Source organism: Coprococcus sp. AF19-8AC (assembly GCF_003603115.1).
Lineage (GTDB): Bacteria > Bacillota > Clostridia > Lachnospirales > Lachnospiraceae > Coprococcus > Coprococcus aceti.
Window position 1 is genome coordinate 346,029 of the sequence record NZ_QTMI01000001.1, and the last position, 57,671, is coordinate 403,699.

General features: G+C 44.1%; 42 protein-coding genes and 1 tRNA gene (2 of these 43 cut by a window edge). 40 read left to right on the top strand and 3 right to left on the bottom strand.

Annotation, left to right across the window (positions count from 1 at the left end; genetic code table 11):
- Together DWX57_RS01600 and DWX57_RS01605 are read left to right on the top strand one after the other, a co-directional pair.
- On the top strand, positions 1-838 hold the 3' end of the coding sequence (locus DWX57_RS01600) for a YfhO family protein (protein ID WP_158564569.1). It extends 1,853 nt beyond the left edge of the window; only the last 838 of its 2,691 coding nucleotides appear in the window; the start codon falls outside the window, past its left edge; it ends in the stop codon at positions 836-838.
- 34 nt (positions 839-872) lie between these two features.
- Entirely contained in the window at positions 873-3,488 is a 2,616-nt protein-coding gene (locus DWX57_RS01605) for a YfhO family protein (RefSeq protein WP_120122919.1), read from the top strand.
- Here DWX57_RS01605 and DWX57_RS01610 read toward each other — a convergent pair.
- Entirely contained in the window at positions 3,466-4,563 is a 1,098-nt protein-coding gene (locus DWX57_RS01610; protein ID WP_118016671.1) for a LysR family transcriptional regulator, read from the bottom strand. The genes DWX57_RS01605 and DWX57_RS01610 overlap by 23 nt on opposite strands.
- A 118-nt stretch (positions 4,564-4,681) precedes the next feature.
- Between DWX57_RS01610 and leuC the strand changes: the two genes are divergently transcribed.
- The 33 genes from leuC to DWX57_RS01775 all read left to right on the top strand — a co-directional run bounded on the left by leuC (position 4,682) and on the right by DWX57_RS01775 (position 49,783).
- Positions 4,682-5,947, top strand: coding sequence for a 3-isopropylmalate dehydratase large subunit (gene leuC / locus DWX57_RS01615; RefSeq protein WP_022216079.1), 1,266 nt, complete (start codon positions 4,682-4,684; stop codon positions 5,945-5,947).
- 42 nt (positions 5,948-5,989) lie between these two features.
- Positions 5,990-6,478 (top strand): 3-isopropylmalate dehydratase small subunit, encoded by a 489-nt coding sequence (leuD, locus tag DWX57_RS01620; protein WP_117874749.1) that lies wholly within the window; start codon positions 5,990-5,992, stop codon positions 6,476-6,478.
- Between the two features lie 23 nt (positions 6,479-6,501).
- Positions 6,502-7,584, top strand: coding sequence for a 3-isopropylmalate dehydrogenase (gene leuB / locus DWX57_RS01625; protein WP_117874751.1), 1,083 nt, complete (start codon positions 6,502-6,504; stop codon positions 7,582-7,584).
- 27 nt (positions 7,585-7,611) lie between these two features.
- Positions 7,612-9,285, top strand: coding sequence for a dihydroxy-acid dehydratase (gene ilvD, locus DWX57_RS01630; RefSeq protein WP_120122920.1), 1,674 nt, complete (start codon positions 7,612-7,614; stop codon positions 9,283-9,285).
- Positions 9,286-9,314: 29 nt separating this feature from the next.
- Positions 9,315-10,988: a biosynthetic-type acetolactate synthase large subunit gene (ilvB, locus tag DWX57_RS01635; RefSeq protein WP_120122921.1), complete on the top strand. Its 1,674-nt coding sequence runs from the start codon at positions 9,315-9,317 to the stop codon at positions 10,986-10,988.
- A gap of 516 nt (positions 10,989-11,504) precedes the next feature.
- On the top strand, positions 11,505-12,587 hold the full coding sequence (gene serC / locus DWX57_RS01640; RefSeq protein WP_120122922.1) for a 3-phosphoserine/phosphohydroxythreonine transaminase: 1,083 nt from the start codon (positions 11,505-11,507) through the stop codon (positions 12,585-12,587).
- Between the two features lie 30 nt (positions 12,588-12,617).
- The gene (locus DWX57_RS01645; RefSeq protein WP_015533538.1) at positions 12,618-13,784 is read left to right on the top strand and encodes a phosphoglycerate dehydrogenase; all 1,167 of its coding nucleotides are present in this window, start codon (positions 12,618-12,620) and stop codon (positions 13,782-13,784) included.
- 26 nt (positions 13,785-13,810) lie between these two features.
- A complete protein-coding gene (asd, locus tag DWX57_RS01650) occupies positions 13,811-14,902 on the top strand; it encodes an aspartate-semialdehyde dehydrogenase (RefSeq protein ID WP_015533537.1) in 1,092 nt (363 codons plus the stop codon).
- A 221-nt stretch (positions 14,903-15,123) separates the two neighbouring features.
- Positions 15,124-19,383, top strand: coding sequence for an Ig-like domain-containing protein (locus DWX57_RS01655; RefSeq protein ID WP_118649231.1), 4,260 nt, complete (start codon positions 15,124-15,126; stop codon positions 19,381-19,383).
- Positions 19,384-19,575: 192 nt separating this feature from the next.
- The gene (locus DWX57_RS01660; RefSeq protein WP_015533536.1) at positions 19,576-20,142 is read left to right on the top strand and encodes an AAA family ATPase; all 567 of its coding nucleotides are present in this window, start codon (positions 19,576-19,578) and stop codon (positions 20,140-20,142) included.
- Positions 20,143-20,183: 41 nt separating this feature from the next.
- Positions 20,184-21,419, top strand: coding sequence for a DUF1015 domain-containing protein (locus tag DWX57_RS01665; protein WP_118016800.1), 1,236 nt, complete (start codon positions 20,184-20,186; stop codon positions 21,417-21,419).
- Positions 21,420-21,438: 19 nt separating this feature from the next.
- The gene (locus DWX57_RS01670; RefSeq protein WP_118016665.1) at positions 21,439-23,322 is read left to right on the top strand and encodes a GlgB N-terminal domain-containing protein; all 1,884 of its coding nucleotides are present in this window, start codon (positions 21,439-21,441) and stop codon (positions 23,320-23,322) included.
- Between the two features lie 15 nt (positions 23,323-23,337).
- Positions 23,338-24,249 carry a mechanosensitive ion channel family protein gene (locus tag DWX57_RS01675; protein ID WP_117548774.1) on the top strand — a complete coding sequence of 304 codons (912 nt, stop codon included), beginning with the start codon at positions 23,338-23,340 and terminating at the stop codon, positions 24,247-24,249.
- 134 nt (positions 24,250-24,383) lie between these two features.
- A complete protein-coding gene (locus DWX57_RS01680; protein WP_120122923.1) occupies positions 24,384-25,538 on the top strand; it encodes a CobW family GTP-binding protein in 1,155 nt (384 codons plus the stop codon).
- A gap of 28 nt (positions 25,539-25,566) precedes the next feature.
- Entirely contained in the window at positions 25,567-26,529 is a 963-nt protein-coding gene (locus DWX57_RS01685) for a TIGR03943 family putative permease subunit (protein WP_022216087.1), read from the top strand.
- Between the two features lie 180 nt (positions 26,530-26,709).
- Entirely contained in the window at positions 26,710-29,019 is a 2,310-nt protein-coding gene (locus tag DWX57_RS01690) for a hypothetical protein (protein WP_120122924.1), read from the top strand.
- On the top strand, positions 29,019-29,984 hold the full coding sequence (locus tag DWX57_RS01695; protein ID WP_117548777.1) for an ABC transporter ATP-binding protein: 966 nt from the start codon (positions 29,019-29,021) through the stop codon (positions 29,982-29,984). The genes DWX57_RS01690 and DWX57_RS01695 overlap by 1 nt, the downstream gene beginning before the upstream one ends.
- Entirely contained in the window at positions 29,962-30,852 is an 891-nt protein-coding gene (locus tag DWX57_RS01700; RefSeq protein ID WP_117548778.1) for an ABC transporter permease, read from the top strand. The genes DWX57_RS01695 and DWX57_RS01700 overlap by 23 nt, the downstream gene beginning before the upstream one ends.
- Before the next feature lie 120 nt (positions 30,853-30,972).
- On the top strand, positions 30,973-32,505 hold the full coding sequence (locus DWX57_RS01705) for a YifB family Mg chelatase-like AAA ATPase (RefSeq protein ID WP_055279882.1): 1,533 nt from the start codon (positions 30,973-30,975) through the stop codon (positions 32,503-32,505).
- A 1-nt stretch (position 32,506) separates the two neighbouring features.
- On the top strand, positions 32,507-33,586 hold the full coding sequence (gene dprA, locus DWX57_RS01710) for a DNA-processing protein DprA (protein WP_118757639.1): 1,080 nt from the start codon (positions 32,507-32,509) through the stop codon (positions 33,584-33,586).
- Positions 33,587-33,663: 77 nt separating this feature from the next.
- On the top strand, positions 33,664-35,748 hold the full coding sequence (gene topA, locus DWX57_RS01715; RefSeq protein WP_055223980.1) for a type I DNA topoisomerase: 2,085 nt from the start codon (positions 33,664-33,666) through the stop codon (positions 35,746-35,748).
- A gap of 321 nt (positions 35,749-36,069) precedes the next feature.
- Positions 36,070-36,834 carry a GTP-sensing pleiotropic transcriptional regulator CodY gene (gene codY / locus DWX57_RS01720; RefSeq protein ID WP_022216094.1) on the top strand — a complete coding sequence of 255 codons (765 nt, stop codon included), beginning with the start codon at positions 36,070-36,072 and terminating at the stop codon, positions 36,832-36,834.
- A gap of 38 nt (positions 36,835-36,872) precedes the next feature.
- Positions 36,873-38,081, top strand: a complete 1,209-nt coding sequence (locus DWX57_RS01725) for a DUF6115 domain-containing protein (RefSeq protein ID WP_118649229.1) — start codon at positions 36,873-36,875, stop codon at positions 38,079-38,081.
- A 19-nt stretch (positions 38,082-38,100) separates the two neighbouring features.
- Positions 38,101-38,847 (top strand): hypothetical protein, encoded by a 747-nt coding sequence (locus DWX57_RS01730; RefSeq protein ID WP_120122925.1) that lies wholly within the window; start codon positions 38,101-38,103, stop codon positions 38,845-38,847.
- A 30-nt stretch (positions 38,848-38,877) separates the two neighbouring features.
- Positions 38,878-39,693 carry a hypothetical protein gene (locus tag DWX57_RS01735; protein WP_117548783.1) on the top strand — a complete coding sequence of 272 codons (816 nt, stop codon included), beginning with the start codon at positions 38,878-38,880 and terminating at the stop codon, positions 39,691-39,693.
- A 208-nt stretch (positions 39,694-39,901) separates the two neighbouring features.
- Positions 39,902-40,636 carry a 30S ribosomal protein S2 gene (rpsB, locus tag DWX57_RS01740; RefSeq protein WP_015533520.1) on the top strand — a complete coding sequence of 245 codons (735 nt, stop codon included), beginning with the start codon at positions 39,902-39,904 and terminating at the stop codon, positions 40,634-40,636.
- 182 nt (positions 40,637-40,818) lie between these two features.
- Positions 40,819-41,898, top strand: a complete 1,080-nt coding sequence (tsf, locus tag DWX57_RS01745; RefSeq protein ID WP_022216097.1) for a translation elongation factor Ts — start codon at positions 40,819-40,821, stop codon at positions 41,896-41,898.
- Positions 41,899-42,031: 133 nt separating this feature from the next.
- Entirely contained in the window at positions 42,032-42,493 is a 462-nt protein-coding gene (locus DWX57_RS01750) for a response regulator transcription factor (RefSeq protein ID WP_120122926.1), read from the top strand.
- A gap of 58 nt (positions 42,494-42,551) precedes the next feature.
- Positions 42,552-43,244 carry an ATP-binding protein gene (locus DWX57_RS01755; RefSeq protein ID WP_120122927.1) on the top strand — a complete coding sequence of 231 codons (693 nt, stop codon included), beginning with the start codon at positions 42,552-42,554 and terminating at the stop codon, positions 43,242-43,244.
- Positions 43,245-43,644: 400 nt separating this feature from the next.
- Positions 43,645-46,854, top strand: a complete 3,210-nt coding sequence (locus tag DWX57_RS14505) for a glycosyl hydrolase 53 family protein (protein WP_120122928.1) — start codon at positions 43,645-43,647, stop codon at positions 46,852-46,854.
- Between the two features lie 198 nt (positions 46,855-47,052).
- Positions 47,053-48,510: an NCS2 family permease gene (locus tag DWX57_RS01765; protein WP_022216101.1), complete on the top strand. Its 1,458-nt coding sequence runs from the start codon at positions 47,053-47,055 to the stop codon at positions 48,508-48,510.
- Between the two features lie 101 nt (positions 48,511-48,611).
- Positions 48,612-48,683 (top strand) — tRNA-Arg (locus DWX57_RS01770).
- Between the two features lie 47 nt (positions 48,684-48,730).
- Positions 48,731-49,783 carry a hypothetical protein gene (locus DWX57_RS01775; protein WP_118649226.1) on the top strand — a complete coding sequence of 351 codons (1,053 nt, stop codon included), beginning with the start codon at positions 48,731-48,733 and terminating at the stop codon, positions 49,781-49,783.
- A gap of 48 nt (positions 49,784-49,831) precedes the next feature.
- Here DWX57_RS01775 and DWX57_RS01780 read toward each other — a convergent pair whose 3' ends face one another.
- Positions 49,832-50,296 carry an Lrp/AsnC family transcriptional regulator gene (locus tag DWX57_RS01780; protein ID WP_118016656.1) on the bottom strand — a complete coding sequence of 155 codons (465 nt, stop codon included), beginning with the start codon at positions 50,294-50,296 and terminating at the stop codon, positions 49,832-49,834.
- A 314-nt stretch (positions 50,297-50,610) separates the two neighbouring features.
- On the opposite strand from DWX57_RS01780, the gene DWX57_RS01785 reads away from it, so the two are divergent.
- The 3 genes from DWX57_RS01785 to metA are packed head-to-tail and all read left to right on the top strand — an operon-like array spanning position 50,611 to position 54,331.
- Complete coding sequence (locus DWX57_RS01785; protein ID WP_120122929.1) at positions 50,611-51,315, top strand: pseudouridine synthase; 705 nt, start codon at positions 50,611-50,613, stop codon at positions 51,313-51,315.
- A 35-nt stretch (positions 51,316-51,350) separates the two neighbouring features.
- Positions 51,351-53,387 carry an NAD-dependent DNA ligase LigA gene (gene ligA, locus DWX57_RS01790; protein WP_120122930.1) on the top strand — a complete coding sequence of 679 codons (2,037 nt, stop codon included), beginning with the start codon at positions 51,351-51,353 and terminating at the stop codon, positions 53,385-53,387.
- Between the two features lie 35 nt (positions 53,388-53,422).
- On the top strand, positions 53,423-54,331 hold the full coding sequence (metA, locus tag DWX57_RS01795) for a homoserine O-acetyltransferase MetA (protein WP_120122931.1): 909 nt from the start codon (positions 53,423-53,425) through the stop codon (positions 54,329-54,331).
- Positions 54,332-54,590: 259 nt separating this feature from the next.
- Here the strand turns inward: metA and DWX57_RS01800 are convergent, their stop codons facing one another.
- Positions 54,591-54,911, bottom strand: a complete 321-nt coding sequence (locus DWX57_RS01800) for a helix-turn-helix domain-containing protein (RefSeq protein WP_118649224.1) — start codon at positions 54,909-54,911, stop codon at positions 54,591-54,593.
- A 153-nt stretch (positions 54,912-55,064) separates the two neighbouring features.
- On the opposite strand from DWX57_RS01800, the gene DWX57_RS14010 reads away from it, so the two are divergent.
- On the top strand, positions 55,065-55,238 hold the full coding sequence (locus DWX57_RS14010; RefSeq protein WP_165852744.1) for a hypothetical protein: 174 nt from the start codon (positions 55,065-55,067) through the stop codon (positions 55,236-55,238).
- Between the two features lie 115 nt (positions 55,239-55,353).
- Positions 55,354-57,671, top strand: the 5' portion of a protein-coding gene (locus DWX57_RS01805) for a hypothetical protein (RefSeq protein ID WP_133300864.1). It continues 673 nt past the right edge of the window; the window shows 2,318 of its 2,991 coding nt (coding positions 1-2,318); it begins with the start codon at positions 55,354-55,356; its stop codon lies beyond the right edge, outside the window.

A 57,671-nucleotide genomic window follows, 5' to 3' on the forward strand; every position in this document is an offset into this window, starting at 1 on the left:
TCCGTTTGAGGTGCAGAATGAATTCGTGAAAGATGTGTCGGGAGTTGAAGGAGTGTTCACCCGTGTTTCACCGGATGAACTGACTAATTTTGATGTGAAATACAGAGGAAGCGCTCCGGATAGACAGATCTTGCCGGATGGAGTAACTTTGGAGAGAAAGACTGATAAAAATGCTTATACATACATGAATGTGTCACTTGATGAAGATTACCATGCCTCACAGATTTATACGTTTACAGCTCCGAGGGATATGCATCTGTATGTGAGCCTTGAGGATGCAAATAAGCTGTGTAATATTGTAACTGTAGATGGAAACGTGATAGCAGATATAAACGAGTATGACGCTTATCCTTCGCCAAAAGATGTACTTGATCTCGGTGAGCTGAAGAGTGGGCAGAAGGTCGAGATACAGGCAGTCAATCTGTCCACAGTCCTAAAAAAGGGAGTAACGTGTATAGATTTCTATGAATATCATGATGACAGGATGCAGGAATGCAAGGAATCAATTAAGGATAGGACGCTTTCACTTGACACAGTGACATCTACATATGTAAAGGGTACGGTGACAGCAAATGAGGATGGTATATTGTATACATCAATTCCTTATTACAGAGGCTTTACAGCGTATGTTGATGGAAAGAAGACTGATATAACAACACTGGCAAATGGTGCACTTGTGGGTCTGGAGCTGACTGCTGGAACACATACAATAGAATTCAGGTATGTAACATATGGATTCAAGCTTGGTCTTATATTATCTGCAGCAGGATGGCTCATAGCTGTCTTATACATGGTGAATCTTAGACGCAGCAGGAAAAAGAAGGTACAGGCTGCATAGAACAGATAGCGCAATAAATTAAGTGGGGATTGATATGGGTATAAAGCAAGGAGAAGTAAACAAACATAAAAAGAGCGGGATTATGTATGCTGCTGTATTCTTAGTTACAGTTCTGGTATATACAGTAATTTTGCTCCTGCAGAAAGCATACCCGTTTGGAGATAAAAGTTTTCTGACGTATGATGCATATGTGCAGTATAAGAATATGTTTCATATGTTATTTGAATGGATTTCGGGAGGTAGCAAAGGAAGCTTTATCTGGTCGATGGGAATGGGAATCGATGCTGTACAGGAGTTACTGTATTACTGCCTGAGCCCGTTCAATATCATCGTTCTGATGTTGGGAGAGAGCAGGCTGGAACTTTCCATGGTATTGCTTATCATCATAAAATCCGCCTGCCTGCCGGTCACGGCGCTTTACTTTTTCAGACATACCAATAAGAAAAATACAGAGAATGGGTACAGCCAGACAGTTGCAACGTTCATAGAGCTGGCATGCAGTATGGCATATGGACTGTCCGGGTATGTCCTTGCATATGGACATAATATTATGTGGCTTGATGGGCTTATTCTGCTTCCGATAGTAGCACTTGGCATAGAGCATCTGTCAGATGGAAAAGGATGGATGTTATACACGCTGTCTTTGGCAGCGTCGATCATATGCAATTTCTATTTCTCATTCTATATATGTGTGTTTGCCGTGATATATTTCTTGCTGGAAAAACGGGAAAATGTCAAAGATTTCCTACGCAGAGGACTTTCGTTTGCCGGCTGCTCGGTGCTGTCTGCTCTGCTCGCAGGAGTGGTTCTGGTTCCTGCCGGACTGGTGGTCATGAGAGCGGCGTCTTCGGTGACTGATATGGGGCTTGAAGGAACACAGATGTGGGGACAGTTTGGAGCGTATATATCTTCATTCTATCCGCTGAAGGATCTGGAATGTGTATCTATGTTCAGCAATAACAGTTATTGTGGAAGTATTGTTATATTTGCTGCCTGCATTTTTATTCTGTCTGATGTGTGCGACTGGAAGACGAGGGTGAAATACTGTATAGCCATGGCCCTGTTAGTGCTTGCCCTGAACTATCTTCCGCTCAATTACGTGTTCCATGGCATGACGATCACACATGGACTTGGAAACAGGTTTGCATTTATATTAACGTTTATATTAATTGCTGCAGCATATCGAATTCTCATGAATCTTGGTAAGCTGAGACTGAGGTATATTGCTGTAAGTACTGTGGTGGCAGGCGTAATATTTGTGGCAAGTCTTATTGACAGCAGAGAGATGAGTACCCCGCTTGGCTATGTTATATTTATGCTTATGCTGGCATTTGCAGCCATTCTGTGCGTGCTTTGCAGAAGAGGAAGCATAAAGCCGGGAGTGGCTGTATGCATTATCTGTGGCTGCTGGATAGCTGAGATTATGGGAAATGCATTATATGTAATGCCGGGCAAGACGGAGGACTGTCTTCTGACAGATGCTGTAAGACTAGATCAGTGGGAATCAGTATACAATTCCCTGGATACAGAAAATGGCACCAGAAAGAGCGCTATGGTTTATGAGAATTATGCGCCATATTCTCAGACAAACTGGTATTCATCCATGGCAAATGGAAATACGATCAGAGCGTTTTCCAGTATGGGACTTGCCCACTTTGACAATGTTGAATATATATATTCGGGAACTACACCGCTTACAACGCTCATGTACAATGTCAGATATGTGTTGAGTCCGGAGAATGGTACTTACGCAGGATATAACCTTGTTGCTGAGAATGACGTATACAATCTGTATGAAGCAGAAACTCCTGAGATGATGGGATTTATGTTGGATGATGGTATCGTAGACTGGAAAGCAGACAGGACACCTCTTGAAAATCAGAATGATTTTATGAAGAGTGGCTGTGGTCTGTCGTCAGATGTATTTACAGAGATTGATATATCGGATTGGAGTACTTCTTATCTCAATCAGGACACACTTAAGGAATCAGTGGGTTATTGCATATACAGAACGTCAAATGCATTTGTGCCGATGACCCGGTATGAGTTTGATGCTGAATCTGATATGGATATGTATGTCTACAGTAAGGATAGCCGCGATCACTATGTGGAGATGATCGTGGACGGAGATCTCAGGGTATCGAATGGGTCATATGTTACAGAACAGCTGTCACATGTCGGCCTCGTAAAGAAAGGACAACATGTCAGGATAACTATAGGAGGTGCGACCAGCTCTAAAACAGGAAGTGTCGGAGAGCGATTTGTAAAGGTATACAATTACAATGCAGATGAATTTGAGAAAGCAGAAGAGAAGATACTTGATAGTCCGCTTGAGTGTACAGGATTTGTAAAAAATACTTTCTATGGAAGTGTGGATGTGAAAAATCCAGGTATCCTGTATATCGCATATCCATATGATGATGGGTTTAAGATATATGTGGATGGAGAGCCGGCAGAAAAAATTCGCCTTGGTAGAGGCAATATGGGTGTCCGGATATATGCGGGCAGTCACGATATAGAAATTGCATACAGAACACCTGGGCTTATGGCTGGCGCACTGGTTTCGCTGTTTGGAATATGCATCATGCTATTTATGCTGAGGTGGGACAGTAAACAGAAGCATGTAATCACACCCCTACCCACTCCATAAATTTCTTCATAGCCGTGCTCTGATTCTTCATTCCTGAGTAAGCGAAGCCGACACTCCTGCTCGGAATAGGAGTGTCAAGCGGAAGTTCGGTTATAACACCGGATGAGAGCTGTTCATGTGCGAATTCACGTACCACGCTGGCAACGCCCATGCCGATGGCGGCGAAGTCGATGAGGAGATCCATGTTGTTGATCTCAAGTACCTGGCTGCAGCTTATGCCCTGTGAGCGGAGATACTCGTCCACGTGGGTACGGGTTACATTTGCCTCCTCCAGAACCATGAGGTTGGAGCCTTCAAGGATGTTGACTGTTGATATATTGGACATACCTGAGTTGCTTGAGTTATGAATAGTGGTAGAAGCAGAGACGCCGGATGAATGTCCGTTATCTCTGCTTTTTTTATCCGCACCTTGATCTGTTGCATCGCCGTGTGTGGCAGAGGCTAAGCCTGAGTTTAGCAGCGGTATAATGTTACCCTTGATATTGCCTGAAAGCTCATCGGCAAAGCTGTATTGATCTCTGCCATTTGCGCGCTCGTAGAAATTATCCAGATATTCAGGGCTTGCCACAAATACGTCATGTATCTCCTTGACAGGAGAGTAGACTATCCCCTTTGGAAGCTCTGTGTTGCAAATCAGACCTATGTCTATGTCGTCATTCTTAAGAAGCTTGATGGTATTCAATGTTGAGTGGCAGTCGATGCTGAACTTGATGTTCGGATTCTCCTTTATAAAGTCCTTCAGGTAATCCAGAAGGATGTGCTTGCACAGCGATGTGCTGACTCCGATTCTTATGTGACCGATTCCAAGCTCCTTGTAATTCTTCAGATTTTCCTCACCCATATTCAGAGAGTCAAATGCCCTCTCAACATATTCATAGAGAACCTGTCCCTCTTCAGTCAGAGTTACCCCTCTGGAACTTCTGTTAAAAAGCGCAGTGACGAGTTCTTCTTCAAGTTTGGAAATAGCCTTGCTTATCGCGGGCTGACTGATGTAGAGCTGATTTGCGGCCTTGCTGATGTTGCCGGCTTTGGCAACTGTATGAAAAATAACGTAATTGTTCAGATTACTTATCATGATATTCCTCCAGGTTATAATAACTATTCTTTTTATATATTGTAATTATACCTAGATGAGTGATATTATCAAGAGTAAGAATTTGTATTTAGAAACAAATGATAGGAGGACTATAAATATGGGTATGACCATGACTCAGAAGATTTTAGCTGCTCATGCAGGACTGCCATCAGTTGAAGCAGGACAGCTTATCGAGGCAGATTTGGATTTAGTATTAGGAAATGACGTAACAACTCCGGTCGCAATTCACGAGATGGAGAAGTTCAACAAGAAGGAAGTATTTGACAAGAAGAAGATAGCACTTGTCATGGATCACTTCACACCTAACAAGGATATCAAGAGTGCAGAGCACTGTAAGTGTGTAAGACAGTTCTCAGCGGCAAATGAGATCGAGAACTATTTCGATGTCGGAGCAATGGGTATCGAGCATGCGCTCCTTCCGGAGAAAGGACTTATCGTGGCTGGTGAGACATGTATCGGAGCAGACTCACATACATGTACATACGGAGCACTCGGTGCATTCTCAACAGGTGTCGGAAGTACAGATATGGCAGCAGGAATGGTGACAGGCAAGGCCTGGTTCAAGGTTCCATCAGCCATCAAGTTCAACATCGTTGGAGAGAAGGCAAAGTGGATCAGTGGTAAGGACGTCATCCTTCACATCATCGGTATGATCGGTGTTGACGGTGCGCTTTATAAGTCTATGGAGTTTGTTGGAGAGGGAATCAAGAACCTCACAATGGACGATAGATTTACAATTGCGAACATGGCCATCGAGGCAGGTGCCAAGAATGGTATCTTCCCTGTCGATGAGCTTACAGAGGAGTACATGAAGGAGCACAGCACAAAGTCATATACAAAGTATGAGGCAGACGAGGACGCTGTATACGATGCAGAGTACACCATCGACCTGTCACAGCTTAAGCCGACAGTTGCTTTCCCTCATCTCCCAGAGAATACAAAGACTATCGATGAGGTCGGAGATATCAAGATCGATCAGGTAGTCATCGGTTCATGTACAAATGGACGTATATCAGATATGAGAATTGCGGCAGATATCATCAAGGGAAGAAAGGTTGCTGACGGTGTCAGAGTTATCGTCATCCCTGGAACACAGGATATCTACCTTCAGTGTATTGAGGAAGGTCTTATGACTATATTTGTCAAGGCTGGAGCAGTGGTTTCAACTCCTACATGCGGCCCATGTCTTGGAGGACATATGGGTGTCATGGCAGCGGGAGAGAGAGCTGTATCAACAACCAACCGTAACTTCGTAGGACGTATGGGTCACGTAGACTCAGAGGTGTATCTTGCCAGTCCTGCTGTTGCAGCAGCTTCAGCCATCACAGGTAAGATCAGCAGCCCTGACGAACTAGGTTTATAGGATTCAGTTTATTACAGAATATTTTATAAGGAGATATAGAGTATGAAAGCACATGGAACAGTACACAAATACGGTGACAACGTAGATACAGATGTAATCATCCCTGCAAGATACCTGAATTCATCAGACCCTGCAGAGCTCGCAAAGAGCTGTATGGAAGATATAGATAAGGATTTCGTAAAGCGCGTAAAGCCGGGCGATATCATGGTGGCAAGAAAGAACTTCGGCTGTGGATCTTCAAGAGAGCATGCACCTATAGCTATCAAGGCTTCAGGAATAAGCTGCGTAATCGCAGAGACATTTGCCAGAATCTTCTATAGGAATGCCATCAATATCGGACTTCCGATCATCGAGTGCCCTGAGGCAGCAGAGGCTATCCAGGCAGGCGATGACGTGGAGATCGATTTCGACAGCGGTATGATCTATGACAGAACCCAGGGAACAGAATTTAAGGGACAGGCATTCCCTCCATTCATGCAGGAGATCATCAAGAGTGAGGGACTCATCAACTATATAAATAGCAAGAATTAATAATCGAAAGAAGGAATAAGAAAATGCAGTGTAATTTAGCCGTAATAAAAGGCGACGGTATCGGCCCTGAGGTAGTCACAGAGGCTATGAAGGTTCTCGATACAGTAGGTAAAAAGTTTGGACATACATTTGACTATGAGCAGATACTCATGGGTGGATGTTCAATAGATGCAACAGGCGTACCGCTCACAGACGAGGCTGTGGCAGTTGCAAAGTCAAAGGATGCAGTTCTCCTCGGTTCTATCGGAGGAAATACATCCACATCACCATGGTATAAGCTCCCTCCAAATCTCCGCCCGGAGGCAGGACTTCTGAAGATCAGGAAAGAGCTTGGCCTCTTCGCAAACCTTCGTCCAGCCAATCTCTATGATGAGCTGAAGGAGGCATGTCCACTTAAGGCTGAGATCGCAGAGCGCGGATTTGATATGATGATGATGAGAGAGCTCACCGGTGGTCTCTACTTCGGCGAGAGACACACAGAGGAGGTTGACGGAGTTATGACAGCCGTTGATACCCTCACATACAACGAGAACGAGATCAGAAGAATAGCCATCAAGGCATTTGACATAGCTATGAAGAGAAGAAAGAAAGTCACATCCGTTGACAAGGCCAATGTCCTTGACTCATCAAGACTCTGGAGAAAGGTCGTTGAGGAAGTGGCAAAGGATTATCCAGAAGTTGAGCTTGAGCACATGCTCGTAGACAACTGCGCAATGCAGCTTGTGAAGGATCCTGCACAGTTCGATGTGGTTCTCACAGAGAACATGTTCGGAGACATCCTCTCAGACGAGGCATCTATGATCTCAGGTTCTATCGGAATGCTTTCATCTGCATCACTTAACGAGACAAAGTTCGGTATGTATGAGCCATCAGGCGGATCGGCACCTGACATAGCAGGCCAGAACAAGGCGAATCCGATAGCAACCATCCTGTCGGCGGCAATGATGCTCAGATACACATTTGACCTCGACAAGGAGGCAGATGCAGTTGAGAACGCTGTAAAGACGGTTCTCAAGGACGGATACAGAACAATAGATATCCACTCAGAGGGAACACAGCTCGTAAGCTGTTCCGAGATGGGTGATCTTATCTGCGAGAGAATATAGAAAGGACCATTATTGGAGGAGAATAAGATGAAGAGTGATAATGTTAGGGTTGGAATGCAGCAGGCACCACACAGATCTCTGTTCAACGCACTGGGCATGACAAAGGAAGAGATGGAGAGACCTTTAGTAGGTATCGTATGTTCATACAATGAGATAGTTCCAGGTCACATGAACCTGGACAAGATAGCACAGGCAGTAAAGATGGGAGTTGCCATGGCAGGTGGTACACCTGTTATGTTCCCGGCGATCGCTGTGTGTGATGGTATAGCAATGGGACACATCGGAATGAAGTATTCACTGGTTACAAGAGATCTGATCGCAGACTCAACAGAGGCTATGGCTATAGCACATCAGTTTGACGCGCTCGTCATGATCCCTAACTGTGACAAGAACGTTCCAGGACTTCTCATGGCAGCAGCCAGAGTAAATGTCCCAACAGTATTTGTATCTGGCGGCCCTATGCTTGCCGGACACGTAAAGGGAAATAAGACAAGTCTTTCAAGCATGTTCGAGGCTGTAGGTTCATACGCAGCCGGAACCATGACTGAGGAGGATGTATACGAGTATGAGTGCAAGACATGTCCTACATGCGGATCATGTTCAGGTATGTACACAGCAAACTCTATGAACTGTCTGACAGAGGCTCTTGGGATGGGACTTCCTGGAAATGGAACAATCCCTGCAGTATATTCAGAGAGACTTAAGCTTGCAAAGCATGCAGGAATGGCAGTTATGGATATGTACAGAAAGGGCATCAAGCCTAGAGACATCATCACAAAGGAGTCAATCATCAACGCTCTTACAGTTGATATGGCACTTGGATGTTCAACCAACTCTATGCTCCACCTTCCAGCCATCGCACATGAGATCGGTTTCGACTTTGATATCTCATTTGCAAATGAGATCAGCGCAAAGACACCTAACCTGTGTCACCTTGCTCCTGCAGGCCACACATACATGGAGGATCTCAATGAGGCCGGTGGTGTGTATGCGGTTATCAAGCAGCTTGCAGATGCAGGACTCATCAACAAGGACTGCATGACAGTTACAGGCAAGACAATAGGTGAGGCTGTTGCCAATAGTGTAAACAAGAATCCTGAGGTCATCAGACCTATGGACAATCCATATACAGTTACAGGTGGTCTGGCTGTACTCAAGGGTAACCTTGCACCAGACGGCTCTGTAGTAAAGCGTTCAGCAGTTGTGCCTGAGATGCTGGCTCACAAGGGCCCTGCAAGGGTATTTGACTGTGAGGAGGACGCAATCGCAGCTATCAAGGGCGGCAAGATCGTAGAGGGTGACGTGGTAGTCATCAGATACGAGGGACCAAAGGGCGGCCCTGGTATGAGAGAGATGCTCAACCCTACATCAGCCATCGCTGGTATGGGACTTGGCTCATCAGTTGCCCTTATCACAGACGGAAGATTCTCAGGAGCAAGCCGTGGAGCGTCCATCGGACATGTATCACCTGAAGCTGCTGTGGGCGGACCTATCGCTCTTGTTGAGGAAGGCGATATGATCGAGATCGATATCAACAACCTCAGCATCAAGCTCGATGTCTCAGACGAGGATCTTGCAAAGAGAAAGGCTGCATGGAAGCCAAGACAGCCAAAGGTTACAACAGGCTATCTTGCAAGATACGCAGCTATGGTTACATCAGGCAACAGAGGTGCTGTTCTTGAGGTGCCAAAGATTAATTGATCACAATTAAGGGAAAAGGAGAAAGTAAGATGTCAAAGATATCAGGTTCTGAAATTGTTATAGAGTGCCTTAAAGAACAGGGCGTTGACACCGTGTTCGGTTATCCGGGAGGAACTATCCTCAACGTATATGATGCCCTCTACAAGCACCAGGATGAGATCAACCATGTGCTCACATCACATGAGCAGGGGGCTGCCCATGCGGCAGATGGATATGCCAGAGCTACAGGCAAGGTCGGAGTATGTATGGCCACATCAGGTCCGGGTGCCACCAACCTTGTAACAGGTATAGCTACAGCATACATGGATTCCATTCCTGTTGTGGCAATAACAGCAAATGTAGGTGTAAATATGCTCGGTAAGGACAGCTTCCAGGAGGTAGACATTGCAGGTGTCGTTATGCCTATCACCAAGCACAGCTTTATCGTGAAGCACATAGATGATCTTGCACCGACCATCAGACGTGCGTTCAAGATCGCAAAGAGCGGCAGACCTGGCCCGGTGCTTGTGGATATAACAAAGGATGTAACCGCAGCGGAGACAGAGTATATACCAGAGACACCGGAGGTCATCGAGAGAAAGACAGACACCATCCGCGAGGAGGATGTGAACAAAGTCCTTGAGATGATCAAGGTTTCACGAAGACCATTTATCATGGCAGGTGGTGGATGTATCATCTCTGACGCATCAGCAGAGCTTGCAGAATTTGCAGATAAGGTGGATGCACCAGTGTGCGATACACTTATGGGCAAGGGCGCATTTGACGGAAGAAGCGAGAGATATACAGGCATGATCGGTATGCACGGAACAAAGGTGTCCAACCTCGGTGTGTCAAGGGCAGATCTTGTGATCGTTGTTGGTGCCAGATTCTCAGACCGAGTTATCGGAAATGCATCCAAGTTCGCGCCAAATGCAAAGATCATACATATAGATATAGATGCAGCTGAGATAGACAAGAACATCCCTACAAATGCCAGCATAGTCGGCGACGCAAAGGAGGTCCTGAAGCTCCTCAACAGCAAGCTTGCCGCCCAGTCCAACAAGACATGGATGTCTGAGATCGAAGACCTCAAGAAGCAGAATCCTGACGTGTACAGCTTTGACACACTGAACGGACCTGCAGCTATCAAGAAAATCTACGAGCTTACAGAGGGTGATGCGATCATCACAACAGATGTCGGACAGCATCAGATGTGGGCAGCCCAGAACTATACATTCAAGGAGCCTAGGACATTCCTGTCATCAGGCGGACTTGGAACCATGGGTTACGGTGTTGGTGCAGCTATCGGAGCAAAGTACGGCAGACCTGATAAGACAGTCATCAACATAGCCGGTGACGGATGCTTCAGAATGAATCTGAACGAGATAGCAACAGCTGCGAGATACAACGTGCCTATCATCCAGGTAGTCCTGAACAACCACGTACTTGGAATGGTAAGACAGTGGCAGACACTGTTCTATGACCACAGATATTCCAACACCGTGCTTGACGATTCGGTAGATTTCGTCAAGGTAGCAGAGGGACTTGGTGCCATGGGAATCAGAGCCAACACCCTTGATGAGTTCGAGGCAGCAATGAAGACAGCCATGACAGCAGGCAGACCTGTGGTAATAGATGTAACAATAGCGGGAGACGACAAGGTATGGCCAATGGTAGCTCCGGGAGCAGCCATCGACACCTGTTTCTCAGAGGACGATATGTAATATATACGCCGACACAAGATGAAAAGGCACCATATTTGTGTGCATACATACATAAATATGGTGTCTTTATATATAATCCCCACTTGCCGACAGGCGAAAAGAGTGCTATAGTACAGGGATATAAGCGACAAACAAGTTTATTCACTTGAAAATATAAGATTTTAAGACAAAAAACTTGACAATCGCAAGCGGGATACACCAAAAGAACAAATATAAGTCAGAATTTTCACATAAATGGGAACGAAGGACATTTTTGTTAAGTAAAATATCTCGCACACATTTAATTAAGTCACAACAGATGATTTTGCCTTGAGCGAAGAACAAGATTGGAAATTGCTGTATTCCTTTCGCAGGGCATTTGAGGTCGCCGGTACTTGGCGATACAAAGTGAGCCTTAGTACCGCTGCAGACCGAAACGAGCGAGAGCGTCCCCAGAAAGGAATACAAGTATTGACAATCTGTTCGTCAGGAAGGAAAAATCATCGTCACAACTAAAAAGAAGGAGAGATAACAAAAATGGCAAGAGTGTACAACTTTTCAGCAGGCCCTTCAGTTCTTCCTGAGGTGGTATTAAAAGAGGCAGCAGAAGAAATGCTTGATTACAAGGGAACAGGCATGAGCGTAATGGAGATGAGCCATCGATCTAAAGCCTTCGACAATATCATCAAAGAGGCAGAGAAGGATCTCAGAGATCTCATGAACATACCTGACAACTACAAGGTGCTTTTCCTTCAGGGAGGAGCTTCTCAGCAGTTCGCAGCAATTCCAATGAATCTCATGAAGAATGGCGTGGCTGACTACATCATCACAGGTCAGTGGGCAAAGAAAGCATACGAAGAAGCAAAGAAATATGGAAAGGCAGTTGCAGTTGCATCATCAGCAGACAAGACTTTCTCATATATCCCAGACTGTTCAGATCTTCCGATCGATGACGATGCTGATTATGTTTACATTTGTCATAACAATACTATATATGGAACAACATACCACACACTTCCTAACACAAAGGGCAAGATACTCGTTGCAGATATGTCATCAGACATTCTCTCACAGCCTGTAAATGTTGAGGATTACGGTATGATCTACTTCGGAGTTCAGAAGAACGTTGGTCCTGCAGGCGTAGTAGTGGCTATCATCCGTGAGGATCTTATCAGAGATGACGTAATGCCATTTACACCAACCATGCTCAAGTACAAGACTCAGGCAGATGCAGACTCACTCTACAACACACCTCCATGCTACGGCATCTATATCTGTGGCAAGGTATTCAAGTGGGTTAAGGAGATGGGCGGCCTTGAGGCTATGAAGGCTCACAACGAGAAGAAGGCCAAGATCCTCTATGATTTCCTCGACAGCTCAGAGCTCTTCAAGGGAACTGTAGTAAAGGAAGACCGTTCACTCATGAACGTACCATTTGTAACTGGTGACGCAGACCTTGATGCAAAGTTCGTCAATGAGGCTACAGAGGCTGGATTTGTCAACCTCAAGGGTCACAGAACAGTAGGTGGTATGAGAGCATCTATCTACAACGCAATGCCTATCGAGGGTGTTGAGAAGCTTGTAGAGTTCATGAAGAAGTTCGAGGCAGAGAACAAGTAATATATAGTAACAGAAAAGGGAGAAAAAGACATGTCAGTAAAGATTAATTGCTTAAACCCTATCGCCAAGTGCGGTATGGAGCTTTTACCTGATACATATGAAGTAACAGACAATTTCGCAGATGCAGATGCAGTTCTGGTCAGAAGTGCATCCATGCATGATCTTGAGCTGTCAGACAACCTTCTGGCAGTAGCCCGTGCAGGTGCAGGTGTCAACAACATTCCACTTGATAAGTGCGCTGAGAAGGGTATCGTAGTATTTAACACACCAGGAGCAAATGCAAATGGTGTTAAGGAGCTTGTAGTAGCAGCACTCCTCATGGCTTCAAGAGATCTCGTTGGCGGTTACAACTGGGTCAAGGACAATGCCGCTGAGGCAGATATCGCCAAGATGGTGGAGAAGCAGAAGAAGAACTACGCAGGCAATGAGATCCTTGGCAAGAAGCTCGGTGTAATCGGACTTGGTGCCATTGGAGCAAAGGTTGCAAATGTTGCGCTTAAGCTCGGCATGCAGGTATACGGATATGATCCATATGTGTCAGTAGATGCAGCATGGGGACTTTCAAAGGATGTAAAGCACATCACAAATGTAGAGGATATCTACAGAGACTGTGATTATATAACAGTTCATGTTCCAGCTCTTGACAGCACAAAGGGAATGATCAATGCAGATGCATTTGCACTGATGAAGGACGGCGTTAAGATCCTCAACTTCGCAAGAGACGTACTGGTCAACGATGAGGATATGAAGGCGGCACTCGACTCAGGCAAGGTTGCAAAGTATATGACAGACTTCCCTAACCCAGCTATAGCAGGTTACAAGAACGTGGTAGCATTCCCACATCTTGGAGCTTCAACAGCAGAGTCAGAGGACAATTGTGCAGTTATGGCTTGTAAGGAGATCAAGGCATACATCAACGATGGAAACATCAAGAACTCTGTAAACTATCCAAACGTAAACATGGGACAGTGCAGTGATGTAGCCAGAGTTACTATCTGCCACAAGAACATCCCTAACATGCTCACCCAGTTCACAGGAGTATTCTCCAAGAAGGGCGGCAATGTATCAGGAATGATCAGCAAGGCAAAGGGCGATTACGCATATTCTATCCTTGATATCGGTGTAGAGCCAACAGCAGACGACATCGCAGAACTCTCAGCAATCGAGGGAGTTGTTAAGGTAAGAGTCATAAAGTAATAAAAGATAAATAGGAGAGAAGAAAAATGAGTGACAAGTTAAAGGTAGGTATCCTTGGCGCAACAGGTATGGTAGGTCAGAGATTTATCTCACTTCTTGAGAACCATCCTTGGTTCGAGGTCGTTACAGTTGCAGCCAGCCCAAGAAGCGCAGGCAAGACATACGAAGAGGCAGTTGGTGACAGATGGAAGATGGATACACCGATGCCAGAGGCAGTTAAGAAGCTTGTAGTATACAATGTCAATGAGGTAGAGAAGGTTGCTGCCACAGTTGATTTTGTATTCTCAGCAGTAGATATGACAAAGGATGAGATCAAGGCTATAGAGGAGGCTTATGCCAAGACAGAGACTCCTGTAGTTTCAAACAACTCAGCTCACAGATGGACTCCTGATGTTCCTATGATGGTTCCAGAGATCAATGCAGACCATGCAGAGGTTATCGAGTTCCAGAAGAAGAGACTTGGAACAGAGAGAGGATTTGTTGCAGTTAAGCCTAACTGCTCAATCCAGAGTTACGCACCTGTACTTACAGCATGGATGCCATTTGAGCCATACGAGGTTATCGTAAGCACATATCAGGCAATCTCAGGAGCAGGTAAGACATTCAAGGATTGGCCTGAGATGCTTGGCAACATCATCCCATATATCGGTGGTGAGGAAGAGAAGTCAGAGAAGGAGCCACTCAGAATCTGGGGTAAGGTAGACAAGGAGAATGGTGTGATCGTTCCGGCAGAGGGAATCACTATCACAAGCCAGTGTATCAGAGTCCCAGTTCTCAACGGACATACAGCAACTGTATTCGTAAAGTTCAGAAAGAACCCTACGAAGGAGCAGCTTATCGAGGCTATGACAAGCTTCAAGGGCGCGCCTCAGGAGCTTGGTCTTCCAAGTGCACCAAAGCAGTTTATCCAGTACCTTGAGGAGGACAACAGACCACAGGTTGCTCTGGACGTTGACTTCGAGAAAGGTATGGGTATCAGCGTTGGACGTCTCCGTGAGGATTCAGTATATGACTGGAAGTTCGTTGGCCTTTCACACAACACTGTAAGAGGTGCTGCAGGTGGTGCAGTTCTCTGTGCAGAGCTTCTGAAGGCTAAGGGATATATCACAAAGAAGTAATAAATTATATGGATATTTGAAGTGTCTGTGCTAACAATATCATAAAGATTTGCCGGGATAATGTTGCTGCTATGAATTGAACATGTTCCGGCAATTTTTTTGTTTTGCATGGCGTTATATTATGCAGTATTATTGATAACATTATGTTGACATTGCACAAACAGGTATACTAAAATTAGATTAATTGTAAATAAACCATGAATTACTAAGGGAGGTATTTTATGAGAAAAGGGAAGAGATGGCTGGCAGCGGCTGTGAGTGCAGCGATGATTGTCCAGTCACTGGCCAGTGTTGGCCCGGTTTATGCAGCGGATGATGGCGTATCCATAGCTGACACGTTTACGGATTCGTCGTTTAGAAGCTATGTGTCGAGTAATTTCGATACAGACAGTAATGGTTATCTGTCAGATGCGGAGATCTCGAATGTAACATCTATAGATGTTTCGAAGTGTTCTCCTGCTATATCAAGTTTGAATGGCGTAGAATTGTTCACCAATCTGTCAAAGCTGGATTGTAATGAGCAGTCTATAAGGAATCTTGATATAGAGAATCTTGAGAATCTTGAATATATAGATGTCTCAAGTAACAGAATAGACAGTCTGACATTGCCGGTAAGTGCAGAGAAACTTACATATCTTGATATAAGTGGAAACAAGATCACAAGCCTTACATCTCTGGCTGATTACAATAATCTTGTACTGCTCAATGCCAATTCAACAAACCTTTCATCGATAGATGTCAGCAATATGAAGGGGCTTAAGGTGCTTGGCGTAAGTGGAACCACCATATCAACACTTGATCTTGGCTCAAACATGGAGCTTACAACACTTTATTGTGACAGCATGCGTTCACTGCCTGTCCTTGATGTGTCAGGTCATGAGAAGCTTAAGAATCTTTATTGTGCTGGAGCAAAGAGCGACAGTGGAGTTGTTGTTCGTTCGTCAATTACCAAGCTTGACGTATCCGGTGATATAGTCCTTGGTTCGCTTGATTGTTCAAATAGCTATGTGGCTGAGCTGAACATAGACAATACCCCGGCGCTTACAACACTTGATTGTTCTAACACGAGACTTACATCAATAGATGTGTCAAAGAACACAAGTCTTAGCTACCTTGATGTCAGCAGCAATGTTCTGGGTGCGGTGGATTTTACTGCGAATACAGCACTTAGAGAGCTTTATGTCAAGGATACTGGCATAAATAAGCTTGATGTATCTACTCTCACCAATCTGGTTAATCTTGACGCATCATCAAATTCTCTTGCAGAGCTTGATATAGCATCAAACAGTTTATTGGAGAAGCTTTATATTTCAGACAATAATATCCAGGGTATAAAGCTTGATGGTCATCCTGACCTTAAAGAACTTGAGATTGACAACAACAATCTTGTGGCCATAGATATATCAGTGTGTCCTAAACTTTATGGCGATGATGGTGTGTTCAGTTGCAGTGGGAATAGCAGGGATATAACACTTGATACTACGAACTATGATTATGATTTTAGCGATTTTTCAAAAGTCTATGGTTTGCATAAGGCGTGGTATGACTATGAACTTCCTGTTGCTGTAGATAACAACGGCAAGCCTTTAACGGATGATAATGGGGTTGAAATTCATAAACGAAACAGGAATACTACAGGATACGCAGGAATACAGGGCATAGATGCCAGCAATGAGGCGTCATCCGTGACTGGAGGACAGCTTGATGGATATATATTTACAGCGGAGCCGGATGCGGAGAAGATTACATACAATTACTATACAGGAGCAGGAATGGGGAAGGTCAAGTTCACACTCAACATTCTTAACCCGCTCAAGGTCACAGTATGGTATACAACTGATGGAAATGTTGTAAAGTCAGACAGTTCTACACTCAGCTTCAGAGTTGGTGATACGACTACACTTACAGCTACGGATGACGAAAAGAATCCACACAAGAACATAACATGGAGTTCGTCAAATGAAAGAGTTGCACAGATAGACAGGGAGACAGGAGAACTGACCTGTGTTTCGGCGGGAACAGCTCAGATTAACATTCTGCTGAATGATCGTGCTATAGGATATGTGAATATGGAGTGTCACAAGCCTGTTACCGGACTTTATCTTGTAGATCAGAACGAGAAGGATGATGCAGGCAACCAGATAACATACGAGAATGGCGCAGTCATCAACATGGACTGTGGAACATATCCAAGAAATGGCTCTAAGAAGCTGGATGTAAAGTGTGTTACCGAGGATGGTCTTGCGTCCAAAGAGATATCAGGATTCACTTGTAAGGTGACTGATGCGTATGGCAAAGAAAACAATAAGGTTTTGTCGTTTAATACATCAAGTAAGACTATAACAACAAGAGGTGCAGGAATCGCATTCCTTCATTTTACATCAACTGATAATCCTGATGTAGAGACAGTAATTCAGGTAAATGTTGAACAGAGAGTAAACAGCGTGACACTTTCACAGTCTAGAATGACGATCATTGCAGGTGGAAGCAGTAATCTCGTTGCTACGGTTTCTCCAAATACTGCAGTGGAGCAGAGCGTTGTATGGTCATCATCAAATGAGAGCATTGCTACGGTCGATGCCGAGGGAAATGTGAAGGCAGTCAATCCGGGAGAAGCTGATATCATATGTACATCTGTTGATACTGAGCAGGTGTACGGCAAGTGTCATGTGACTGTACAGCCGCCTGTAAAAGGTTTGACTCTCAATATGAACAGTGCAGAATTGCTGCTCGGAGCAGATACGGAAAGCAGAACAGTATCACTTGAGGCTGTTATCGATGCGGATGATGCAAGTATTTACAAGAATTTGAAGTGGACATCGTCAGATACAAATGTTGCTTCGGTGTCATATAGTTCAACAGATAAGACAAAGGCTACAGTTACTGCCAGATCAGCAGGAACTGCTGTTATCAGATTTTCAATTTCAGATGATGAGTATGTGGATTGCAACATTACAGTAAAGCAGAGAGTTACAAGCCTTAGAATAAACAGAGACAAGACAACAATATATGCTGGTGATACACTGCAGGTAACAAGCACTGCATCCCCTGCAACTGCATCGAATCAGGAAGTCATCTGGGCATCATCAGACGAGAGTGTTGCAAGCATTGACAAGGATGGTTTGATAACAGCCCTCGACAGAGGAACCACAGTTATCACAGCTACAGCAGTTGATGGAAGTGAGAAAACAACATCATTCACTCTTACAGTAAAGAAGTATGTAAGTGCTATAACACTTGACAAGGAGAAGCTCACTCTGTATGTGGGTGAACGAGGAACTGTTAAGCAGACCGTACTTCCAGAAGATGCAAATGACAGAAATGTTATATGGCAGTCAAGTGATCCGGGTGTTGCAACAGTATCAAACGGAACAATAACAGGTGTTAAAGCCGGAACAACAACAATAACATGTACTGCAAGAGATGGAAGTGGAGTATCAAAAACATGTGAAGTTACAGTAGTCCAGCAGATATCATCAATAGTATTGGGTGAGAGCACTAAGACTGTGAATGTAGGTGATAAGTTTACCCCGAATGTGACTCTCAATCCGGAGAATGCTTCAAAAACAGAGCTGAAGTGGACAAGCTCGAGTGAAGCAGTAGCATCTGTAGATCAGAATGGAGAGGTAACAGCAAAATCCCGTGGTACAGCGACAATCACATGCGAGGCTGTCGAAGGCATTGAAGGAAGAAAGGCCAAGGCAGCTCTCAGACTTACAGTTAACCAGCCGGTTACAGGAATAAAACTTAATCAGACAAAACTGAATCTGTTTGTGGGTAAACAGGGCAGAATAACATCGACTGTAGCTCCTGCTAACGCAAATAACAGAAATGTTGAGTGGACAACTTCTAACAGCAAGGTAGCAACAGTAAACAATGGTACGATCAAAGCAGTATCAAAGGGAACAGCAGTTATCACATGTAAGGCTAAGGATGGAAGCGGCAAGCTTGCAAAGTGTACTGTTACGGTTTCACAGCCTGTAACATCCATCAAGCTCAATGCAACAAACAAGACTATCAAGAAGGGTGCTACATTCACACTCAAGGCAACTGTAGGTCCTGCAGCGGCAAACAATAAGGCGGTTACATGGTCATCATCGAACACCAAGGTTGCAACAGTTTCGTCAACAGGAGTTGTCAAGGCTGTTAGAAAGGGTTCGGCAGTTATCACATGTAAATCAAAGGACGGAAGCAATATTACTGCCAAGTGTACAATCAATTCAGTTATTATGGTTTCTTCGATCAAGTTAAACAAGAAGACAGCAACCATAAAGAGAAAGGGAAAGATAACACTCAGGGCAACAGTAGGTCCTGCAACTGCAAACAACAAGGCAGTTATCTGGGTTTCTTCAAATAAGAAGATAGCTACCGTAACAACAAGTGGAACAGTAGTAGGTAAGAAGAAGGGCCGTGTGGTAATTAAATGTAAGGCTAAGGATGGCAGTGGTAAGTACGCAAAGTGTACAATCATAGTAAAATAAAATATAACAACATATAGTTGGAATATATGATCTTAATCGTCAGGCCTGCAAAACAGGTCTGACGGTTTTTTACGTATATTGTTCTTTGCTGTTCTTTATTTTTATTTAACGTTAAAAAATGTTGTAAGCAAATAGCAATTGTGATAAACTATTAGAAAAATTGATTTCATTTACATGGAGGCATTTATAGATATGAAGAAGCTTATTTTAGTTACATCACCACCAGCATGTGGAAAGACATTTATTTCAAAGCAGGTTGCAAAGGCACTTCACAATTGTGTATACCTTGACAAGGATACACTTATCGTGCTTTCAAAGCAGATATTTGTGGTTGCCGGACAGGAGTACAACCGTTCATCAGATTTCTTCCAGAAGGAGATCAGAGATTACGAGTATTACTGTGTGCTGGATCTTGCATTTGAGGCATTGGATTACAATGATACAGTTCTCATCAATGCTCCGTTTACAGAGGAGATCAGAGATGATGAGTATCTTGACAATCTTCGCGCTAAGCTTGCAGAGAAAGATGCAGAGCTCTTCGTTATCTGGGTAAATACAAGAAAAGATGTATGTCATGAGAGAATGATCAAGAGAGCTTCAGACAGGGATACATGGAAGCTTGAGCACTGGGATGAGTACATCAACAGCCAGAACTTTAATCCGCCTACAAACATCAAGGATCTCTTCATATTCGAGAACTCATCAGAGGAGGAATATGAGGATTCGATCAAAAAGGTTGTCAAGGCTGTGAGAGGTTAATTGGCACATACAATAAAATATTTATGACAGGAGTAGAGAATATGGCAACAATCAGAAGTTTTAGAGCCTATAGACCGAGACCAGATGTTGCAGGCAGAGTAGCTGCCTTGCCATACGATGTGTATAACCGTCAGGAAGCAGAGATAGAGGTCAAGCGCGAACCATTATCATTTTTGAAAGTGGACAGAGCAGAGACATCCTTTGGACCAGATGTGGATACATATGCTCCATGTGTATATGATAAGGCTGGTCAGCTGCTTCAGGGCATGATAGATGATGGAACATATATCATGGAGCGCAGACCAGTCTATTATATTTATGAGCTTATCATGGATGGCCGGCATCAGACAGGACTCGTGGCATGTTCTTCTATAGATGACTATATGAATGGAGTCATCAAGAAGCATGAGAATACCAGAGAGGACAAGGAGATAGACAGAATAAAGCATGTCGAGGCATGCGGAGCGCAGACGGGACCTATATTCCTTGCGTACAGAGAGATAGATAAGGTTGACGAGATCATCGATAGAGTGAAGAAGGGTGATAAGTTGTACGGCTTCACATCACCTGACGGGATCACTCACAACGTATGGATAATAGATGGCCAGGAAGATATAGACACTATCAGAGCTGCATTTGAAGGAGTGGACGATATCTATATAGCGGATGGACACCACAGGGCGGCATCGGCCGTCAAGGCGGGAATCCATATGAGAGAGAAGAATCCGGGATATACCGGGGATGAGGAATTCAATTATTTCCTCTCTGTACTTTTCCCTCATGACCAGCTTATGATCATGCCGTACAACAGAGTGGTAAAGGATCTCAACGGACATGACAAGCAGGAATTCATGGATGAGGTTTCAAAGATATTTGATGTGACAGCCAGTGATGTTCCGGTGGAACCACAGGTCAAAGGACAGGTGGGAATGTACATGGATGGAAGCTGGTACAGACTGGATGTCAGAGAAGGTATTGTTCCGGATGATGTCGTGGGCAGACTTGACGTATCGGTACTTCAGGACAATGTGCTTGCACCGATACTTGGAATACAGGATCCGAGAACTGATCAGAGGATCATGTTCGTAGGTGGAATCAGAGGACTTGCAGAGCTTGAGCGTCTGGTGAATGGAGGAATGGCGGTTGCATTCTCGATGTATCCGACATCCATCACTGAACTGTTCGACATTGCAGATGCGGGACTTCTCATGCCTCCAAAGTCAACGTGGTTTGAGCCAAAGCTCAGAAGCGGAATATTTATACACAAGATAGACTAACATTAGGAGAAGGGGTTTTATGGAGATATTTGTATTGAAATCAGATGAGGTTGCAGCGATAACAAGGGGTACGCATGGCAACCCTCATCATATTCTTGGTATGCACCAGTGTCTTAATGACTGCTATGTAAATGCATACCTTCCGAGGGCTACGGCTGCGTTTGTTCTCAGGATAAATGAAGAAACGGGCGAGCCGATATTTAAATATCCTATGACCGAGATAGGTTCACAGGGATTTTTTACAGTGAAGATCGAGGATAGCGGGGCATTTGCATATAAGCTCATAACAGAAGGCGAGCAGGCGGCTGAATTCTATGATCCGTATTCATTCGGATACAGCGTGGATCCGGTCAATGTCATGAAGGTGGTAAATGGAGACGATGGAATATTGTCGGATTTCCATGTAAAGGATCTGTTTGGAGCAAGACAGATCACGCTCGATGGTGTACAGGGTGTATCGTTCTGCATGAATATGCCGGGGGCAACCAGGGTCAGTGTGGTAGGAGATTTCAACGGATGGGATGGACGCGTGAATCCTATGAGAAGGATTGACTACACTGATATGTTTGAGCTGTTCATTCCGGGCGATCTCATGAATACCAGATACAAATTCGAGGCATTATACAGAGATGGAAATACAGATATATTTGCAGACCCTTACGCTGAGGTTTATGAGGTGGCACCGGGAAATGCGTCGGTACTTGCAAAGCTTGAGTATAGCTGGTCAGACTCTTCATATATGAAGAAGAGAGGCAGTGTATCTGCCCCGGTAAATATATATGAGGTCCACATGCCGACATGGAAGAGAAACTCAGATGGATATCCTCTTAACTATCTCGAATTTGGCAAAGAGGCTGCCATGTACGTGAAGAATATGGGATACAACTACATACAGTTTATGCCACTTATGGAATATAGAGATGACAATGGCTGGGGTTATGATACCGTGGGAATGTTCGCTCCGACATCGAGATTTGGATCACCTACGGAGTTCATGGCCATGGTCGATCATTTCCACAGCAAGGGGATAGGCGTTATCATGGATATGGTATCTGTGAGGGATGTGGATTGTATCGCATATTGGATAGATACATATCATCTGGACGGAGTAAGGCTGGAGGATGAGGAGCTTATCAGAGCGCTGAGAACAAACCTCGGTACTGCAGGTGATGATGTTATGACAGATCTCAGGTGGAATAATGAGGCTGTGTCCAGAGTGACAGATTTCATGATGATACCTCCTGTGAACAGAGGAAGCTTTACGGATTATACATGTGGTATACCATTTGATGAGAAGGATGATACCGTATGGGCGCTCAGCCATGATGAGGTTGCATATGAGCGTGGAAGTTACGCATCCAAGATGTCGGGTGGCTATGAGGACAAGTATGCTGATCTCAGACTTCTGTTTGGTCTCACCATGTCACTACCGGGAAGAAAGCTGACGTTTATGGGACAGGAATTAGGCGGATTTGCCGGGTTTGACGGAAGAACCCAGATCGACTGGTCGGTTCTTGAGTTCGATGCAAACAGCTATTTTCAGAAATATATAAAGGAACTCAACAAATTATACGATACAAAGAATGCTCTGTGCGGTGATGGCAGGGACCTTGCCGGCAGTGCACTTGATATACAGGAGAAGGGACAGGTAATATCATTTGTAAGACATGGTTTGGATGTCGCAGATGATGTGTATATTGTCTGCAACTTCGGACTTAAAAATGTGACAGGATATAAGCTTCCGGTTGAGACGGATGGAAAGTACAGAGAGATCTTCTCAAGTGATAACCTGAAATATGGAGGCGAGGGCAACAATAACAAAGGATATGAGACTGCTGCGGATGGCGTGATAGAAGTGAGTGCTCCTGCACTGTCATTTGCAGTGTTTGCCCATGTAAAATAGGAGGAATAGACATTTATGCTATTGATTGGTGATCTGTATAACATGGCGGCTGATACTGCGACCACAGAGAGTGTGGTCGGGGATGCTGTGAAGGAGGCAACGGATCAGGTGAGCATCATAGGACAATATATCCAGAAGCTTACAGACTGGTGCATGTCCAAGCTGGGCAGTATAGTAGTGGCGGTCATATTCATGGTTGTCTGCTTCAAGCTGGTGAAACTTCTGCTCAAGATACTCAGGAAGAGCTTCGAGAGATCAAAGCTTGATCCGAGTGTTGCAGGATTTTTCATATCGGCGGTCAAGATCGTCATGAATGTTTTGATCGTGCTCACTGCGGCGAGTATCGTGGGATTTCAGATCACATCATTCATAACCATACTCGGTACAGCAGGCGTTACCCTTGGACTTGCACTCCAGGGAAGTCTGTCAAATCTTGCGGGCGGGCTGCTGATACTCATACTGAAGCCATTCAGGGTCGGAGATTATATAGTGGAGAACAATACCCACTGTGAGGGAACAGTAGTGTCCATAGATATATTCTATACAAGACTTATAACCCTCGACAACAAATCAGTCGTCATACCGAATGGTAACATATCCAATACATCCCTTGTGAATGTGACTGAGCACGATATGAGGAGAGTGGAGATACCATTTTCCGTTGCGTATGACTCCGATATGGAGAAGGTCAAGAGAGTCACACTTGAGACCATAAAGGATGTTGACGGTTTCCTTAAGGATGAGCAGGTTCTCTTCTATATAGATGAATTTGCTGACAGCGGTATCAATATGTATGTGAAGTTCTATGCGACGATAGAGAAGTTCTTCGATGCCAAATGGGATGCCATGTGGAAGCTCAAGAAGGCATTTGACGAGAACGGCATAGAGATTCCGTTCAATCAGGTGGATGTGCACATGAGACAATAGTTCATTAACACACATAAAATGCTTGATTTCTTGCAAAAATAAAGGCAATCGAGTATAATCATGTGGATGTAGGTATCAAAGACTGTGTATTTACTGCACAGTCTTAATATAAATTTGTTTAAGGAGTGATTGATATGACAAAGATTGATATTATCTCAGGCTTCCTTGGGGCTGGTAAGACAACGTTGATCAAGAAACTTATTGAGCAGGCATTTAAGGGCGAGAAGCTGGTTCTCATAGAGAACGAGTTTGGTGAGATAGGAATCGATGGCGGTTTCCTGAAGGATGCCGGCGTTCAGATCACAGAGATGAACTCAGGTTGTATCTGTTGTTCACTGGTCGGAGATTTTGGTACTGCACTCAAGCAGGTTATCACAGATTACACGCCTGACAGGATCATCATTGAGCCGTCAGGAGTTGGTAAGCTGTCTGATGTTATCAAGGCAGTAAAGGATGTATCAGGCAATCTTGATGTTGAGCTCGACAGCTACACAACAGTTGCCGATGTGTCAAAGGTTAAGATTTATATGAAGAACTTTGGCGAGTTCTTCAACAACCAGATCGAGAGTGCGAACACTATCATCCTGAGCAGAACACAGACTACTACACAGGACAAGATAGAGAAGGCTGTAGCCATGATCAGAGAGAAGAACGATCATGCAACCATCATCACAACTCCATGGGATGAGATCGATGGAGCAGCCATCAGAGAGGCTATGCAGAACTACAAGTCTCTTGAGGAGACAATGATGGATGAGGCTAAGAAGGGACATGATCATGACCACGACCACGGCGATGAGTGCATATGTGGCTGTCACGACCATGACCATCATCACGACCATGATGACGACCATGAGCATCATCACGACCACGATGAGCACGAGCATCACCACGATCACGACGAGCACGAGCATCACCACGACCACGATGACCACGATCATCATCATGATCACGACCATGGCGATGAGTGTACATGTGGCTGCCATGACCATGATCACCACCATCATCATGCAGATGAGGTATTTACAAGCTGGGGCAAGGAGACACCACACAAGTACAATGAGGACAAGCTCAGAGAGATCCTTGACACTCTGGCTGACACAGAGAAGTACGGTGTTATCCTCAGAGCAAAGGGTATCGTTCCTAGCGATGCAGGTGAGTGGCTGTACTTTGATCTTGTACCAGGCGAGTTCGAGATCAGAAAGGGCAAGGCTGACATCACTGGTAAGCTTTGCGTAATAGGAAGCAAGCTTAAGGAGGACGACCTTGCAGAATTGTTCGAGGTTTAAGCAGGTTGTTCTATGATAAGGAGTTAATATGATGGGACGTCAGAATAAAGAGATACCTGTATATGTGTTCATGGGATTCCTTGAGAGTGGCAAGACAACATTTGCCAAGGAGACCCTGATGGACAGAGGCTTTACGGGTGGAGCCAAGACCCTTCTTCTCGTCTGCGAGGACGGAGAGGAGGAGTACGATCTTGAGGCTCTGAAGAAGGCTAATATATATACAGAGTTCATAGAGGAAGATCAGCTCACCACAGACCATCTCCTTGACCTTCAGGACAAATACAATCCGGAACAGGTCATGATCGAGTACAATGGTATGTGGAAGCTCGATAAGATATTTGAGATAAGGGTTCCAAAGGGATGGACGGTTGTCCAGGTTATCTCATTTGTGAATGCGGAGACATACGATGTGTACTCACAGAACATGAAGGCAACCATGGTTGAGCAGTTCAACAGTGCGGATATGGTCATCTTCAACAGATGTGATGAGAATTCCAAGATTCCTGAGTGGAGAAGATCCATCAAGGCGGTGAACAGAAGAGCACAGATCATCTTTGAGATGAAAGATGGCTCCATTGCACCTGAGACAAATGAACCTGAGGATCTGCCATACGATGTGAGCGCAGATGTGATAGAACTGCCGGATGACGATTTCGGTATCTGGTATGTGGATGCATCTGACATGAAAGAGAGATACGACGGCAAGAAGATCCACTTCAAGGCCATGGTGTTTAGACCTAAGCAGTACGGCAGCAATGCATTTGTTCCTGGAAGATTCGCCATGACATGCTGTGTTGAGGATATCCAGTTTGTCGGATTCAAGTGCTATTATCAGGGTGCTAAGAATCTTGTGGACAGACAGTGGGTTGATGTCACAGCCAAGATAGGCTACGAGTATTACCCAGATTTTGAAGGTGAAGGACCTGTTCTCACAGCAGAGAAGGTCACGCTCACAAGTGCGCCTGATGAAGAGGTAGTATATTTCAGTTAAGAGTTGAGCAGCTCCCTGAATACATGATATTTGATGTATCCGGGGAGCTTTTTTTGCGCGGCCGGAGAATGCCGGAAGAGCTTTGACGTGTCCTTACGAAAGTGTAAGTTGCGTTATTTACCGGCAGAATTTATTATAAGTTTAGTGTAAAAAATAAAGTCAAATTGGAAGGAAAGACTTATGATCAGATCGGCGAAACTTGCGTGTGGCGGTGCGGTTGCACTTATGCTGCTTGGAGGTATGATCTGTCCAGCTATGGCGGAAACGAACACAGATAGTGCATATGGACGGGTTGAACAGAGGATAATTGAAAATAACCCTGATTTTGATATACAGCTAAAGTATGGACTCAATGGATATGCGGTAAATGACAGAGGCAGTGTTATCAGGCTGGATATTGTGTGTGACACAGATTTTGCGGGAAATGTGTCTGTACAGACGAGCTATTCCGAAGGCTTTGGCACGAAGAATATGACATATGCCAGAGATGTGGAATTAAAGGCAGGAGAAAATACAGAGCTGGAATTCTGTGTCGATAATATGGGCTCCGGCATAGCAAAGGTTGAGATCAAGGACAGTGACGGAGAGCTGGTGTACTCAGAGCGGGATTCACTGAGTATAGAGGGCAATGATATGGTAGTTGCGGTGGGCGTGATGAGTGACAGACAGGATGCCATGTCTTATATAGAGGATGTCTCCATGGACAATGTGTATGATAATGCAAAGGTAGAGACTGTTGCATTATCACCCTCAGACATTCCTGAGTCCGAGGAGGGACTGGAGGCTATAGAGTACCTGTTGGTGGATGATTATGATCTGTCGGGATTGTCAGAGAAGCAGAGTGCTGCCATAAAACAATGGGTGTACAGTGGTGGAGCTATGATACTGGCCAAGTCGTCAGATGAAAATGAACTCAGCAGCTTTGACGGCGATTTTGTCTCCGCTGTGAATGACACACAGAAGGTTCATGAGCTGGACGGCTCAGATGGGTCCTATCTGAATATGGGATATGGCAGGATAGTGGTGCTCCCGTATTCGCTTGCACAGACGGATGAGAAGGATAAGACTGCCCAGGCGCAGGCTGCTCTGGAGGCAGGCTTTACGGATATGACACAGAAATGGATCGATGGAGGCTGGTATTATGGTGGCACATATTATGGATATGATGTGGCAAATGCAGCCAACAAGAGAAGCACCCCGTCACCTGTTGTCATTATGCTCGTGCTGATCATATATATCATTGTGTGTGGTCCTGTGGCGTACATCGTCCTCAGCAGGCTCAAAAAGAAGGAGCTCATATGGGGAGTTATCCCGGTATGTGCAATTATCGGTACAGGTGCCATATATATGGTAAGCCTCAAGTACAGAGTTACAAAGCCTATCGGACTTACATTTGTGGCTGCGGATATAAGCGGTGATACCAAGCGGGAGGATGCATATTCATATATAATAGGCGGCAGATCAGGCCAATACAAGATAGACATCAACAGCAAATATTCCAACATCGAGATGGATGATTCCATGGGATCCAGCTTTTATGACAATCTCAATGCGGTAAAAAATGATGGAAAAGATGGCGTTACACTGAATTATTACAGCAATCGTTCATTTGGCACTATATCAGCTAATGCAAGCTTTGCTGGAAGCAACGATATTGGAAGGATTCGGAAGAATTTGACATTATATACAGATGGCTTTGAGGGGACATTGACAAATGACACCTCGTACGATGTGGAGAATCTTGTGGTCATGTCCGAGGGATATTATTACGTTGCTGATGTCCTGAGAGCGGGAGATACCATACGGATAAGCAGGAAGAATACCCACAAATTTGACGGCGGCTCCATACTTGACGGAATGAGATCATATTACACGAAGAAGTATGGTGAGGATTATTTCGGAGATGATGAATCGTCGGCGGAATGGTCCAGAAATTATTACATGCAGCTCCGGCTTGCCCAGTACAGTAGACTCGCTGCAGATGACGGCGTTGTGGCTGTGTGGGGAACCATACAGCGGGATCCGGATATGGTGAGTGATGCCGATACGGAAAATTATGGCAGCTATATGGTATACGACATAGATACCCTTAAATATGAGGATGTGGATGGAGTTTATTATTACAGCATTTATGACAGGGATGAGAATGGAATCGGCGGATCAGATTATGGTGATGACGATCTGTTGATGTATTCTGAAACCGTGGACGTTAACATCAGATTTGGCAAGAATGATGATATAACGGAACTGATATACGATAAGACCCAGGCGGGAAGCGGCAAGAACAAGGTCGTAGTGCAGATGCTAAACAGAGAGACCGGCGAATATGACACGGTATTTGCCGATGGACAGACGATCATAAAGGGGCAGGAACTTGACAAATATATGTCGGACGGATGCCTGGCTATGAGATTTATATCTCCTCAGCAGGGAGATTATTATGTGGACAGTTACCTTCCACATATCAGTGCGAGGGGAGGTGTCCGGTAATGGTTGATATAGAAGAACTCACCAAGAGATATGGAAAGTTTGTTGCGCTCGATCATATGAACCTTCATATTGATAAGGGCGAGATATTCGGATTTGTCGGACCAAATGGTGCCGGTAAGACGACAACCATGAGGATCATGTGCGGACTCCTTAAAGCCACATCGGGAAAGGTCACCATAGACGGTGTAGACGCACTTGGCAGACCTGCGGATGTGAAACGGAAGATAGGATATGTTCCTGACTTTTTCGGTGTGTACGACAATCTGAAGGTCATGGAGTACATGGATTTTTATGGCTCCATGTACGGCATGAGCAAGCGGGAAGTGGAGAAGGTCGCAGATAAATATCTGGAGCTTGTCGCCATTCAGGATAAAAAGGACGAGTTCGTCGACAGCCTTTCAAGAGGTATGAAGCAGAGACTTTGTGTAGCAAGAGCGCTCATACATGATCCCGAGCTTCTGGTGCTCGATGAGCCGAGTTCGGGTCTGGATCCAAGGTCAAGACATGATATGAAGAATATACTGCGTGATCTGAAGGAGATGGGCAAGACCATCGTGATAAGCTCGCATATTCTGCCGGAGCTTTCAGAGATGTGTACGAGTATAGGTGTCATAGACCACGGAAAGATAGTGGCCAGCGGAAGCGTGGATGAGATTGTAAATGGTGATAAGAACATGCCTCCTGTAAGGATAAAGGGATATATGTTGGGACTTGATGCGGAGGCCTCAGCCAACAGGATATCTGTCATTGTGAAGGAAAGATTCAATGTGGATCGCATAAGTATACAAGATGGAGAAATTCTTGTCTATTATTCAGGCACGAGGGAGTCTGACGCCGAGCTTCTCAGAAGTCTTGTGGACAACGGTGTGCACGTTCATCAGTTTTTCAGGGAGAAGGAAGATCTGGAATCCCTGTTCCTTAAGATTACGGGAGGTGAGAATCGTGGCGCGAAGAACAATTATTAATCCCATATTGAAGAAGGATATTCTGGTAAATGCGAGAAGTGCCAGAATGGTCGTGACGATAACAGTCATCAACTGCCTGTTTGCGCTGGTTGTCGGAATGCTCTTCATGACGAGCAGAGGCTCAGCATATCAGGTATATTATTCAAATATTGCACAGATGTTTCCTGTGCTTGCGGTGTGTGAGCTGTGCATAATAGGACTCATAGTTCCGATAATCACATCCACCTCGATATCCGGTGAGAGGGAGAGACAGACGCTTGAGATCATGCTGACGACTCCGGTAAGACCTATATCGATAGTTGCCGGAAAGCTCCTGTCGGCAGTTGCCACCACGGCAATGTATGTCATAGCAACTCTTCCGTTTATGGCGGTTGCATTCATAGTTGGAGGAATGGGCTGGGACGAACTGTTCAAATACCTTGGAATGGTTCTCTTTATAGATATATACGTTGGTAGTATCGGAATATTTTACTCCTGCGTGAAGAGAACTTCTGTGTCGGCGGCCATATCAACCATAGTGACTATAGCCACTATTGTGTTTTTATCATGTGCGATAGGAAAAGTTTTTGAATCTATGATGTATATGTCGGACGGTTCAAGAAGCAGTTATGCTGCTTATATGATGGGAAAGGCAGTGTGCTATGCAGTCAATCCTGCCATATGGATAGCAGAAAATTTCGTCAGATTGCTCGAGGATGAATCTGTGGTGGAAACCATGACGGGATACGGTAAATACACGAATTTCGTGGTGGATCATATGGCCGTGATCTCCGTGTGTGTGAATCTCGCAGCATCATTTGTGCTGCTTAAGGTGGCTTCGGTGAAGCTGATTAAGGGCAGCAGAAAAAGGAAAAAGTCAAGGATATGATATTCCAAACAGGTATACAAAATGGAGTTTGACTTGTGTTTGATTATGGGATATCCTTTTTAGTGTAATATGTGCTCCGATGGAGAGGCTGCTCGGCAGAGCGGGAAGGAGCACTTGCTTATGTATAGTAAAGTATTAAGTGGACTTGTACAGGGAATCGACGGGACGCTCATATCAGTGGAGACGGATATACACGATGGGCTTCCCGTTATGAATATGGTCGGATACCTGTCCTCCTGCGTGAAGGAAGCAGGAGAACGGGTCCGGACTGCACTGCGCAATTCCGGTTTCAACATTCCTCCGAAGAGAATAACGATCAATCTCTTTCCGGCGGATATCAGAAAGGAAGGCACTGCCTTCGATCTGCCCATCGCAGCGGGTATGCTGGCGTCCATGGGCGTTATTCCAACAGACAATATAAAGAACATACTTATTCTTGGAGAGCTGGGGCTTGACGGACATGTGAATACGGTGAGCGGTGTGCTGTCCATAGTTCACTCTGCGTACAGCGAAGGTGTGAGGAGCTGTATAGTGCCGGCGGGGAATTCCAGGGAGGCCGCCATTATACGTGGGATGACTGTTATACCGGTCACAAGTATAGGAGAGCTGGTCGATCACTTGAGTGGTATACAGACCATAGAGCCTGAATATGTTGATGTAGAAGCCATGCTAGATACGTCAGGGGATGAAGCTGAAGTGGATTTCTCTGAGGTAATGGGGCATGAATCCCTTAAACGTGGAGTGGAGATAGCCGCGGCGGGAATGCACAACATACTCATGACAGGCCCCGCCGGGGCAGGCAAATCCATGATAGCCAGACGTATCCCGACGATACTTCCGAGACTCAGCCTTGAGGAGAGTATAGAGATAACGAAGGTGTACAGTGTGGCGGGGCTTCTGGATGAGTCCTGTCATATAATAAACCGCCGTCCATTCCGGGCACCTCATCATACGATATCCCTGCATGCCCTGTCCGGCGGCGGGCATAATCCGAGACCAGGAGAGATAAGTCTTGCACACGGTGGTGTGCTGTTTCTCGATGAGCTGCCGGAGTTTAACCGGAACGTGCTCGAGGTCATGAGACAGCCCCTTGAGGATGGTGAGGTCAGTATATCAAGGCTTGGTGGAATATACAGATTTCCTGCGGACTTCATGCTGGTTGCGGCGAGAAATCCATGCCCCTGCGGACAGTACCCGGATATGAACAGGTGTACATGCACGGTCAGGCAGATCAGAAATTATAATGCCAGGATAAGCAAGCCTCTGCTTGACAGGATAGATATAAATGTGGATGTTAGGAAGGTGGACTGCAGACAGTTATTTGGTGGCCGGACAGGGAAGAATTCAGCAGAAATGAGGGAGAGTGTGCTGAGAGCCCAGAGGATACAGAGTGAAAGGTTCAGCGGTGAAAATATACGGTTCAATTCCCAGATGGATTCGGCATTATGTAGTAAATATGTAGTGCTTGACGGCGAGGCAAAGAATTTCATGGAGGACTGTTTTGCTGATATGGATATGACTGCGAGAGGAGCATACAGGGTACTCAAGATAGCCAGGACTATTGCGGATCTCGATGGAGATCCTGAGGTCGGGATAAAACACCTGAGAGAAGCGGTGTTCTTCAGAAATGCGGACATTCAGGGAGGTGTGTGACATGACGGAGGAATTACTTTATCTCTGGTTTGGGATGATAAGCAGAATGACTCACACTGTGAAGATGAACGTTGCCATGAAATACGGAGGTATAAGAGGACTGTGGAACACTTCTGAGGAACAGCTTCGGGATGAACTCACACAGGCTCAGGCTGACGGATTCCTTGAACACAGGGATGCCGGGAAAGTTGCGGCATATGCAGAGGAGCTTCGAAGAAATGACATTACATATATTTATCCGGGACATAAGCTGTATCCCGGAAAGCTGTATGATATACCGGACCCCCCTATGCTTCTGTTTGCAGCAGGGGATGTGGATGTGCTGGCGGATCTGGACCCTGCGGTTGCGGTGGTAGGGGCAAGAAAGGCTTCTGTGTACGGAAGGGAAGCTGCCGACAGGCTGTCGGGGGAGCTTGCAGCATCAGGGGTTACTATAGTCAGTGGAATGGCACTGGGAATAGATGGTGCTGCGCACAGAGCTGCCATGAAGGCCGGAGGAAAGACTGTGGCTGTGCTCGGAAGTGGTATAAATGTTCCGTATCCGAGGGAGAACTATGATATATATCACGACATAAGAAATGGCGGCGGAGTAGTGCTGTCGGAATGTGGGCTTGACATAAGACCGGATGCTTTCAGATTCCCGTACAGGAACAGGATAATCAGTGGACTTTCGTCCGGTGTGCTCGTCGTTGAGGCGAGGGAAAAAAGCGGTTCTCTGATCACTGCGGACCAGGCGCTGGAGCAGGGGCGGGAAGTGTATGCTGTTCCCGGGAGGATCACGGATTCGGGCAGCAGAGGCTGTAACGGACTTATCAGAATGGGGGCGGTGTGTGTCACACAGGTGGAGGATATACTTGATGAAATGGGCATAAACCGAGCTGAATCAAAGGCGTTTAACAAAAATTTACTTGCGCCTGCAGAGAAAAAAGTGTATAGTTGTGTACGTTTGGAATCAAGGCATATAGATGATATATGCTTCGAGACTGGGATTTCAGTGTCTGAGGTGACTCAGATATTGTATGAATTAGAACAGAAAAGATTGATAAAACAGTTGGTAAGAAATTATTATGTCAGAGCCTGACCATGAAAATGAACACTGCCGGAAGATGCTCTGGGATGATAAGAATTACAGGAAACCTACAGAAAGGACAGATAGCTATGGCAAAAAATCTTGTTATTGTTGAGTCTCCGGCTAAAGCTAAGACAATAAAAAAGTTTCTTGGATCAAACTATGAGGTGATTGCTTCGAATGGCCATGTGAGAGATCTGCCAAAGAGTCAGATGGGAATAGACGTCGATAATGATTTCGAGCCCAAATATATCACTATAAGGGGTAAAGGTGATATCCTTGCCGCTCTGAGAAAAGCGGTTAAGAAGGCCGACAAGATCTATCTCGCAACTGACCCGGACCGTGAGGGAGAGGCTATATCCTATCATTTGATGAAAGCACTTAAGCTGGAGAATAAGGATTACAAGAGAATTACGTTCAATGAGATCACAAAGAATGCGGTAAAGAATTCTATAAAGCAGGCAAGGGACATAGACATGAACCTTGTGGATGCCCAGCAGGCGAGACGAGTGCTCGACAGACTTGTTGGTTACAAGATCAGTCCGGTTCTCTGGGCAAAGATCAAGAGAGGTCTTTCTGCCGGACGTGTACAGTCTGTTGCACTCAAGCTCGTGTGTGACAGGGAGAAGGAGATAAATGATTTTATCCCGCAGGAATACTGGACACTGGACGCGAATCTGACTGGCGGCAAGCTCAAGAAGCCTATCACGTTCAAGTTTACCGGAGATGGTAAGAATAAGGAAGAGATATCAGGCAGAGCGGCACTCGATGAGATACTCAGCGGTCTTCAAGATGGAGAGTACGTTGTAAAGTCCATAAAAGAGAGTGAGAGAAACAAGAAGGCACCGCTGCCATTTACAACAAGTACGCTGCAGCAGGAGGCTTCATCGAAGCTCAATTTTGCGACATCCAAGACGATGAGGATCGCACAGCAGCTCTATGAGGGAGTTGATATCAAGGGCCGTGGAACGATAGGTCTCATAACATACCTGAGAACAGATTCCACTAGAATATCAGAGGAAGCAGTTGCTGCTGCTGACAAATATATAACGGACAATTTCGGTGATATATATATTGGCGATTCAAATGGACGCGCCAAGACAGACAAGAAGATACAGGATGCTCATGAGGCTATCAGACCTACAGATGTGACTCTGTCACCGGTCATGGTAAAGGAACAGCTCTCAAGGGATCAGTTCAGACTGTATCAGCTCATATATAATCGTTTCCTTGCAAGCCAGATGGCGGGGGCGGTATATTCTGTCAAGAGTGTAAAGGTAAGCTGCGGCGATGCGACATTCCAGACATCCGCATCAAAGATAGCATTTGACGGATTCCTTGCTGTATACAATCTGGACAATGACAGAGGAGAGACAGTTGCGGGAATCAACAATCTTGCTGAGGGCGATGTGCTGGAGCTTGACGGCTTTGAGGAGAAACAGCATTTTACACAGCCGCCTGCAAGATATACAGAGGCATTGCTTGTCAAGACATTGGAGGAGCTTGGAATTGGAAGACCAAGTACCTATGCTCCAACCATATCGACCATACTTGCGAGAAGATATATAACGAAGGAACAGAAGAAGTTATATGTGACAGCCATAGGTGATGCGGTTAACCAGAGCATGGAGCAGGCGTTCCCGGTTATCATAGATGTGAATTTCACGGCTAACATGGAGTCCCTTCTCGATAAGATAGGAGAGGGAACCGTGGACTGGAAAGTGGTTGTCCGCAATTTCTATCCGGATCTCGACGAGGCGGTGAAGAAGGCGGAGGCAGAACTTGAGTCCATCAAGATAGAGGATGAGGTGTCCGAGGAAGTGTGTGACGTGTGCGGACGAAACATGGTCATCAAGTATGGTCCTCACGGCAAATTCCTAGCGTGTCCTGGATTCCCTGAGTGCAGATTTACAAAGCCGTTCTACGAGAAGATAGGTGTTACCTGTCCTAAGTGTGGCGGAGACGTGGTCATCAAGACGACGAGAAAGGGCAGAAGATACTATGGATGTATCAATGCACCTGAGTGTGATTTCATGTCATGGGCAATGCCAAGCAATGAGAAATGCCCTGAATGTGGAAAGTACATGATAGTAAAGGGCAATAAGCTGGTATGTTCAGATCAGGAGTGTGGTTATACCTGCAACAACAAGGCGGCGGAGACTGCTGATAAATAATTAAGATATAAGATATGTGACAGACAGATTCCTAATTGGAGACAATTAGTGAATTTGTCTGTTTTTTTGTTGAATTGTAGAAAAATTAAAAGAAGTGTATGGTTGTCATAATTATTAAAATTGTGTCGAAAAAAAGACTGACCACTATATGTTGTGGCTGAAAAATCCAGTAAAATCAACACTTTCTTAAATCTTTGTTTTTATGACAACTTTACATAAAATATGGTTGTTATGTCAATCTTGTTGTGGTAGAATCACAAATAGTCATAATATTTCGAGCAAAAGATACTTTTTGTTACATAAAAAAATGGAGGATAACTTATGAGTGTACAATTGTTAGATAAAACACGAAAAATCAACAAGTTATTGCACAATAACAATTCACATAAGGTTGTTTTTAATGACATTTGTGATGTGCTCAGCGACATTCTTGCTTCAAACGTGATGGTAATAAGCAAGAAGGGCAAGATACTCGGACTCAAGAACAGAGAGGATATTCCGGAGATCCATGAGCTCATTGAGGGTAAGGTAGGAAGTCTCATAGACAACATGCTCAACGAGCGTCTTCTTCTCGTCCTGTCCACTAAGGAGAATGTTAATCTGACGACACTTGGATTTGATGGAAAGGATATAGACAAGTATCATGGTCTGCTCCTTCCTATTGATATAGCAGGAGAGAGACTTGGAACTCTGTTTCTGTACAGACTTCAGACTGAGTACGATATAGATGACATCATTCTTGGCGAATATGGAACCACCGTTGTGGGACTTGAGATGATGCGGGCGCTCAATGAGGAGAATGCTGAGGAAAACCGCAAGCTGGCCATAGTGAGATCAGCGATCAACACTCTGTCGTTTTCAGAGCTGCAGGCGATCAAACACATTTTTTCCGAGCTTGACGGCGAAGAGGGAATACTGGTGGCAAGCAAGGTCGCAGACAGGGTAGGCATAACAAGATCGGTTATAGTGAACGCACTCAGAAAGTTTGAGAGCGCAGGTGTTATCGAGGCGAGATCATCGGGAATGAAGGGCACGTACATAAAAGTGCTGAATGATGTGGTGTTTGATGAACTGAAGAATGCCTGAGAACAGAATTATAAATACATCGAAAAGGAGAGACATATATGATACCGGCAATAGTGACATTGATAGTAGGTGTAGCGATAGTGATAGTAAGCTTTTTCCTTACTGACGGTCCAAAAGAGAATACAGAGAATTCTGTGATGGATGAGAGCAGGGAGAATCTGGAGAAGAAGCTTGATGAGTATTGTGACAGCCTTGTAGAGAAGAAGAAGAATGAGCTGAAGAAACAGGGCGAAGCTGTGAAATCAGACATGAAAAAGGGCCTTGATGAGGTCAGGGAGTCATCGAAAAAAGAGCTTGCTGAGATGAGAGAGAGTTCAAAGAAGGAAATGAGTGAGCTCATGGACAGCACAAGGAAGGAGCTGGATGAATTCAGAGCCGGCACAGTCAAGGCAAATGAGACAGCCCAGGCTGATACCCAGAAGAAGATAGATGATGCAGTCAAAGCATACGAGGAGGGTATAGAGGCTGCAAAGAAGAAGATGCAGACAGAGCTTGAGGCTTGTGAGAAACAGTTGTCAGAGAAGGCCAAGAAGCAGATGATAGATTACATCAACCAGAGCCTTAAGGATGCATACGAGGCATATGATCCGGATGACACCAGCGAGAAAGAGCCTGTGACATACGATGAGCCTGAGACTGTAGAGACTTCCGAGTCAGAGCCTGCGGAGGCAGATAACGGATCAGAGAAGACTGAGCCGGATGCAGAGAAAGCTCAGTCAGAAAATGATTCTCAGGCAGCAGATAAGACAGAGACAGCAGATGGAGCTGAGACTAAAGCTGATGCTGAAGCAGAAGATGACGTAAAGACAGACGGTATCGCTGACAATGATAAGTCGGAGACATCCGAGGGTGAAGCGCAGAAAGAGAATACCGAGTCAGAGAGCAGCACTGAGGCTGCTGCAGATGCAGAGGCTGCCGAGAAAGCAGTCAGTGTGGAGGATGCACCGGTAACAGACAGTGCATTTACAGTGGTAGAGGCTGAAAATCCTGAGAAGGCAGCCGCAGCAATCGCTGAGAATAACAATGCTGCCAGATCTAGAAACAATCGTTCAAAGAAGAGAAAAAAGAAGAAAGCCGCTCAGAACAAGGTTGTTGATATATGGGATGAAGGCACAGATGTAGAGTCACAGGTTGCAGACCTGCACAAGAAGGGACTCAGCATCATGGAGATCGCAAACAAACTTGGAATAGGAGTTGGAGAGGCTAAGGTTATGATAGACAAGATCAATGAGGCTGACAAACAGTAATCAGTCCGGGAGGTAAGCTATGTATAAAAAAAGTTATTTCAGAGGCCTTGGTACAGGGCTGGTGATAGGAGCACTTACCATGACTGTTGCGTTTAATTTTGGAAATGCCGGAAAAACTGATTCAGGTCAGGGCAAGACGGCGGTCGTAAGTCAGCAGCAGGATAAGAGCACAGAGGATTCTTCCACAGAGACGACAACAGAGAAGAAGACCGAGGATAAGACGACAGAAAAGACAACGATAGAGAAAGTAACCACGGAAAAGAATGCCAATGCCGATAAGACTACAACAGAGACAGGCAAGTCAGAAAATGGCAAGAGCGATGCAGAGAGCGGCAGTGGAAGCAACAGTGGTACGACCGGAAGCTCCGACAAGTCAAATGGAACCGGCACAACAGATAACAACGGAGGCCTTTCTGATAAGACAGAGAGAGTTCCATCTGCCAAGGACAACGGCTATACAGAGGATAAGAATTCGCAGACCGGTTCAGGAAGCAGCACAAATAAGACTACCGAGGCGGCGACAGAGGCTGTGAAAGCGAGTGCCATCAAGTATGACAATGGCGGCGGAGAGATCACATTTGGAGCCGGCACATCAGCATACGAGATATGCCAGTTGCTTGGACAGATAGGCATCAGGGATGCAGATGAGTATTACGACTGGCTGCTCAGGTCAGGATATTCAGGCAGTCTTGTGCCTGGAACATATACATTCACCGGCAATGAGACAAATGGCGGAATAGTATGGATACTATTAGGTAATCAGTAAAGATACGAGAAAAGGGAGGAGTAATCAATTATGGGAGACAATATGAATAATGAGGAGATGGGATATCCGGGACAGCGTTTCAGTGCGGGTAGTGGTAGTAGTAGTATGGATCCGTTTGCGCCAAATCCGGCAGCCTTGCAGTATGTACCGAATGAATTTGGAATAACTCACAGTGAGACCAGTCCTATGTACCGGTATAACAATCCGGCTGAACCGGATTGTGGAGCTGCCTCACAGACGGACAACTATTATCCGAGACAGCAGTACGGTCAGAATCATCAGTATGGCCAGAACCAGATGTATGGTCAGAATCCACAGTATGGACAGAACCAGATGTATGGACAGAGTCAGCCATATGGCCAGGGCTACGATCAGGAGACTATGAATCCACAGGGGAAAAAAGCAAAGAGTTCCGGATCAAATGTTCTGGCAGGACTGGTAGGAGCGTTTCTTGGATCACTGGTCGGAGTTGTGCTCTGGCTTGTTGTGTATAAGCTTGGTTATATCGCAGGCATATCAGGAGCGGTTATGGTCATATGTGCCATGATGGGGTACAACAAGTTTGGAAAGAAACTTGACCTGAAGGGCATAATAATCTGCGTAGTGTTGTGTATAGGAATGATATACATTTCAGAGAGACTGAGTGTCAGCATGGAATTATATCAGGAATTTAGTGATTATGGATATGATGTGAGCTTCTTTGACTGTTATAAGAGTATGTATGATGTGCTGGATGCTGCAGATACTATGAGTTCATTCTGGGGTGAGCTTGCGGTCGGTTATCTTCTGTTTGTTGTAGCCAGTGTTTCATATATAATAAACAGCATCAGGACAAGAGCAAAATAGAACACGGACCGGCAGACAGAATACTTCTTATAAAACATATATTTTCAGAAAAAAGTGCTTGAATGCACTTTTTTTTTGTGTTACAATGTCGATTGCGTGAGTGCGCATAACAAATATACATGCTGGTTGATAGTTGGCGTGGTGCCTGTGCTCGGGTGGTCCAAAGAGTTGATGCCGGCAGAAGATTTTAACCATGGAGGTAGAAAAAATGAGCGTTATTTCAATGAAGCAGTTATTAGAGGCAGGTGTACATTTCGGACACCAGACAAGAAGATGGAACCCTAAGATGAAGCCATACATCTACACAGAGCGTAATGGTATCTACATCATCGATCTTCAGAAGTCAGTAGGAATGGTTGACGATGCTTACAATGCAATCGGTGATTGTGTTGCAAACGGTGGAACAATCCTTTTCGTTGGTACAAAGAAGCAGGCTCAGGACTCAATCAAGAGCGAGGCAGAGCGTTGCGGTATGTACTATGTAAATGAGAGATGGCTTGGAGGTATGCTTACAAACTTCAAGACAATCCAGACAAGAATCGCTACTCTTAAGAAGTACGAGGAGATGGAGCAGGACGGTACATTTGACGTTCTTCCTAAGAAGGAAGTTATCCAGATCAAGAAGGAGATGGAGAAGCTCGAGAAGAATCTTGGCGGTATCAAGAACATGAAGAGAATCCCAGACATGATCTTCGTTGTTGATCCTAAGAAGGAGAGAATATGTATCCAGGAGGCTCAGTCACTTGGAATTAAGCTTGTTGGTATCGCTGATACAAACTGTGATCCAGAGGAGCTTGATTATGTAATCCCTGGTAACGACGACGCTATCAGAGCTGTAAAGCTTATCGTTTCAAAGATGGCAGACGCTGTTATCGAGGCTCAGCAGGGTGTTGATGCTGATTCAGTAGATGAGGCAGAGGCTGAGGAGGCTGCAGAGGAGTAATCTGTAGTTGATATTGATCATCATTGATTATAATTAATAAATGATTATAAAAGGTAACGGGGTAATATAAAAAGTATTATCCCGTGACTTTTAAAGAGACATATACAGGCTGAAAAAGCTTTAATAAAACGACATAACCATTATTATGATATGTCAATATTCAAATTTGGAGGTAAAATAAGATGGCAATCACAGCAGCTCAGGTTAAAGAGTTAAGAGAGCTCACAGGTGCCGGTATGATGGATTGCAAGAAGGCACTTGCAGAGACTGATGGTAATATGGAAGCAGCAGTAGATGTACTTCGTAAGAGCGGTGCAGTTAAGGCTGAGAAGAAGGCAAGCAGAATCGCAGCAGAGGGTATCTGCCGTGCAGCAGTTAATGGTACAACAGGTGTTGTTGTAGAGGTTAACTCAGAGACAGACTTCGTTGCTAAGAACGAGATATTCCAGACATTTGTTCAGCAGATCGCTGATCAGGCACTTGCTTCATCACTTGTTGGTGGCAAGGATGGCGAGGATGTTGAGGCACTTCTCGGAGAGAATGGTCTTAAGGAAGCCCTTGTTGATAAGACAGCAACAATCGGAGAGAAGTTATCATTCCGTAGATTCCAGAAGCTTTCAGGCGATGTAGTAGTTGACTACTTACACGGCAATGGAAGAATCGGTGTTATCGTAGCTGGTAACGGCGCAAGCGATGACGCTGCTAAGGAAGCACTCAAGAACGTAGCTATGCAGATCGCAGCTATGAACCCACAGTACATCAGCAGAGCTGATATCTCAGCAGACGCTATGGCTAAGCTTAAGGAGATCACAGTTGACAGTGCACTTAATGCACCTGATACACTTCCAAAGCCAATCCTTAACAAGCTTATCGCAAAGGCTGTTGACGGCGTATGGAGCGCAGAGGATGTAGCTATCTACGAAGAGAAGAAGAGCAATATGAACTTCTTATTCAACTTCCTTTCAAAGGAGGCAAAGGCACAGCTTGCAGAGCTTGCTATCGCTGATAAGGATGTTATCGTTGCAGATAAGATCTTCAATGGTCTTGTTGAGGGACGTATCTCAAAGCAGGTTAAGGAGATCAGCCTTCTTGATCAGGTATACGTTAAGGCTGAGGATGGCAAGCAGACAGTTGCCAAGTACCTTGAGTCAGTTAACAAGGATCTCAAGATTGCCAGCTTCGTTCGTTTCGAGGTTGGAGAGGGAATGGAGAAGAAGAACGAGGACTTTGCAGCCGAGGTTGCTAAGCAGATGAACGTTTAATCATATCCCGTATCTGAATATATGAATAATTGCCTTGCGGTTGGCTTTTGAGCTGGCCGTGAGGCTTTTTTATTGTCTGTTTCTGCTGAAATCCGGCACTGTATAAAATATAATCTATGTAATTGCGGTTCAGATGATCGCAAACGAGCTGAGTAACGAGCAGGGACACATAGAATCGGCATCCGGGCTTTGGGTCGACCTTATGCCTGACGGTGTGGAGGCTGCAAAGAGGATAAGAATGCTGCCGGGTGAGGAGGCAACGAGGATTCCGATCATAGTCCTCACGGCCAAGGCTGAGACTGATGACAAGATCAACGGCCTTGATCTGGGGGCGGACGATTATCTTGCAAAGCCATTTGAGACAAAAGAACTCCTGGCAAGGATACGCGCGATAACCAGAAGAAAGAGTGAGGCGGTCAGCACGGAGATGAAGTATGGCGACTGCACGTTAAACAGCCTGAATTATGAGCTCAGTTCATCTGGTGGAAGCGTAAAGCTGCAGAACAAGGAATATCAGATCATGGAACTGCTGATGGCAAATCAGAATGCGATAATATCAGCAGAGCTTATGATGGAGAAGATATGGGGCTGTTGAGTCCTACAGTCTTGACAATATAGCTGCTGTTGATGAATCGGAAGCCGAGTCGTATGCTTTGAAGATACTTGGGGACGGTTCAGACAGTGGATTTACGGATATATACAGATACAGGGTAGCGGACTGTGAGGATGGAACCAGGATAATATTTGTCGACTGCCGTCAGGAGCTGGAGTCGTTCAGAAATACGTTGGTATACAGTGTAGGAGTGTCACTTCTGGGATTCCTTGCGGTGTTCATGCTGGTGCTGTTCTGGTCAAAGAAGATATTCAAGCCGGTGGCTGAGAGTTATGCCAAGCAGAAGCGGTTTATCACCGATGCAAGCCATGAGATCAAGACACCCCTAACCATCATAGATGCAAATACCGAGGTCATAGAGATGGTGAACGGTGAGAGTGAATGGACGAAGAACACCAGGGATCAGGTCAAGAGACTGACAGCGCTCACAAATCAGATGGTGGCTCTCTCCAGACTGGATGAGAATTCCATCAGGCAGCTCATAAGCATACTGGTGGATAACGCCATGAAGTATGCTGTTGAATCAGCGGATATAAGTATATCCTTGAAGCGTGATGGCAGAAAGGTGAAGTTTGTTCTCAAAAACCTCACAGATGGCATGGAAGAGGGCTCTCAGGATATATTGTTTGAGAGATTCTATAGACCTGACAGCTCAAGAAATTCGGAGACCGGAGGTTCGGGAATAGGACTTTGTGACGGGGATGGATACATCACATTCCAGGTTACATTATAGAATAATACAGTGTGTATACGTTAAAACGCTCTGTTCATGATATGAAGTTTACATAACATATCATGGACAGGGCGTTTTCTTTGTGTAAGCGTTGGAATTTATTGTGCATATTTGAAAATACATAACATAATATTATTCTGTTGCGCACAAAATTGCACACAAATTGCGCTTAAGTTGCGCTTCAGCATATACAAAATACACAAATAATTCCTAAAAACATTGTCTACAAGCGACATGGTAACCAGAACTCAAATATGTTAATATATCAGTATGAGGACAAACGGTTGCGCAACTGTTGATCAACATTATTATTGCAAGGAGGAATCCTTGTGATAATGCAGACGCCGCGCGGAGCGCATTGGGATGCGTCTGCGTAATAATACTTATTAGGAGGGCATATATGAGAAGAAAGAGAATTGTAAGGCAGATTGGCTGTGCAGTTCTTGCAGGAGCGCTTATGGTAGGGCAGATCTTTGGATCTGGAGCCTCACTGATAACAGCGAAGGCTGCGGAGAGCTGGGTGGACACACTCAAGGTTGCAAATGGCGATTTTGAAACAGGTGACAGCAGTAACTGGACTATAGAGAGTGAATCGGGAGCTGAGCTTGTTGTAAAAAACGGTGGAAGTAATGTAAACTCCACATATTATCTTAATATCTGGGCTTCAGATGCGGCTGATGTCAGCATCACACAGACTGTAGTGGCTGTTCCTGCGGGAACATACAAGCTGGAGTATGATGTCGAGGGCGATGCACAGGATACAGGACTCACAGTATCTGTCGCTGATAAGTCACAGGCTGTTGGAGCCACGACCGGATGGGATGCATGGGCGACAAATGAGACAGAAGAGTTCGTTCTTGAGGATACAACTGATGTCAGCATTTCATTCAAGGGCAGTCTTGCCAAGGGATATTGGGGCAAGATAGACAATGTAAAGCTCTGCAAGCTTACAGACGAGGAAGATGTAGTTGAGCCTGTGGAGGCTGGAATATATGTGGACCGCGTGAGTGATCTCACATACACAGATCTGAACGGAGAGAAGCAGTCATTTATCGAGGGTGTAGACGTATCATCCTATGTGTCACTGAAGAACAGTGGAGTTAAGTATTATGACTTCGATGGCAATGACCTTGACGATATCGGATACTTCAAGTTCCTTGCTTCATGTGGAATAAATTATGTTCGTGTCCGTGTATGGAATGATCCATATGATGCAGACAAAAACGGTTACGGCGGCGGTAACAATGATTTGGAGACAGCCAAGAAGATCGGACAGTATGCAACAGCAGCCGGAATAAAGCTTCTTGTGGATTTCCATTATTCAGATTTCTGGGCTGATCCAGGTAAGCAGCAGGTGCCAAAGGCTTGGGCTGACTTTACTCTTGACGAGAAGGTAGCTGCAGTTAAGTCATACACATCGGAGAGCCTTAAGACTCTGCTCGATGCTGGCGTTGATGTGGGTATGGTTCAGATCGGAAATGAGACGACCAACGGAATATGCGGTGAGACATCAAAGAACTGGGAAAACATGGCAAAGATCTTCAGTGCCGGAAGCGAGGCGGTGAGAGCCATCGACAAGAATATCCTTGTTGCCATCCATTTCACCAATCCTGAGAGAAGTGGCAATTACGCAAATTTTGCAAAGAGACTTAATACATACAATGTAGACTACGATGTATTTGCATCATCATACTATCCTGTATGGCATGGCACACTTGACAACCTCACATCAGTTCTCAAGAATGTGGCTGACACATACGGCAAGCTGGTAATGGTAGCAGAGACATCATGGGCATACACACTGGATGACGGAGATGGACATGACAACACCGTGAGAAAGGGCGTAAATGACTCAACAACCTACGACATATCAGTTCAGGGACAGGCAAATGAGATCAGCTCAGTTATCAAGGCTGTAAAGAATACAGGTTCATCAGGAATCGGTGTATTCTACTGGGAGCCTGCATGGCTTCCTGTAAATGTGTATGATTCATCTGCAGAGAATGCAGCAGACGTCCTTGCAGCCAACAAGGAGGCATGGGAGAAGTACGGTTCAGGCTGGGCTTCATCATACGCAGGAGAGTACGACGCAGCAGACGCCGGCAAGTGGTACGGCGGTTCAGCAGTTGACAACCAGGCACTGTTTGACTTCACAGGACACCCACTTGAGTCGCTCAAGACATTTGCCTATGTTCACACAGGAACAAAGACAAAGAGAGAGGTAGTCTCAATAACAGTTGATGATGTTGAAATCGAGATAACAGATATTGCAAATGTAGCTCTGCCGACTGCAGCAACAGTAGCTTACAATGATGGCAATTCAGAGAGCGCAGACATCACCTGGGAGGATGGAGCACTTGAGAAGGTAAAGAACTACGGTGCAGGAACATGTACTGTAAAGGGAACTGTGACAGTAAATGATGAGACTGTCGAGGTTCAGTGCAATGTAACAATATTAAAGGAGAACATTCTTGTAAATCCTGGATTTGAGTCAGGAAATGAGGGCTGGACGATCACTGATACCAGCAAGGGACTTGCAATAAAGACAAAGGAAGACTACAGAAACGGAGCATACTGTGCACATTACTACAATGCTTCAGATTTCACATATGACATGTATCAGACCATCACACTTGAGCCGGGCGAGTATGTGTTCAGCGCATATATTCAGGGCGGTGCAAATGGAGACAATGATGTATACGAGGTATATGCAAAGGCAGGAGACACAGAGCTTGCATCAGCTTCAGCAGTTCCACAGGGATGGAAGATATGGCAGCATCCTGAGATCAGATTTACAGTGGAAGAGACAACAGAGGTTGTTGTCGGAATGAGAGCAACCGCATCAGGTAAGGCATGGGGAACATGGGATGACGCATATCTCTACAAGGATGCGGATATCACACCGACACCGGATCCGGATCCAACACCGGACCCAGATCCAACACCAGACCCAGATCCGACACCGGACCCGGATCCAACACCAGATCCAATACCAACACCGGATCCAGATCCAACACCAGACCCAACTCCTTCTATTGATACAAACAAGAATGGTCTTGTGAAGGAGAATGGAAAGACCTACTTCTATAAGAAGGGCGTGGTTCAGGAGAATTACACAGGATTTGTCAAGAGTGCTGGAGTCAACTACTATGTTGTAAATGGCGTGGTAAAGACAGGATACAAGGGACTTGTAAAGAGCCCTAAGACGGGAAAAACATATCTTGTAAAGAATGGCAAGATTTATACAGCATACACAGGTTTCTACAGAAATTCAAAGGGACAGCAGTGTCTCATAATAAAGGGCAAATTTGCAGAGAGCAAGACAGCCCTTGTCAGAAGCACTAAGAATAAGAAGTATTACTATGTAAAGAAAGGTATAATCCAGTCAGGTTATACAGGCTTCTTCAAGAGTACCACAACAGGTGCTAAATGCTATATCTACAAGGGTGTATTCCAGTCAGGCAAGACGGGAATAGTAAAGAGTCCTAAGAATCACAAGAACTACTATGTGAAGAAGGGCAAGATCGCCACAGAAGTTACCGGTATAGTTAAGATATCAGGTTCAAGATATAAAGTAGTGAGAGGTCTTGTTGTCAAAAAAGTAAAATAGTACAGAGTAATACATATATACGATAGTCCGATTGGGGAATACCCGGCCGGACTATTTTATTATTTGTTTATATGTTATTTAATTTTTGTAAGAAACATTAAGAAATTATTTAAAAGTAGTTGAAAAAGTATCATTAAGTGATATAGAATGGATAAGTATTTGTTTATATTATACTAAAACGAGAAAAGGAGAGTAATCATGGACAAATTCTTCAAAATCTCAGAGCGTGGGTCTACAATCAAGACCGAGATCATGGCAGGACTTACAACATTCTTCGCCATGGCATACATCGTTCTGGTCAATCCAAATCAGGTTGCAGGAGAAGGCAGCAATGGCTGGCTGGCAGGGGCAGTTCCAGACATGGCTGGTGAGCTTGGTACAGTATGGAATGCTGTATTCATCGCATCTATTCTTGTTGCAATAGTGGGAACACTTCTCATGGCGTTCCTCGCGGACATGCCATTTGCACAGGCCTGCGGAATGGGACTTAACTCATTCTTCTGTACTATCTTTGTAGCTGGTGCAGCATTTGCAGGTGTGAGTGTTATCAGAGGTTATCAGGCAGGTCTGGTAATAGTATTGATATCAGGTCTCGTATTCCTGATCCTTTCAGTGACAGGACTCAGAAAGTACATTGCAGTTGCAATGCCTGAGTGCCTTAAGAAGTCAATTCCGGCAGGTATTGGTCTGTTCATAGCTCTTATCGGACTGAAGAATGCAACACTTATCCAGGACAACCCATATACATTTGTTCAGTTCTTTGATTTTCACGGTGTGATCACAAGCGCTGGCAGCACAAAGGAGGCTATTGCACAGATCGCACCTCCTATAGTAGCATTTGTAGGATTTATAATAATTGCGATCCTTGCAAAGCTTAATGTAAAGGGTAACATTATCATAGGTATCCTTGCATCTACAGTATTATATTATGTTATGATGCTTCAGGCACCTAACTTTGATTTCTCATCGATCGGACAGTCATTCAAGGATTTCGGTTCAGTCGGATTCCTCGGAGTGTTCCAGGGACAGGCATGGAAGGATGCATTCTCTGCTGAGTATATCGGCGGTGTGTTCTCAGCAATCATGCTTGTTGTCAGCTTCTGTCTGGTAGATATGTTTGATACCATCGGAACTCTCTATGGTGCAGCTTCCCAGGCTAATATGCTTGACGAGAAGGGTGACCCAATGAAGCTTGACGAGTGTATGATGTGTGACTCTATAGGTACTGTATCAGGAGCTATTCTCGGTACATCAACATGTACAACATTTGTAGAGTCAGCTTCAGGTATTGCTGCAGGTGGTAGAACAGGTCTTACAAGTTTGGTTACAGCACTCTGCTTTGCAGTATGTCTGTTCCTCAGCCCTGTTGCCAACATCATTCCATCATGTGCAACAGCACCAGCACTTATCTTCGTAGGTGTACTTATGGCTAAGAACTTTGCAAAGGTTGATATGGAGGATATGCGCTCAGCAGTTCCTGCATTCGTGACATTCCTTATGATGCCACTGACATACTCTATTTCAAATGGTATCGGTCTTGGCGCTATCACATATGTTCTTATCACACTGTTCACAGGCAAGTATAAGAAGCAGGATATCGTAGTGACAATTATTGCACTCTTATTCATAGTAAAATTCGTTTCGGTAACTATGTAATTATTTAGTGACACAAGAGAATTCAAAGCGTTCCCGCATATAAGTGCGGGGACGTTTTTTTATTTGCCAAAGTGAGTTTTTTGTAGTATCATACCAACTGTGTACCAGTAGCCAATCGGATACGGCAATGGCCTCCGGAGCCATGACGGGCGGTTCGACTCCGCCCTGGTACGCTTTTTTATACTCTGATATTTATTTCGTAAAAGGATGATATGCAGTGATGAAGAAGAAAAAGAATTTGGAAGCGGAAGAACAGAATATAGAAAATGAAGAGCCGGAGTTGGATGGGAAATCAGAGATCGGTGGAGATTCAGAGACAGATGATGACTTAGATGACGGTGAAGATCCGGAGTCAGACGATGAATCGGATGACAGTGGAGACTCGGGATTAGATGATGACTTAGATGACAGTGAAGATTCGGAGCTGGCTGATAACTCAGAGCCCGGCGGAGCTTCAGAGGTTGAGGAGACCCCGGCGAGACAGAAAAGGCCGTATGAGGATTATGTCATAGAAGATCCTGAGGATATGGATGATGCACCGGATACCGGAGATATGTTCGATGATGAGGAGCTGTATGGCGATGACGATTATTTTGCCGAAGAGAAGGCAAAGACGCGGAAAGGCCGAAGAAGATCCAGACATGGCGGGATCTCTGGTGGCGTTCTTGTCTTGCTGTGGGCGGTATTTCTGATACTTGTCGGAGTCTATGTGTATGTATTTTTTATAAACGATAAGCTGTTCACAGAGGACATAACCGGAAGAGATAACACGGTGAGACTGGAGATACCAGACGGAGCAAATTACAGGCTGTGTACGATCGATGAGATAAATCAGCTAGTGAACAATTATCTTTTGGCGAGAACAAAGGCAGATCAGACGACACTTCAGAGACTGGTCACAGATCCGTCGGAATTTGACGACATGAAGAGCATTGAGATAGCAGCGGAGTATATAACGGCGTACAACAAGACCACCTGTTATATAGCCAACGGATATACCGCAGATTCGTATATCGTGTACGAATTATCCAATCTGATGATAAAGGATGTCAACTCGGAACCGCTCGATATAAGGTCGTTATATGTGACGAAACAGTCAGATGGAAGCTACAAGATCAACAATTCGGCTTTGTCTGACAAGGAGAGCTCGTATATCAACACCATCAACTCATCTGGTGATATACAGGCGATATATGAACATGTAAAAGAAAACAATGATTATCTGCTTAGAACGGATGAGACATTTAGAAAGTTCCAGAATATGTATAATTAAAGAAAACGCAGGCTTTATGCCTGCGTTTTCTGCTGAACAGCTATTTTGTTACATAGCCTCTGAAGAGTCTACAGTATCTGTGTCGATCAAAACCCCTCTGGTAGGAACCGGTGTGGAGAATACTATCTGTGTCTCTGTGCTGCCAAATCTCTGGAGCTGTCCGATAAATGAGTCGAGATCCATGGTATTAGGAAAGCAGACCTTCATGAGCATGGAGTGCGCACCGGTCACACAGTTGCATTCCAGTACATTTGGACATGCTTCAACAAATGGATAGAAGGTTGGCTTCTGTTTTGGATCAAGAGCCATGTGTATAAATGCTGTGATGTGATATCCGAGAGCCTCATGGTTGATGCTTGCGTGATATCCGGTCAGTATTCCTGCTTTCTCAAGTCTCTCTATTCTTGCTGAAACTGCCGGCGAAGAAAGGAAGACTTTGTTGGCCAGATACTTGAGTGGGGTTCTGGCGTTGCCCTGTAAAAGATGAATGATTTTTCTGTCGATGTTATCCATAATATGCACTTCCTTTTCCTAAAATAAAAAAAGGTGCGTTTCCGAAGAAACACACCTTTGCGTTTGCTTAAATATACATTAATTGATAAAAAAAATCAAGGACTTTTACAAAATTAATTTAACTGAATCTTTGCTGTGGGTTATACATGGTGTGATGAATGGTTCACAAAATGAAAAATAAATGGTATGATGGTTCTGCATATTGGTTAGAATTTACTGGCCTTGGTCTGGCTGATACATGGTGTATGCTGACCAGAAATTAGAATGTGAGATATGTATTAACAATATAGGAAAATAATAACAGAGGAAAGATTATGGCGGATGGAATAAGACTTAACAAATATCTCAGCGAGGCGGGCGTGTGCTCAAGGCGCGCTGCGGATACACATATAGAGAATGGAAAGGTTACGATCAACGGAGAGACTGCAGTCATGGGTCAGAAGGTCATGCCCGGGGATGTGGTGACATTCATGGGCAGGAAGGTTCAGCAGAAGGATAGGACAGTGATCCTGGCATATAATAAGCCGATAGGACTTACCTGTACAGCGAGTAAGGCTGATCCAGACAATATATTTGATCACATAGATTATCCGATCAGACTTCAGTACGTGGGAAGGCTGGACAAGGACTCCCAGGGTCTACTTCTTCTGACAAATGATGGTGACCTGTCAAATGCCATCCAGAAGTCGGTGAACAACCACGAGAAGGAATACAGAGTGCGGGTGAACCGTGAGATAACAGAGGACTTCATCAGGAAGATGTCGGATGGAGTGCCTATACTTGATACAGTGACAAAGAAATGTAAGGTGCGAAAGATAGATGACAGGTCATTCATGATAGTGCTGACACAGGGCCTCAACAGGCAGATCAGACGAATGTGTGATGCATTGGGCTACAGGGTAGTGAACCTGAAGAGAGTCAGGGTCTGCAACGTGAAGCTTGGCAATATGAGACCTGGAGAGTTAAGGGAGCTCAGCCGCGAGGAAGAGGCAGAGCTGAGACGGATCATGGGGATGTAGTAGAGAGTGTATATAGGATTTTTTGTGGGGTGTGTATGGAAGATATTAGTAGAAATACCAGTGAAAATATTAAAGAAAATAATGACATCAGTAGCAATAACGATAATGGCAAGATAACCAGAATTAAAGAACTTGTAAAGCAGCTCAACGATGCTGCAAAGAAATATTATATGGAAGATACAGAGATCATGAGCAATCTGGAATATGATGCTCTGTACGATGAGCTGAGTGCCCTGGAGAAAGAGACCGGGATGGTCATGAGCAACAGCCCGACGGTCAAGGTAGGATATGAGGTGAAGAGTAAACTTCCTAAGGTATCACATGAGCATCCTATGAAGTCATTAGATAAGACCAAGGATGTTGGAGCTCTTGCATCATGGTTGGGTAGCTATAAGGGTGTCATATCCTGGAAGATGGACGGACTTACTATTGTTCTCACATATGAAAATGGAGAATTAAATAAAGCTGTAACTCGTGGAGATGGAAATGAAGGCGAATTGGTTACGAACAATGCAAAGGTATTTGCAAATGTACCTCATCACATCCCGTACAAGGGCAAGCTGACGATCAGAGGCGAGGCGGTCATCAAATACTCGGATTTCAATGCGATAAATGAGAAGATAACGGATGCGGAATCTAAGTACAAGAACCCGCGAAATCTGTGCAGCGGCTCAGTGAGACAGCTCGATAACAAGATAACAAAAGAGAGAAATGTACATTTCTTCGCTTTTAATTTAGTGGACGGTGAGGATGTGGACTTCCACAATTCATTCAAATATCAGCTTGACTGGTTGGAGCAGCAGGGATTTACCGTGGTAGAACACTACCTGACAGACTCGGCGGCACTTCCTGATAAGGTGAGGAAATTTTCAGAGAAGATAACGGAGAATGACTTCCCATCGGATGGTCTGGTACTCATGCTGGATGATCTGGCATACGGAAGGAGCCTGGGAACCACAGCCAAGTTCCCGCGAAATGCCATGGCGTTCAAATGGGCGGATGAGGAGGCAATCACCCATCTACGCTATGTGGAGTGGAGTCCATCAAGAACCGGGCTCATCAACCCGGTCGCTGTATTTGATCCGGTGGAGCTTGAGGGAACAACAGTCAGCCGTGCCAGCATACACAACGTCAGCATACTTAAGTCATTGGCACTGGGCGAAGGTGATGAGATCTCTGTGTACAAGGCGAATATGATCATTCCGCAGATTGCAAGGAACCTAACCATGAGCGGTAACGTGGTCATACCGGCTGCGTGTCCTGCATGCGGAGGAGAGACTGAGATAGTGAGGGAGGAAGGCGGTGCAGCGTCAGGAGTTGAGACTCTGTACTGCACAAACCAGTTTTGCCCTGCGAAGAAACTCAAGTCATTTTCACACTACGTGTCCAGAAATGCGTTGAATATAGACGGACTCTCAGAGGCGACCATAGAGAAGTTCATAGATGAGAAGATCCTCGAGGAGCTTCCTGATCTGTATAAGCTTGCGGCTCACAGAGAACATATAGTTGAACTTGAGGGATTTGGCGAGAAGTCGTACAACAAGCTTGTGGCTGCGGTGGACGCATCCAGACAGACGAACATGTGGCGTCTTGTCAATGGTCTCGGCATTGCAAATGTCGGAGAGGCGACAGCCAAGCTCATGGCCAAGCATTTTGCAAATGATATGGATGCCATGGAGAAGGCAGATGTGTCAGCATACGTTGAGATAGACGGAATCGGTCAGGTTATAGCAGAGGATATAGTCAGATACTTTGAAAATGAGAAGAATTGTGCTATCATAGATAGGTTGATGGCTGAGCTTACGTTTGTGGATGAGACATCTGATACGGAGCAGGATCTGGCGGGCAAGGTGTTCGTCATAACCGGTTCGCTCACCCATTTTGACAACAGAAATCAGCTCAAAGAACTGATAGAGAGCAGAGGAGGTCAGGTTACAGGTTCTGTATCTGCCAAGACCTCATATCTTATAAATAACGATGTGAATTCCACATCATCCAAGAACAAGAAGGCGAAAAGTCTTGATGTGCCTATCATATCTGAGGAGGATTTCTTAGAATTGATTGGACAGTAGAAGTAACTGTAGTAAATGGAAAGGAAATGATAGAGATGCCGATAAGAATAGATGATGATCTGCCGGTTAAGAAAACATTAGAGGACGAGAACATATTTGTCATGGGAACAGGAAGGGCACACAGCCAGGACATAAGACCCCTTGACATTCTGATACTCAACCTCATGCCGCTGAAGGAGGACACAGAGCTGCAGCTCATGCGAAGCTTGTCAAACACCCCACTTCAGGTGAACATCACGCTTCTTAGAACCATGTCCTACGAGTCCAAGAACGTGACAAAGGGACACCTTGACAGATTCTACGAGGATTTTGACAGCGTAAAGAACCGCAAATGGGACGGTTTCATCATAACCGGAGCACCTGTTGAAAAGATGGACTTTGAGAATGTCGACTACTGGGATGAACTCCGCGAGATCATGGATTGGTCCGAGACAAATGTCACATCGACCATGCACATTTGCTGGGGCGCCCAGGCGGGACTCTACTACAGATACGGTGTGCAGAAGTTCGATCTTCCGCAGAAGCTGTCCGGCATATACGAACATCACACCTTCCACAAGAGAACACCGCTTGTCCGTGGCTTTGACGATGTATTTTACGTGCCACATTCAAGATACACGGGCGTATCCAAGGAGGACATTGTAAACAATGAGCACCTTGAGATCGTAGCCGAGTCAGACGTGGCTGGCCCGTACCTCATAATCGGTGACGGCGGTAAGAACATATTTGTCACAGGACATCCTGAGTACGACGTGCTGACCCTCGACCAGGAGTACCACAGAGACCTCGCCAAGGGACTTAATCCACAGATCCCGGTGAATTATTACCCGGACAACGACCCGGAAAAGAAACCAGTGAAGAAGTGGAGATGCCACGCGAATACTTTGTATGCGAATTGGTTGAACTACTATGTTTATCAGCTCACACCGTATAAGTGGGAGTAGCAGCCGCTGAGACCGCATAAAAACTGAGGTTTTAAGCCGAATGCGTTACATATCAATAAAATCATAAATGTATGTAAAATGATGTGATTTTCTGTAATTTTATGATTTTGTGACGATTAATTGGTGTTTTTTCAAAATGCAGATGGTGTTTTTTTAAACGGCGTTAGGCAGGGAAGATATTATATACAAAATTAAAACACAGCACTATGTAGATGAGTGGTAGTTATCTATGTAGTGCTGTGTTTTTCGTTGTAATTTCTTAATCTATAGTATTTAGAAAGGCGAGTAATGCCTCTCTTTGTACAGAGTTGAGTCTATATATTCTGGTTGACAGTGGATCATTGATTAGAACCTTATTATCATCATCAAAAAAATCCCTTAATGAAATGTCAAGTGCTTTGCACAATTGGAAAAGAACTTCTATTGTGGGATTTTTATTACCCATTTCAATATCACGAACATAACTTTGGCTGATCCCTGCAAGATTGGCAAGTTTGTTGGTGGATATCTGCTTCTGTTCACGGAAAAAGCGCAATCTATCTCCAACAGGGTACTCATAAGATTCATGTGTATTTGCCATATATGGAAGCCTCCTATTTATTCTTTATAGAGATAGACTATCAAAGTTTTTGAGATAAAATTACACTTAAAGAGTTGATTAAGTATCGCTATAGCAATATAATATAAAATATGTATTATATAATAACGATTTTATATGAAGGGAGTTATTAACATGATGGCAATAATATGTTTGGTGTTATCAGTAATTTTAACTATAAAAATTGGTAATGTGCTTTTTAAAAATACGATAGGAACTACTTTCGCTTATGCGGTAAGGTACATGTTATTATTTTTTGTAATAATGGTAGTGTTAGCTGGTTTATGCAGAAAAATAGGGTTGATGTAAAAAATACGGAGTTTTTGATATGGATAAACCTATGTGAATATTAAGTATAGATTTATATTTGCCGGTATAGGTGTGAGATAATATGCTAATGCTCCCTCTTTGGGGAATTACAAATATGAACGTTGTGAAATGTAGAATATATTTACTATTGGAGAAGGGTATGTGTGAAGTGGATAAGGATAATAAAGTAAGAGAGTTATTTAAGCTTTTTTTTGGTGATAAAAACATATATGGAAGAGATGTATATATATATGGTGTTGATATGATTCCTGATAGACTGGATGATCTGTTAAAAGACGAATATGAGATTGAGGATGAAGATGAACTATTGTTGGCATTTTATGATAAACAAGGTTTCGTATTAACAACAAAAGGATTTTATTGGAAAGATGTTTACAATGATAATAATATGTGGGAGTTGGAAGATATTTATGATGTTAATAGTGCAAAGAGAATTTTAGCAAATGTGATTTATTTTGTTGGGAATAGTAACAATGTTTCTGAAGATGTTTATCTTACAGGGATTGATAATGTTTATGAGTTTATATTTGCTTTTACAGGTTTTATTAGAAAGCTGGCAGGAAATGAAAAAGAAGATATGAATATGATTGATAAAATAGCAGAAGCTTGTTTGTCGGCACCATTAGAAAAAGCTACAGCATGTGTGTATGGAAATCCAATAAAAAATAATAATTCAAAGCTAAATAAGGTGAAAACATATTTTGGAATACCCGAAGATGAGAAAATTTTTATTATTTTAGATTCTACTATTTTAGGAAATGGTAAATCAGGATTTGCTATTGGAACTGATGGAATATACTATTGTCAATCTAATAAATGTGGAAAAATCACTTGGAATGATTTGAAAAATAAAACAATAAAAAAAGGGTTCAGTTCTATAAAAATTGGTGAATTAGATTTTGTGTGTAATGCCGGAATTGAGCAAACAAGTCTTTATGCCATTTTAAGAAACATAAAATCAGTAGTTAATTTTATTGATGAAAAAGAAGTAAAATCACAAGATAATCATGAAAAATATGTAGGGGATAATTATAATAATACAGAATCTGAAATAACGATAAAGGAAAGTTCTCCAAATGATGTTAGGTTAGTTGCAGAGAAATATTTTTCGGATGATGTATTTGGCGAAAAAATATTTTTATTTGACAAAAATTATGATAGAGATGCTGTAAAGTATATTACAAGACATTATTCTTTAGAAACTATGGAAGATCCATTGTTAATTTTTAATTACAAAGGAGATCATGAGCAAGGTTTTCTTATTACAACTCGCAGAATTATATGGAAATATAGAGGCTTGTCGGGAGAATGGAATATTAAAGACATAGGTGCTGTTGATAGCGCAAAGTTCATGTCATATATTGATTCGATGATGTTAATTGATAAAAATTTATCTAGGTATTCATCTAATATTGTATTGACATATATTCCTGATCCGGAGTTGTTTATTTTTCGATTTGCCTTATTTGTGTCAGAATTAGTTCCTGAATTCTGTGATAATAGCAGATTGGCAACTATATTAAAGTATGCAGCTTGTTCTAATAGTAAGGTAAGCTCATGTGGTATAACATGGAAAAAAATTAATCCACCTAAATATTATCAGGAACAAGATGATAAGCAGAGAGCATATATTAGGGATTATGAAAAGAGAATAAGAGCAAGTTTATTTATTGGTGAAGATGAGACTCTATATGGAGCAAATATAACTAATAATAAAGGTTCTAATTCATACGCTTTTACAGAGTATGGTGTATATTATAAAAATAGCAATGATAACGGTAGATTGGATTGGAATGAATTCAAAAATTCCACTATAAAGATATTGGATAACAACAATATTTCGATTGGAAATATAATATTGGAAGTGGATGGTTCAATTAGGGATTATTATAAACTGTTGTCAAACCTTCAGGATGCAGTTAAGTGGAATTGGACTGAGGTATTTGAAATTGTTAAAACAAAACCTAATATAAGCGCTAATAAAAAATTTATTTTAGATAGCATACCACAGCAAATTGTAAATAAATATGAGGAGGACATTGATGGTATTTCACCTGATGTTGATCCTATAAAGTTTAATGGAGGAAGAAGTGTAAGAATTGACAAACAGGTGGTTGCTTTTAAGGAAGCGATCAATATTGATGCTAAGAAAAATGTATTTTTGATTGTTCCAGGTGGAATCTTTGGTAATTATGGAAAAAAATCAAAAGGTTTTGCTATTGTAGAGGATGGATTTTACTATAGAAATGATTTGGGTAATGTGGGTGTTATCAGTTGGGAGAAATACCTAGAGCAGAAGATATATTTGGATATTTACCTTTATGTTGGAGAGAATGGGTTTAATGTTAGTAGTGCATTCAAACAGCACATTATTAATTTGCTAAAGGCCCTGCAAAAATATATAGCAGAAAA

What these genes read in the sequence shown, in the direction of transcription:
- leuD (WP_117874749.1), top strand. Translation starts at nt 5,990, where the DNA reads ATGAAAGCACATGGAACAGTACACAAATACGGTGACAACGTAGATACA.
- DWX57_RS01675 (WP_117548774.1), top strand. Translation starts at nt 23,338, where the DNA reads ATGCTATTGATTGGTGATCTGTATAACATGGCGGCTGATACTGCGACC.
- DWX57_RS01690 (WP_120122924.1), top strand. Translation starts at nt 26,710, where the DNA reads ATGATCAGATCGGCGAAACTTGCGTGTGGCGGTGCGGTTGCACTTATG.
- DWX57_RS14010 (WP_165852744.1), top strand. Translation starts at nt 55,065, where the DNA reads ATGATGGCAATAATATGTTTGGTGTTATCAGTAATTTTAACTATAAAA.
- DWX57_RS01775 (WP_118649226.1), top strand. Translation starts at nt 48,731, where the DNA reads ATGAAGAAGAAAAAGAATTTGGAAGCGGAAGAACAGAATATAGAAAAT.
- DWX57_RS14505 (WP_120122928.1), top strand. Translation starts at nt 43,645, where the DNA reads ATGAGAAGAAAGAGAATTGTAAGGCAGATTGGCTGTGCAGTTCTTGCA.
- dprA (WP_118757639.1), top strand. Translation starts at nt 32,507, where the DNA reads ATGACGGAGGAATTACTTTATCTCTGGTTTGGGATGATAAGCAGAATG.
- DWX57_RS01800 (WP_118649224.1), bottom strand. Translation starts at nt 54,911, where the DNA reads ATGGCAAATACACATGAATCTTATGAGTACCCTGTTGGAGATAGATTG.
- DWX57_RS01735 (WP_117548783.1), top strand. Translation starts at nt 38,878, where the DNA reads ATGGGAGACAATATGAATAATGAGGAGATGGGATATCCGGGACAGCGT.
- metA (WP_120122931.1), top strand. Translation starts at nt 53,423, where the DNA reads ATGCCGATAAGAATAGATGATGATCTGCCGGTTAAGAAAACATTAGAG.
- asd (WP_015533537.1), top strand. Translation starts at nt 13,811, where the DNA reads ATGAGTGACAAGTTAAAGGTAGGTATCCTTGGCGCAACAGGTATGGTA.
- ligA (WP_120122930.1), top strand. Translation starts at nt 51,351, where the DNA reads ATGGAAGATATTAGTAGAAATACCAGTGAAAATATTAAAGAAAATAAT.
- ilvD (WP_120122920.1), top strand. Translation starts at nt 7,612, where the DNA reads ATGAAGAGTGATAATGTTAGGGTTGGAATGCAGCAGGCACCACACAGA.
- DWX57_RS01645 (WP_015533538.1), top strand. Translation starts at nt 12,618, where the DNA reads ATGTCAGTAAAGATTAATTGCTTAAACCCTATCGCCAAGTGCGGTATG.
- DWX57_RS01685 (WP_022216087.1), top strand. Translation starts at nt 25,567, where the DNA reads ATGATGGGACGTCAGAATAAAGAGATACCTGTATATGTGTTCATGGGA.
- serC (WP_120122922.1), top strand. Translation starts at nt 11,505, where the DNA reads ATGGCAAGAGTGTACAACTTTTCAGCAGGCCCTTCAGTTCTTCCTGAG.
- leuB (WP_117874751.1), top strand. Translation starts at nt 6,502, where the DNA reads ATGCAGTGTAATTTAGCCGTAATAAAAGGCGACGGTATCGGCCCTGAG.
- DWX57_RS01660 (WP_015533536.1), top strand. Translation starts at nt 19,576, where the DNA reads ATGAAGAAGCTTATTTTAGTTACATCACCACCAGCATGTGGAAAGACA.
- DWX57_RS01705 (WP_055279882.1), top strand. Translation starts at nt 30,973, where the DNA reads ATGTATAGTAAAGTATTAAGTGGACTTGTACAGGGAATCGACGGGACG.
- DWX57_RS01780 (WP_118016656.1), bottom strand. Translation starts at nt 50,296, where the DNA reads ATGGATAACATCGACAGAAAAATCATTCATCTTTTACAGGGCAACGCC.
- ilvB (WP_120122921.1), top strand. Translation starts at nt 9,315, where the DNA reads ATGTCAAAGATATCAGGTTCTGAAATTGTTATAGAGTGCCTTAAAGAA.
- DWX57_RS01730 (WP_120122925.1), top strand. Translation starts at nt 38,101, where the DNA reads ATGTATAAAAAAAGTTATTTCAGAGGCCTTGGTACAGGGCTGGTGATA.
- DWX57_RS01785 (WP_120122929.1), top strand. Translation starts at nt 50,611, where the DNA reads ATGGCGGATGGAATAAGACTTAACAAATATCTCAGCGAGGCGGGCGTG.
- DWX57_RS01765 (WP_022216101.1), top strand. Translation starts at nt 47,053, where the DNA reads ATGGACAAATTCTTCAAAATCTCAGAGCGTGGGTCTACAATCAAGACC.
- DWX57_RS01695 (WP_117548777.1), top strand. Translation starts at nt 29,019, where the DNA reads ATGGTTGATATAGAAGAACTCACCAAGAGATATGGAAAGTTTGTTGCG.
- DWX57_RS01665 (WP_118016800.1), top strand. Translation starts at nt 20,184, where the DNA reads ATGGCAACAATCAGAAGTTTTAGAGCCTATAGACCGAGACCAGATGTT.
- DWX57_RS01670 (WP_118016665.1), top strand. Translation starts at nt 21,439, where the DNA reads ATGGAGATATTTGTATTGAAATCAGATGAGGTTGCAGCGATAACAAGG.
- topA (WP_055223980.1), top strand. Translation starts at nt 33,664, where the DNA reads ATGGCAAAAAATCTTGTTATTGTTGAGTCTCCGGCTAAAGCTAAGACA.
- codY (WP_022216094.1), top strand. Translation starts at nt 36,070, where the DNA reads ATGAGTGTACAATTGTTAGATAAAACACGAAAAATCAACAAGTTATTG.
- DWX57_RS01605 (WP_120122919.1), top strand. Translation starts at nt 873, where the DNA reads ATGGGTATAAAGCAAGGAGAAGTAAACAAACATAAAAAGAGCGGGATT.
- DWX57_RS01680 (WP_120122923.1), top strand. Translation starts at nt 24,384, where the DNA reads ATGACAAAGATTGATATTATCTCAGGCTTCCTTGGGGCTGGTAAGACA.
- tsf (WP_022216097.1), top strand. Translation starts at nt 40,819, where the DNA reads ATGGCAATCACAGCAGCTCAGGTTAAAGAGTTAAGAGAGCTCACAGGT.
- DWX57_RS01610 (WP_118016671.1), bottom strand. Translation starts at nt 4,563, where the DNA reads ATGATAAGTAATCTGAACAATTACGTTATTTTTCATACAGTTGCCAAA.
- DWX57_RS01750 (WP_120122926.1), top strand. Translation starts at nt 42,032, where the DNA reads ATGATCGCAAACGAGCTGAGTAACGAGCAGGGACACATAGAATCGGCA.
- rpsB (WP_015533520.1), top strand. Translation starts at nt 39,902, where the DNA reads ATGAGCGTTATTTCAATGAAGCAGTTATTAGAGGCAGGTGTACATTTC.
- DWX57_RS01725 (WP_118649229.1), top strand. Translation starts at nt 36,873, where the DNA reads ATGATACCGGCAATAGTGACATTGATAGTAGGTGTAGCGATAGTGATA.
- DWX57_RS01655 (WP_118649231.1), top strand. Translation starts at nt 15,124, where the DNA reads ATGAGAAAAGGGAAGAGATGGCTGGCAGCGGCTGTGAGTGCAGCGATG.
- leuC (WP_022216079.1), top strand. Translation starts at nt 4,682, where the DNA reads ATGGGTATGACCATGACTCAGAAGATTTTAGCTGCTCATGCAGGACTG.